Source organism: Lysinibacillus sp. FSL K6-0057, assembly GCF_038630885.1.
Classification (GTDB): Bacteria; Bacillota; Bacilli; order Bacillales_A; family Planococcaceae; genus Lysinibacillus; species Lysinibacillus fusiformis_F.
The window spans coordinates 1,730,143-1,787,813 of sequence record NZ_CP152047.1 but is presented as its reverse complement, the minus strand read 5'-3'; the positions used below and the strand labels follow the sequence as shown (position 1 = coordinate 1,787,813).

Below are 57,671 nucleotides of genomic sequence, written 5' to 3'. Positions count from 1 at the left end.
TGCTTGTTGTGCTGGCATTGCAGCAAATGTAGAAGGATTGTAGCCTTCCTTAAAGAACTCAGGATAACGATAATAAACACGTTGGAGAACATAATACAATAGCTCATCAAGCTCTTGTTTTGTTTCACTCTCTAACATGCTCGTATTCAGTACACTGAACTTCGATTGAATATGTTGTTCAAGTGTTGTTAATTCCTCTAGTCGCTCATCTTTACGTTTTAAGTTTTCCTCTGTTTGTGCGATTAAATCTGCCAAACGTTGCTCTGTTTTATCGACTTCTTCTGCAAGAGCTTGAACTGCTAATGCACTCAATTCATCATTTAAGAATGTATGGAAGTCATTTTCAAACGGTGGCATACCTGATGTTAAATCGGCACCTTCTACCTTTTCTTGCAACGCTAACAGACTGGATACCCCATATAGTCGTGGGAAACGGATGCCAAAGCGTTGTAACTCTGAGCGTACATACCCTTTTACATCTTCTTGTTCTTCATCCGTTGTTGCCAAATCAATCGCATTGACAATAAAGAACATTTTATCTAGCTCAAATGCATCCTTTACACGACCAAGCTGAATTAAAAACTCGCGGTCCGCTTTGGCAAAAGCATGGTTATAGTACGTAATAAATAGGATGGCATCTGCATTACGAATATATTCAAATGCTACACCTGTATGACGAGCATTAATCGAATCTGCTCCTGGTGTGTCAACAAGTGTCACGCCCATACGTGTTAATGGACTATCATAATAGAAGTCGATATTGTCAACAAAGCAAGATTTATTTTCTTGTGCTACAAATTTTTCAAATTCTTCACGGTCTACGCGAAGGATAGAACCAAACTCCGATTTAAAGGTTGGATAGCCTTCCTTATAGGCACGAATAAATGATTTATGAATATTTAATCGTTCGTCCGTTAACTGAACTGCTAGCCCTTCATCAGCACGATTATAGGCTTCCTCTAATGAAGACACTGACAAACCAATTGCCGCATAGGATCCTTGAATGTCCTCTAGCATTTGCTCGGCAGTTTTAAGCTGTACATCCGCTGTTTCATGAGGATGCTCAGGTGTAACGGGACGAATTTTATTGATGGCTGCAGTTGTTGGGTTTGGTGATACAGGTAATACCTTCGCTCCCATTAAAGCGTTCGAGAAGGATGATTTCCCCGCACTAAATGCGCCAAACAATGCAATCGTAAAATCCTTTTTCTGTAAACGTTCTACTTTATTTTCAAGGTATTGGGCAACTTCGGCAAAGCCTTGAACCTCTTTGACTGCATTGGCAGTATGCAGTGCACGGTTAATCACACCATCGATTGGTAGAGTCGTTGCGCTAATAGCTTGCTGAGCTTCTTCTTGTTCAATGACTTGCTCTTTTGGCTTCAGCATGGACTCATCAAACAAGCGAATTTCGGCTAAATCTTGCTTAAATAATTGTTCCCAATTTGTAAGCTGTTGATTGGCAATTTTACGGATTTCATTGCTCGCTTGATGCATAGTGCTTGCACTATATTGCTGATAGCCTTCAATTTCAAGTACCGCATTAATGGCATCTACCTTGTCCTGCATACCCGCCATTTTTAATTTTGACGGTGCGGCAGTTTCTGTTGCTACAGCTTCCAGTGTAGTTGCTTGCGCATTTTTCCAGCTATCTGTTTCCTGAATAAAGTAGCGCTTTGTTGCTTCTGCGACACGGTTAGCGAAGTTTAACACAGCATCACCTGTTAAAATAGCGCCTGTTTGAACTTGCTGCTCAATCAATGAAAAAGGTAAGTCAAATACATAGGCATCAATGGCTGTAGCACGTTCTTCATTTAATGCACCAACGTCCTTTAATGCCTTCTTCATGAGTCCTTTTAAATGCCCTGTGATTTGTGCATGGACCACATTTTGATAGGCACTATACGCATCCTCTTTACGTCGGTTACGCTCTTCCTCTGTTTTTTTCTTCGCAGTAAAGAGCCCCCCTACTTTAAAGCCTTCCTGCATGCTTTCTAAATAAAGGCGTAAGCGGTCGCGTAAATCAGCTGGCATAATAGCTGCATTAGCAAGTAATTCCTTACGCTGTTCTTCAAATGTTTCGTTCCATGCCTCTACGGAGAATAATTCAACCTGACGATTTAATTTATTGTATTGCTCTAAAATATCTTGATGGTGTGCCCAGTCATCCGCACTTAAAATTTCTTCATCAATCGCTAAACGATCCTGTCTTTCTTCCATTAAATAATTGTCATGCTCGCTTTGTAATAAAGACAATGTATTTGTAGCAGTTTGTACAAGCTGCTCCTGCCAATCATTCATACTGTCCATCACGATTTTCTTTACAGCCTCAAAATCATTATGAGGATGTTCAGGCTCTCTTAATGATGTGAAGAACACACCCTTTGGCACAACACCCCATGCTGCAAAGGATTGATGAACCGTTGCTTTAAATTCTTCGAAGCTCAATTCATTATCTTTATGCTTATCAATCATATTGACAATTAAATAAACATTTGGATTATATTTCATTAATTGCTTTGTGAATTGGAAATTTAATTCCGACTGCACATGGTTGTAGTCCATTGTATAAAATACGATATCGGCAATATGTAGTGCTGATTCCGTTGACATGCGGTGTGCATCATCTGTGGAGTCTACTCCTGGCGTATCCATCACAGTAACGCCTAGTGGGAGTGTAGAGGCGCTGTGTCCAATCTCAATTTGTGACACTAAATCCCCATTTTTACTTAGCTCTTTTACCGTTTTGAAATCATAGCCAGCCTCAAATTTTACAGGCTTTTCATTGTGCATATAAACAATCGCAAAGTCTTCCTCTGATTTATGCACCTTCACGATATTCGCACTTGTTGGAATTGGACTAGATGCCAGTAAATTTTCACCAGACAGCGCATTAATCATACTTGATTTCCCAGCTGAGAAATGGCCTGCGAAGCCAATCACATACTCTTTTTGCTGAATTTTTCGAGCAAAAAGTGATGTTTTATCCATGCGCTCTGTATCACCATTATGCTGATAAATTATGTATTGCAAAGAGGCTTGCTTTAATAGCCCCTCCAATTGTTGTTCAAAATCTTTCATGAAACCAGTAACCCCTTTTTCGTTAATTATTCATAATTAGTATTCTACCTTATTCAACTAGCAAAGTATAACACTAATTTAAAGCATATATGCCAACGTTTCCATCCTAATAGCTTTCACCATAAAACTTGTTTATACAAAAAATCTATGCCAAATGATAGATGGTCAACTAGTTCTTTTTATATTTTCTTCATATTTTATAGTAAGCATATTCGGGGCAAAGTTATTTTTTATGAAGGGAGTGTGATGACATATGATGAATCCTAGGTCTCGTCAAATCATCGAAAAATATTGTTCATGTAACTGTGAGGACCGATTTATCTGGCCCCGTATAAAAGCAACAAACGGAATACCTATTAATCCTCCTTCTGAAATAGTCCCAGAAGGAACGATTATACCAACGATCCAGCGATATTTTTATATCGTTACAGCCGATCTTGATCTATCTAATGGGGCAACGCTTCCAGCGGATCTCTTTTGGAATGATGATGCAAATACCATTACTGAGTTTACAGTTTTTTCACCCAATGGTTACGTTAACCTTTATATTAATGCAGTGATGCAGGAAGGCGGCATTTATACGGTAACCCCAGCCTCCCTGACAATCGTACCTTATAATGCCACATTGTATAGAGGAACACCCATCATTATTGAATCGCTAGGCTTTACAACAAAATGAAAGGAGGTGAATCGGGTGGCACTTTCCATTATTAATATTCACGTCAATGTAACTGGTACTTCTACGAGATTTTTTAACATCTTAGCTGCACCCCTTGCCATTGCGGATGGCACGACAGTCGCTGCAACAACATTTTTAAATGATAGTGGTACAGCAGCAACAGTATTTCCAGAAGTCGCAAATGGTTACTATAACTTATATATCAATGGTGTTCTTCAAGAGGGTGGTGCCTATACAGTTTCTGCAGACGATATAACGTTCAATACTGTCACAGGTACACTTTCTGCTGGTACGCCAATTGTGCTTGAAGCTGTCGAACTTGTGACGACAATCTAAACAAAATGGATGCCTTGTTTAGGGCATCCATTCTTATTATTGTAATTGCTTTCTGAGACCTGCAATTTTTTTCGCATAGTCTAGCGCATGTGGGCCATCTCCATGTATACATAAGGTTTGGACCGCAACTTTAATTTTTTTGGACTGGACGGACATCACTTCGTTAGCAGTCAAAATACTATTTACATGCACGAGCATTTCCTCTTCCGATTGTATTAAGGCATTTGGCTCCTGTCTGTTCACTAATGTGCCGTCATCGTTATAGCGTCGATCCGAAAAAACCTCCTCATATACTTGGAGCCCCTTGCCTCTAGCAATCTCCACAATGAGGCTGCCCGATAAGCCATATAAAATAAGCTGTGGATTAAGATCATACACTGCATTGACTACAGCTAACGCTTTTTCACGATCATTCGCGCATTGATTATAGAGTGCGCCATGTGGTTTAACATGATGAAGCGTACCATTTTCAAGCTGCACAAAGGCTTGTAAGGCACCAATCTGATAAACCATCATATCGTAAATTTCAGCTGGGCTACATTCCATATTACGGCGACCAAATCCCTCTCGATCAGGGTAGCCTGGATGTGCACCAATGTGAACATTTTTACGAATGGCACTGCGTACAATTTGATGCATGATCGAATGATGCCCTGCATGGTAGCCGCATGCAATATTGATGGATGTTACAAAGTCTAATAGTGCTTCATCTTTTCCCGTGATAAAAGCTTCATAGCTTTCACCTAGATCACAATTAATATCAATTGGCATCATGCTTCCTCCAGTACAAAGTGTATTGTGTTATACATACGCATTTGCGCTACTTTATGTAAATCCTCTTCATGTACTGTCGCGATAATAGGATAGCCTCCTACTGTTTGAGCATCAGCCATTAGGATAATAGGATCACCACTTTGAGGCACTTGAATCGTTCCGAACTGTGTAGCTTCTGACAGAATATCTTTCATTTCCTGAAGTTGTAAGGCAGGTCCTTTTATGTAGTAGCCCATACGATTGCCGCCGATAAATTGAAAAGGATTTTGTAAAAATTGTTGTTGACTCTTTTCTGTAAATAAATGAAAATGCGGTCCTTTAAACAATCGAACCGTAATGGAACTGTCAAACCTCGGACGATAGGGTGCATATAGCCCTCTATTATATTTTAAAGATGCTGATACCTGCCCATACAAAATACTTCCTTTTGTAATGCATGTTCCCAAATTCCCAAGCGGAAGGCAGGATTGGCTACCAAGCTCATCGTTTGTATGAAATCCTCCTAATGGTGTTAAGTAAACAATAGAGCCTTGATGGACACTCTTGATAGATAGTATATCACCTCTCGTTAAATGGAATGTTTTCCACATTTCGATTGGTACATGATTAACCAAGCATGTACTATATCCACCCGTTAATACATAGACACCATCAGCCAGTGCCTCAAATTCAAAACCACCAACAAACATTTCAAAAGACGTCTGTTCATGGTAATGATGCAAGATTCTTTGAGCTGCTTGAAACGATAGGTGATCCATTGGTCCAGATAACGGAATACCAAATGCCCGATAGCCGTACCTTCCTTTGTCTTGTAAGCTACCATAAACCCCTTGTTTTGTTACGAGCAGAAGTGGCTTCAATCGCTACACTCCTTTGCTATTCATTTCCCAAAATTGCTGTTTGGTTATTTCATAAAACTGAACTTCATCTCCAAGTGCAAATAAAAACGGCTCTTTGCCATGTACATCAAATAAATCCAAAGGTGTCTTTCCTATAATATTCCAGCCACCAGGTGAATCGACAGGATAGATTCCTGTTTGTCCACCCCCAACTCCAACGGAACTCGCTGATACAGATGCCCTTGGTTTCTGTAAGCGTGGCACAAACAACTTAGGATCAAGCTCACCTAAATAGGGGAAACCTGGTAAAAAGCCGATTAAATAAACATAATAGCTTTTGGACACATGCAAAGTTTTAATGTCCTCAAAAGATAGCCCTGTGAAATCCATTACGCGCTTGCTATCTAAGGCAAATTCCTCATCATAGCAGACGGGTATTTTTAAAAGACGATTCGTTCCTTTATCAATTGTTGTGGAGGCTTGCATCTCAAGCCACTGCATGCCTAAACGTTCAACATCTATTTTTTGTTTAATATAAGCTGTCACAGTATGGTAGCTTGCAACACTTTCGACTAGGTTATGCCGTAGCTGCTGTTTCAGAAACCGATTAAACGTTTGGACCGCGTGAAAATTTGAGTGGGAGATTTCCTCCTTGAATGCAAAACGAATAGTATGTTGACTAATCCACATCGAATGAGGAAAATCAATGATTGGTTGCACGTACCGTCTCCTCAATACAAAGCGTTACCGCAGCTATTAAATCTCCGATATTCCAGCCGGGAATTTTGCCATGTTGGATTGCTAGCTCAAATGATGCTGGAATATGAATAAAGCCAGCACGAACCCCTTCATGTAGCTGTGCATAAGCAAGCCCCTCATACATAATGTTATTACATAAGTATGTACCCGCTGTATTGGAGATTTCGGCTGGATATCCTTCTGCCTGCAAACGATTCACCATACTGCGAATCGGTAAGTTTGTTAGATAAGCATCTGCCCCCTCCTCATGGATACACTCATCAACTGGTGTGTAGCCATTATTATCAGGCTCTCCATCTTTCACATTAATGGCAATGCGCTCCGGTGTTACTTTAAAACGCCCCCCAGCTAATCCTAATGAGATAATGATTTGCGGTTTCACTTCTTCTATCTGTTGTTTTAATTGCTCCGCTGACTGCTGAAAATCTACAGATAGAATTCGTCCGACAATATCATAGCCATCTATCTTCTTTCCCTTTAATGCTTCCACAATTTGCATCGTTGGATTTATTTTATAATCAAGAAATGGTTCAAACCCTGTTAATAATATTTTTGTCATATTTGTCACCTGATTTCTATCGGACGTTTTTTAATATAGCGTCCAGATTGATTAATTTTATTTACTTTAGTAGAAATTGTAGCTTCAATAATAGCTTGATTAAATAATTTATGTGCTTCAATACAAGAAATTAATTCTTCATCATAAACAATTTCATCGGACACTTCAGAAATGATATCTAGAGCCACCCACTGCGGGTAGCGTAATATACTAACAGATGAGTAAGTTGGCGTAACTTCCATACTCCGATAAAAATTAATATTCCCCATTTCCTCAATTGGGTACTTTTGCGGATCCCATTTTGTGCCATATTTATAGTAGCGTTCACGCCAATAAGCATTTTCTTGGGCAAATGTTGAGCCCTCAAAAAACATATTCACTTTTTCAGCTACTAGTTCTAGATTTTTAGCCTGGACTTCCCTCGTATCATAATCCGCGTAACGACCAATTCCATAAATCTTGGCACTCGGAAGCGTGTAAGAAACAGGGAAAATAGGTGGACATGCATATCCTGCGAATGGTTGAACCCATTCACGAGCAGGGATTCCATGATCATCAATTACTATATCAGGTGCCCATTTTTTCAAGATGAGTGGTAAAACATTTGCCTCACCAAATACGCTTTCTTGAAATTTGACATGGGCAAACTCTAAACCTACTGCATTAAATCTTGCAGCATGATGTTTCCATTTTGGATGTTCTTTTGTCAAGCTCTCCATTATTTCATAACCATCTGGATTTGATAACGGAATAATGATTATATTAATCTTTTTCAAGATTTCAGGATGGTGACAAATAATATCTTCCATTAGCTCTAATATAGCAGGTGTACTAGATACTTCATTTGGATGATGGCCAGCTTCAAAGACAATCGTATGCTTTTCATCCGATTTTTTAAGTCCTGAATAAAAGTCACTAGTAATAGGCTCAGTCACTTCAAAAAATGGAATGACATTCCCTTTGTAAGATATATCTCCATAATTCAGTTTGACCTCAGAATAATTTTGATACCGGGTTGATAATTGATAAACATTTTTAATTTTGTATTTTAAATAATCATTCACTTTCATTACTTTGAGATAATTACCTAAATACATTTCTACCGTTTCAAATTGCCCTTTTGGATTAAATAAAATTCTTTTTGTAACTGGAACTAGATTGGGTTTTTCATGCCATTGGTATGCCCGTATTACACTTTTAATAGGCTTATAAATATTTTCCTCTATATGAATAGAGGGAATAATGCCACCAGGAGCTTTATAAGGTTGATTAACTAATCGGCGACCGAGCTCATTAAAATAATCTAGCGTGTTAAAATATAGATCTTCGTATAACGCTTCGAAGGATGAGTTTGCCTCTTGCTTAACATTTAATTCTTCTTCAATTCCAGATGAAGTAAAGTCAATTTCGATTCGATCAAATAAAGGAAACAATTGTCCTTGATCGCGATTCGTTACATCAATATTTAATTTTCCCACTATTTGAGGAAGAAACTCATTGATATACGTTTTATAGAAACGCTCACGATCTGACAATATTGCATTTTCTTGAACCAGTTTCCCACTTTCAAATAATCTATACCCAGCTGTAGTTGGATAGACTTTTTTCTGACCGTCAACATAATCCAATTCACTAATTAACGGATTTAGTTCAGCAATTAATACATCATCAACAAAGACACTATAAATGTGCTGCTGTGTGCTTGAAAGCTCAAATTGCACATGTTCTTTCGGTACACCATATTGCCTTTCAATCAATTCATCCACTGGATAAAGCTCCATAATCCAGCGATTATGTTGTTCTAAACCGTTTTCACTAATCCCATCTTTACATACTATTTTTACTTGTTCAAAATGCCCTGAAACAGATGGAAGTACTTCCTCTAATATCCAGTATAACCCTGTTTTAAATGCAGAGCGAACTGTAATTGTCTTTAAATTTGAAAATTTCTTATACAATTCTAAACAATATTCATCTCGATTTTTTTTAGAAGCTGTAAGATAGATTTCAGCATCAAGCATTTTATTTGGTTCATCTTGCAAAGCATTTATAATATATGACGCTTCCGATTCATCTTCCCATGTTGTTTCATACAATAAATCCTCTACATTCACTTGTTTTTCATTTAGCTCCCAAACACCAAATAAGCCACCTTCAGACACATGCTTTTCTTTTGCTATTGAATGTAGAACAGTCGGTAAGCTATCTTTTGTACCACAAATTTGAATAACGTTTCTAGAACTTAGCTCCATTAAACTTGCAGTTCCTTGCTTGATGTCAATTGAAAAATGTCGATGATCTTTTGTGATAACTGGTAAAGAAACAGAGGTAGCATACAATCCTAAACGTAATGCAAGATAGCAAACTTCTTTTATAATGGCATTGGACTTTATTTCTTGTTGTAAATTAATTTTCACACTTAAATGCTGTTGTGGATGTGCCTCGTCCTTCTCACCAGTTCCATAGGCTGACCAAAGGTGACTTAAACTTTCATAATAAGATGATGGAATGTCTGTATACGTTTCGGCCATTCCTTCACTTGCTATCGTACTTAACAACGTTGACAGCGAAGACTCAGTCTCATAATAGACTGTAAAGTTGGACCCATTCTGTGAAATAAATGTACTACTATGTTGTAAAAATTCCATTGAGTACTGCTGATTTGACGCTTGAAATAAATCAAAATCTATTTCATTTGACTCTAAGCCTAACCTCGCACAAAAATCAATTAATCCTATGGGAGCAAGATTTGTAGGTAAGTTTATAAATAAAGAGGGCTTTTTTATCGTTTCATTCTTATGAAATAAAATTGAAAATATTTTAGAGTTCACAGTATCACCTAAACTTTCATATTTGGATCTAAGCGATCTCGTAACCAATCTCCTAGTAAATTAAAGCCTAGTACAGTTAACATAATTGCAATACCTGGAAATACAGAAATCCACCAAGCTGACGTCATATAATTCCGACTATCTGCCAACATGCCGCCCCACGATGGTATTGTCGGTTCAACACCTAACCCTAAAAATGTTAGTGAAGCCTCTAATAAGATAAACTCTGCGATACACATTGTTGCTAACACTAAAATCGAAGAAGCAACATTTGGTAATATGTGCTTAAGGATAATTTTAAAATGTGTTCCTCCGATTGCCTTTGCAGCCTGGATATATTCTTGTTCCTTTAGAGCTAAAATCTCCCCTCGAATTAGTCTTGCAAAACTAACCCAATATGTAAGCCCAAGAATAATGATGATTTTTTCAATCCCTGTTCCAAATACACTCATAATGACAATTGCTAGTAAAATAAATGGCAGACCCAATTGAACTTCAGCTAACCTCATAATTAAATCGTCCATCCATTTTCCAAAATACCCTGACACAATGCCTAGAAACGTTCCAAGGACTAACGAAATGAGCACACCACAAATACCAACCAATAGTGAAATACGAGCACCGTATATAATCCTACTGAGCAAATCTCGTCCAACTTGGTCTCCCCCAAGTAAATATTGAGACTTACCAGTATCGTCTAACCATTTGGGCAAATCTAAACGATGTCCTAAGCTAGCTGCTCCTGGGTCATATGGCGCAATATATGGGGCAAATATCGCACAAAGAATAGTCGTGACAACTAATAATAGACCGATGATCCCAGTTGGATTATTTTTAATAAACTTTAAAACACTTATTATTCTGCTAACCTTTTTTATTTCGACTGTTTCTGCTTCCATTATCTGTGTCATTAATTGTCACCTCTTCCAGTGCGTATTTTTGGGTTAATTAATGAATAACATAAATCCACAATTAGATTTACGACAATCATGATAAGAGCTAAGAGAATTACTCCACCCTGTACAACCGGATAATCTCGTTGATTAATAGAATCAACAATTAATCTTCCGATTCCTGGCCAAGAAAATACTTGCTCTACAATAACAGCCCCTCCTAGGAGTCCACCAAACTGTAACCCAACAAACGTCACAGTTGGCAATAAGGCATTTCGAAAGGCGTGTCGAATAATGACAAGCCATTCTTGAATTCCTTTTGCTCGAGCAGTTGTCACATATTGCATCTTAAGTACCTCAAGCATAGAGGTACGAATTAATCGAACTAAAATACCAGATAAAATCAGACCCAATGCAATGGATGGTAGAATTAATGAGCTAAACCCCTCAAAGCCCGATACGGGTAACCATTTTAACTGAACAGCAAAGATCAAGATTAGCATAAACGCTAACCAAAAATTAGGAAAAGAGATACCTAATAAAGAAAAAATACGCCCAAAAATATCAATAGACTTGCCTTTATAAACTGCCGAAAGGATACCGATAGGAATAGCGATTAACAATGCTACAGTCATCCCCCCTAAAGCAAGTGCGAGTGTTGGCCATGCTCGTTCTAACAACATTTCCAAAACTGGACTATTCGAACGATACGATGTGCCAAAATCAAGCGTTACTAAATCTTTCATGAATATGATATATTGCTCCCAAACAGGTCTATCTAAACCTAACTTTGCTGTCAGTTCCTCTACCGCTTGTTGTGATGGTTCCCCTGCACCGAACATGATGCTTACAGGATCACCCGTTAAACGAATGGCGAAAAATATAATTAATGAGACAGCAATTATCACCAACACGGTATGCGATAATCGTCGTAGTATATAGGAAAGCATAATTCCATCCTCCTAATTTGAAATGAAAGAGATAGTATGACAAGCATACTATCTCATAATTTTTTACTTACTCGACAGTGACACCTTCAAATCTAAAGCGGCCATCATGAGGTGGTTGGAAATCTTTTATTCGTTTATTCACTGCGTATATTTCAACCTCAGAATATAAATTAACTTCTGCAGCATCTTCGTATAACACTTCTGTCAGCTCTTTAAAGATTTTTTGACGCTCCTCATTATTAATCGTTGCTCGCTCTGCCGCTAATAATTGTTCTACTTTTTCATTTTTATAGGATGGATTCCAGAATTCCCCTTCGTGATACATTAAATAAGCTGTATTATCAAAATCTAAAGTCCAACCACCCCAGCCATTTTTATACATTTGGCCAGCTTTTCCTTGTGGTATTAACTCTGATTGGAATGTAGTATTTTCCACACTATTAATTGAAACTTTTAATCCCGCTTCTTCTAAATAAAACGCTACTGCTTGGGCAATTTCTTTAAATGTCCCATCGGTACCTGGAATAAAGAATTCAAGTGTAGTACCTTCGGGAACCTTAGCTTCCGCAAGTAATTTTTTTGCTTTTTCTGGATCATATGGATATGGCTCTAAATCTTTGTTATAGCCAAAAGATAGATTACTTTGGAAAGAACTAATGAGGTTACCATAGCCACCTAAAATTTCCTTCACTATTGTTTCCTTATCAATGGCATAGTTAATAGCTTGACGAACACGTACATCATCAACTGGCTTTTGTGCTGTATCAAAGCGAATTGAATACGCTGTAGGAGTGGACACATCCTTTAATTCAATGAAATCAGTTCCTTCTGCTGTTGCTGCTTGCGAAACTTCTAAACGTGTCATAATATCAATATTTCCTGTTTGTAATTCTGCCAGTGCCGTCGCTGTTTCTGGAATCACTTTAAATGTTACTTTATCTAGTTTAATAGCGTCTTTATTCCAATAATCATCGTATCGCTCAATAACTACTTGTTTATCACGTTGATAATCAGTCATTTTAAATGGACCAGTACCAACAGGCTTCATGTCAAAATTCTCTGCACCCTGTTCTTGGATATATTTAGGTGGTACGATGACAGCACCATATCCTGAAAGCTTAGTCAGTAAAACTGGGTCAATGGCATTTAAGTGCATAGTAACTTCATAGTCACCTGTTACTTCAACATTATCAATTGACGTATAGTTTGAATATTGCGGACCTTTTTGACCTTCTTCTCCTAGTAAACGATCAAATGTAAATTTAACTGCTTCCGCATTAAACGGTTCGCCATTATGGAAGGTAACACCTTGTCGTAGTTTAAACACAATCGTTTTATCATCTATATATTCCCAAGATTCCGCTAACCCTGGTTGAATTTCTAAATCTAGAGAACGACTTACTAATCCTTCAAATACCGATGTTGCTACTGTACTCCAAGCAAGTAAAAACGTATCAATTGGGTCCCAGTTTTGTGGATCTCCAGCCACACGAATAACTAATTCATTTCCACGTGTTGCTGCTGGGTTTTCACCAGATGATTTGCTACCATTTTTACTTTCGTCTTTTGATGATGTGCCACCACTACATGCTGTTAAAACAATCATTATACAAACAAGTAATAGCGCAATCCATTTTTGTTTCTTCATACATTGTTCATCCCCTTTTGTATTTGTGCTATCTATACGCCATATGGATATGGCATCGAATAACCTAGTTCAGCAGATATTGAAGCTGCCGTTTCCCACAGACCTTCTAAAAATGCATTTATTTTTTCTTTTGGTATTAGCGTCTCTATGCCCGCTATACTAATCGAGTATTCTACTTTGCGTTCGCTATTGAAAATCGGTACTGCTATTGATACAGTGCCTTCTTCCAATTCTGATACGCTGTAGGCATAGCCATTTTTTTTCCCAAATTCAATGAGTTCAAATATCTCTTCATCAGTAACAGGTGTTCCACTAGCATATTTTTTACGAGGTTTTTGAAGTACCTCATTAATTTTCTCCTCTGATTGAAAGGATAAAAGTACCCTTGAACAAGCGCCTGCATAAAGTGGTGCTCTTCTTCCCACCCGTGTATAAAGTAAAACCGGTTTTAAACTTTCAATTTTTTCAATATAAAGACCATCTGTTTCATCCAGTACGCTTAGTTGAACAGCCAAGTCAAACTTCTGTTGCAACATCTTCATATACGGTATAGCCAAAGAGCGAATTTCAATTGAATTTGCTGCAATTGCACCTAATTCAATGAGTTTATTCCCAAGTAGATAATGATCACTCAATACTAACTGTCCACCACTTTGAATATAAGGACGTTTTAATACGCCTAAATCTGTAAATGTTTTTAAAAACCTATGTAAAGTCGGTTTAGGAATATCTGTTTCGATTGCTAGCTCGTCTAACCGCCAAGAAGGTTTCTCTTCAGTAAATAACGTTAAAATATTAATACCTTTTTCCAATGTTTTGCTCATGTTAATCGCTCCATTTGCTCTTCATAAAGTAAACAGGAAACTTCATGCTTATCGCCAATTTTTTTTAATTTTGGAGGTGTCACCTTACATATTTCCATGCAGTTTGGGCATCGTGTATGGAATGTGCAGCCCGATGGTGGATTAGCAGGATTGGGAACATCTCCACTTAGCACAATACGCTCCTTTACTTTTGAAGGATGAGATTTTGGTAATGCTGATAGTAAAGCTTTTGTATATGGATGTTTAGGATTATTAAATAATTCGTGTTTATCTGCCATTTCCACTAACTTACCTAAGTACATTACCCCTATGCGGTCACAAAAGTGATGCACTACACTTAAATCATGAGATATGAAAATGTAGGTCAGGTTCATTTCCTTTTTTAAATCTTTCATAATATTTAATACTTGAGATTGAATCGAAACATCAAGAGCAGATACTGGTTCATCTGCAACAATCAATTTTGGATTGGACACTAATGCTCTAGCAATTCCAATTCGTTGTCTTTGACCACCTGAAAATTCATGTGGAAAACGTTCTAACTGCTTTTGTGTAAGTCCAACCTGTTTGGCTACTTCATAAACACGTTGCTTTCTCTCTTCCCTTGTACCTATTCCAAAATTCACCAAAGGTTCTTCGATTATTTTAAACACCTTCATACGAGGATTAAGGGAAGAAAAAGGGTCTTGAAAGATGATTTGCATATCACGACGTTTTTGACGTACCTCTTTTGGGCTAAGAGTGGCAATATTTTCTCCATTCAGTAAAATTTCGCCTTCAGTAGGTGTAAGAAGTTGGATTAATGTTTTACCCATAGTCGACTTTCCGCACCCTGACTCTCCGACAATTCCTAAAACCTCACCCTCATTTACAAAAAATGAAACATCATCTACTGCTTTTAAATGCCCTGAACGTGATCCTTTAACTGAAAAATATTTCTTTAAGTGTTTAACTTCTAACAATGGACTGCCCATTGACAATTCCCCCTCCCACTTCGTTCTCTTCATACAGCCAACATCTTACCTTGGTACCATTAGACGTTGTAAATAGATCAGGCTTCTTTTTACATTGATCTGTTGCAAATTCGCATCGATCGAAAAATCTACATCCTGAAGGCATATCGGATGGTGATGGCACCACCCCTTCAATTGATGGAAGGTACTCTTGTTCTGATTCAATGTCAGGCAATGAATTTAATAACCCTTTGGTATATGGATGAAGCGGCTGATTAAACAAATCTAGCACTGTAGCCTCTTCAACAATTTCACCAGCATACATCACGATTACTCTCTCACATATTTCCGCTACTACACCAAGATCATGGGTAATTAAAATGATGGACATATCTAGTTTTTCTTGTATGTCTTTCATTAAATCTAAAATCTGAGCCTGAATTGTCACATCTAATGCTGTAGTAGGCTCGTCTGCAATTAATATTTCTGGTCCACAAGCCAATGCCATGGCAATCATAACCCTTTGTCGCATTCCTCCTGATAATTGATGAGGATATTCATTCACTACTTTATCGGGACGAGGAATACCTACGAGACGAAGCATGTCAACGGCACGTTCATGAGCTTCTTTCCTTGAAATTTTTTCATGACTATGAATCATTTCCATAATTTGCGAACCGACTTTATACACTGGATTGAGCGAACTCATTGGTTCCTGAAATATCATAGAAACTTTTTTCCCACGAATCTTTCGCCATTCCTTCTTCGACTTTTTATTAATTTGCTTTTGATCTATGTAAACTTCTCCACCTTGCCAGTTAACCCCAGCAGGTAACAATCCCATAAGTGAAAGTGATGTCATGCTTTTTCCACAACCTGATTCCCCTACAATCCCCAAAGTTTTGCCTTTTTCAAGTTGAAATGATACTCCATTCACAATAGCAATATCTTTTTTATTTTGTTGAATACCTATTTTCAAATCGCTTACTTCTAAAATATTCAAACTCATTTCCCCCTCCGTTCCAAAATATGAAACGCGATTCCATTTTTTAAAATCTTAACAGAAAAAACCGGTTATTTCAATAGTTTTCAGAAAAAAATAAAAATTCATTTTAATTAAATTATTCCAAAAAAACGTTTAATTCATTTATTCACGATCTTCATTCCTAGAAATACAAAAAAACATGGCCCGAATATTCGGACCATGCCTAAAAATGTTTATCAAGTTTTATCTCTTATTTCAAATGTGCAGTCGCCTGTTTCATGACGTATTTCCCAACTCCAATATAGATTACTACAGCTGCTCCAATCAATACGAATGTCATTGCTAACCGCTCCTTCTTAGTTATTTTTCGTTAAGTTTTTAGATGTTTGCATTGAATTTGAAAATCATTCTCATTAATATATTATAAATTTCACGTTAATTCGTCAAGACATACTTTCATCTTACCCTTTTTACATGGTAAGATGTAGAAAAGTCGGAAAAAGGATGCGGTAATGATGAGTAATTCGAAGTACTTTCAAACTATTTTAAACGGGACAATCCACGCTTTAAAAACCATTCTTCCTATGGATATAGAAGTAAAGTCGCCTAGTATTATTTCTGAACCCTTTCAACAGCAACAAATGGGCGTATTAATTGGCTTAATCGGAGATTTAAAGGGACGCGTCATCATTGATTCCTCTCCTGATGTGTTTAGTGGGATTGGCAGTACAATGTTCGGTATGCCGTTAGAGGGAGAAATGCTAGAATCCTTTACAGGAGAATTCGGTAATATGATTGCAGGAAATTTATGTACAGCTGTTGGGCAAGAAAGCTTAGAAATTGATATCACTCCGCCAACGGTGATGGTGGGCACTACAAAATTATACGGTTTTGAAAAAGCATTTGCTCTCCCAGTTTCGGTCCCAAGCATTGGTGCACTAACAGTTCTATTAACAATAGAGGAAGAAGAGTAGAAAGCAAGATTTGATAAAGGTCCCAAATAAGACATTGTATGCTCAAGCAGACAGCACACATGTAAAAAACTTGTCATTCGCATAAAAAGAATGACAAAAAAGGAATGCACTTTCCTACCAATCTTTTGTTTTTATTAAAATTAAGCAAAATATAGTACGTCAACAAGCTATCTCAATGACTTTTGAGATAGCTTGTTTTTTTCTCTTCACAATTTTTCACACTTTCTTCACACATTTCCCCTAGAAGTGTGATTTTTTTCACATCAAAATGTAGTGGATTTTTATATGATGACAATAAGAAACACAACAATAAAAAGCGTAGGAGGAGCAAAAATGGCAAACAAAAAGAAGTCAGATGAAAATTTAAAAGGTTCACTCTATGCAGTTTTTGGAGTAGGTATTATCATCATTTTACTTTGGGTGTACTGCTTCGATTTGTTCATTGGACGGTTTTAATCTACGAAGAAGGGACAGAAACATATGCACATACATAAGTATGAGAAATACTGGCTTGTGTTTGGAGTTGCCACTTTAGTTGCATTCCTGATCATTCTCGGTATCGGGGCATTTCATCAAGGCTCCCATCCAAACAATGGTAAAAAAACACTAGATTACGAGAAAGTGAAAGAGACAGCACCTTTTGATAATCCAGGTGTCCATAAGGTAGAAGGGAAGGATTGGGATTACGAAGTGGTGGTAGTTGCTTCTGCATTCAATTATAATCCTCCACAAATTGAGGTTCCACTTGGTGCAAAGGTGAAATTTATCGCGACAAGCGAAGATGTTATGCATGGTTTTGAGGTTGCAGGTACGAATATCAATATGATGCTTGAGCCTGGCTATATTTCGGAATATGTGACAGAAGTCAATAAGGTTGGCGAGTTTTTAATCGTATGTAATGAGTATTGTGGTACAGGACATACGATGATGCACTCTATGCTAAAGGTGGTGGATTCAAATGAGTCACACTAATTCAATGACAAAAGTGGATCGTCGAGATGCAAAGCTAGCAATGGCACATATTTACGTGGCATTTATCGCATTGCTATTAGGTGGTCTTGCAGGTTTATTACAAGTTTTTGTACGTTCTGGTCAATTTACATTACCAGCAGGCATTGGTTATTATCAAGTATTAACAGTTCATGGTGTCTTACTCGGTCTTATTTTAACTACATTCTTTATTTACGGCTTCCAAATTGCAAGTGTAAGTCGAACATCAGGTACATTCACTGATACTCAACGAAGACTTGGCTGGATTGGTTTCTGGTTAATGACTATCGGTACAGCTGCTGCCGCAACGATGGTTTTATTGAATAAAGCAACTGTTCTTTATACATTCTATGCACCATTAAAGGCACATTGGATTTTCTATTTAGGTCTTACATTAGTCGTAGTTGGTTCTTGGGTTGGTGGCGTAGGTCAAATTTTACGTTATGTCCAGTGGCGCAAAGAAAATAAAGCAAGTGGACAACGCAGCCCATTACTATCATTTATGGTAGTTGTTAATAATTTAATGTGGTTCGTGGCAACGCTTGGTGTTGCAGCTTCTGTTTTAATTCAATTGTTACCATGGTCATTAGGTTTAATTGAGCGTGTCGATGTGGCATTATCGCGTACCCTTTTCTGGTATTTTGGTCATGCACTCGTATACTTCTGGTTATTACCTGCCTATATGGTTTGGTATGTGATTATTCCAAAAGTAATTGGCGGGAAAATTTTCTCCGATTCTTTAGCAAGACTTTCGTTTATGCTTTTCTTACTCTTCTCTATTCCTGTTGGGATTCACCATCAGTTAACAGAGCCTGGTATTGATGGTACATGGAAGTTCATTCAAGTTGTATTAACATTCGCTGTAATCGTGCCATCTCTGATGACAGCCTTCTCGATGTTTGCGATGTTCGAGTTACGTGGTCGTGAATTAGGTGGTAAAGGGTTATTCGGTTGGTTTAAAAAATTGCCATGGAAGGATGCTCGTTTCTTCGTACCATTTATCGGTATGGTGTCATTTATTCCAGGTGGTGCAGGCGGTATTGTCAATGCCTCTTATCAAATGAACCAATTAATTCATAATACGATTTGGGTTACAGGACATTTCCATTTAACGATTGCAACAGCTGTTGTTTTAACTTACTTCGGTGCGGCATTCTGGTTAATTCCACATTTAACAGGTCGTACACTTTCGAAGTCTTTAAATAATCTTAGTAATTTCGCTGGTATCTTATGGGCTACTGGTATGACGATTATGTCTTCTGCGATGCATATTGCTGGTCTGTTCGGCGCTCCTCGTCGCTCAGATTACTCAGAATATGGTGGCGCTCAGCAGGCTTATGATTGGATTCCTTATCAAATCGCGCAAGCTGTGGGTGGAACAATTCTCTTTATCGCCATCCTAGTGATCATTTATATCGTGGTGAAATTAGCTTGGTTCGCACCTAAAGGTGAAGAAGAATTCCCTGTAGGTGATGTACATGAGCTTAGCGGTCCAACACCAGCTATTTTAGAAAACTTTAAAATCTGGCTTGTTATTTTAGTAGCCTTAATTTTATTCGCTTACACAGTACCAATTATCGATATTATTTCGAACTCACCAGCCGGCTCCAAAGGCTATCAATTGTGGTAAGCATTTAAAAAAAGAGATTTCTCATTTCTGAGAAATCTCTTTTTTCACATTATAATTGATACAGTTTCGTATATTTTTCTTGTAAATAGTCTGCAAGGTACTTGGCATTTAAGCCTTCCCCTGTCGCCACTTTTAACAATTCGAACGGTTTTTTCAATGCCCCATATTGATGGACCTTGTCAGTTAGCCACTCCCGAATTGCCAGTAACTCTCCCTTTTCTAGTAATTCATCAAAATGAGGGATGTCCTTGTCCATCGCATGCTTCCATTGTGCTGCATAAATCATTCCTAATGCATAGGATGGGAAATAACCGAACATGCCTCCTGACCAGTGCATGTCTTGTAATACTCCTTTTGCATCTGTCTCAGGACGAATACCTAAATATTCCTCATATTTATCATTCCATACTTGTGGCAGATCCTTCGCTTGTAAATCACCATTGAACAAATCACGTTCAATTTCATAGCGAATCATGATATGTAATGGATACGTTAATTCATCTGCTTCAATGCGAATGAAAGATGGTTCGACCATATTAATGGCACGTAAAAAATCGGCTAATGCAACATCACCAAATTGTGCTGGTGAGAAGTGTTGAAGGCGCTCATAGTTATGCTCCCAGAACTTTTCATTTCTACCGACAAAATTTTCATAAAATAATGATTGAGATTCATGGATCCCCATCGATGTACCCGTGGCTAATGGCAGACCTGCAAGCTTTTCATCAATGTTTTGCTCATACATCGCGTGACCGCACTCATGAATCGTGCCAAAAATAGCCGAACGGAAATCATTTTCATCATATTTTGTTGTAATACGAGCGTCACCATAGTTTAAGCCAATCATGAATGGGTGGACACTCTCATCCAAACGCCCAGCATCGAAGTCATAGCCAAGCTGAGCAAGCAATTCTAACGATAATTCACGCTGTGCCTCACGCGGGAAATGCTTAAATAGCATGCTAGTGTCTGGTTTATTCGATGAATGAGCAACTTTTTGAACAAGCGTCACAATGGATTCACGTAAATCACCAAATACTTGATCTAAGACATCTGTCGTCATATCTGGCTCATATAAATCTAGTAATGTATTGTATGGAGATCCATTTTTAATACCCCAATATTGAATGAATTTTTTCTGCCATTGAATGATTTCCTCTAAATAAGGTAGGAATAAGGCAAAATTATTGCTGGCCTTCGCTTCTTCCCAAGCCGTTTCCGCCTTTGATTGAAGAATAACGAATTGTTTGTATTCATTCGCAGGGATTTTTTTATTTTGATCGTAATTCTTTCTTACTTCTTCTACTAAACGCAGTGTTACATAGTCAAGATCAGCTTTTTGTGCCTCTAATGCTGCTAAAAGCTCTCCTAGTTCTTCACTCGTCTGCATATCAAATAAGGAGGCTGATAATGTACCAATTACCTCAGAACGTTGCGCTAACCCCTTTTTTGGTGCACCCGTCCGCATATCCCAATAAATCACATTGAGTGCTTCCTCATAATGCTGCATCTTCTTCACATAGTCTGTAAATTGTTGAACAGTCATGCATTCATCCTCCTTTTCACGTTATCAGTTTATCATATTTTCGAAAATTTTGTATATTGTGGACTTTCTAGGTAAATTATTCAGAATATTCCCTCTTTATTTCCTCTATTATTTTGATATATTGAATATCCCCTAATCCATAGTGTGGAAATAGAGAAAACAATTGCTTTAACAGGTCATTTTGAGATAGATTGAGGTGTTTTTTTATATATGTAGTGATCTCATTCTCTTCCTTTAAATAGTTGAAATATAATTGAATGCCCTGATACATGACAGGTATAAGCGTTGTCTTGGGCAGACGATGGTGCATCAACACCTCTTGATAGACCTCCCCATAAGGTCCAAGTTCTATCTCTGTTTCCTCCACATCATAGGTCATTTCCTTGACCATATAATAATAGACTTTGCCTTGATACCTTTGTTGCTCCAGGAAAGCCAGCACTGTCAGTAAGTTCATCTGACAAAACATATCATCACCAAACCATAAAACGATACATTGATAGTCATTTGTCAGTAATGGCTTCAACGGATTTAATGTCACTTGCTCATATTCTTGTAATGCCACCTGATGCCCTGTAGCACGAAGTTTATTAAATTCTTCACTGAAAATCGGACTAGTCGTTGGATTCGCACACATTGCTTCATTGAAAGGTACGTAATCACTATTGCCCATTAATTGCTGTTTGGCAAACTCCTCATACATCATTTGACCATTTAATACATTCAAGATCTCTTGATCGTATTGCGCATTGATCTTCTCTTGTAACGCTTCAATTTTTAATTTCTGAGAAATATCCATTGTAAACCATCCTCCATCATCTTGTAATTTCAACTTTACAAAGGTTTGTAAAGGTTGAGGAGACTTTCTGTAATCATTCGGACTTATACCGAAGTACCTTTTAAAGGCTCTAGAAAAGGATTCCTGTGATGAAAAGCCGTAGTGAAAGGCGATGTCAATTATTTTCTCTTGGGGGTCCTTTAATGCAATAGATGCAAGATATATTTTACGTAGTGATCTATATTTTTTAATTGTCATCCCGGTCGTCTGATGGAATTTAAAAGAACAATAATACGGAGAATAGCCCATATCGTTCCCTAAATGCTCTAATGAAAATCCTTCTAATAGGTGACTTTCAATCCAATCAATCATCTCCTGTACGATACTGTTCATCCACATCCCTCCTACTTTGATTATAGTAGAATCGGTAATTGTTTTTATGATATAAGTTGTGAAGGTGTAATAAAAAAACTGTAGCAAGCTTTTGCGCCTGCTACAGTTGAGAGCTTTCTCTAAAAATGGGGGATTTACGCTAGCTTTCAAGTCATGTTCGGTTTCCAATCAAACATTTTTTTGAGCTATCATGAAGTCTTATGGAAAGAAAGTTGGGGATCCTTTCGATCCATTGAAAAATAGAGTCTGTTTACCCTATTCAATGTTTTGGCAAATAGCAATTACCTGTTTCACAGCCTCTGCAGAATGCTGAAGGGCTGTTTGTTCTTCATTTGTTAGGTGCAATTCGATGACAGATTCGATGCCATTGCCACCTAAAATCGTTGGTACCCCTAAAAAGAGATCGTGGTACCCATATTCTCCTTCTAAAAGAGCAATAGAAGGGATAATTTTTCGTTGATCCTTGATAATGATTTCAACCATCTGGGCACACGCTGCGGCTGGTGCATAGTAGGCACTACCATTACCTAGTAAGCCAACAATTTCACCGCCGCCTTTACGCGTACGCTCCACGATTTGCTGTAGTCGTTCCTGAGGAATTAGTTTCTCTAATGGAATGCCGCCTGCATAGGAATAACGGATTAATGGTACCATTTCATCGCCATGTCCTCCTAGGACGAAGCCTGATACATCCTCTGGTGCTATGTGAAGCTCCTGCGCCACAAATGTGTTGAAGCGAGCTGTATCTAATACACCAGATTGACCAATGATACGATTTTTGGCAAAGCCTGTTTCCTTATGACACACATACGTCATGGCATCAACAGGATTACTCAACACAACAACAATACTATTTGGAGCATAGTGTTTAATTTGTCTTGAAACCTGTTGAATAATTTTAGCATTTGTTGTGACTAAGTCATCACGACTCATCCCTGGTTTACGTGGAATACCTGCTGTAATGACAACAATATCCGCACCAGCGATATCTTCATATTGACTCGTGCCTTTAATGGACACATTGAATTTTTCGATGGGGCCTGTTTGTAGCAAATCCAAAGCTTTCCCTTTTGTCTGGTTCTCGGCCTCTGGAATATCAACAAGCACTACATCGCCTAATTCTTTCTGTGCTAAAAATAAACTCAGTGTGGAACCGGTGTGGCCTGCTCCAATAACAGCGATTTTATTTTTACGAAATGCCATTATGCATCACCTCGATTATCTGTCGCTGATGTTGTTTCTGTTGTTTTTTTAGCACGCGTTGCTGCGGGTGCAGAGACAGCCTTTTTCTTTGGTGCCTCTGGTCCTTTAATCATTTTAAAGACATCTTCATCAGGTCTCGGAATGACGTGAGCGCCTAATAATTCACCAACACGCATAGCGGCTGCTTTTCCAGCCTCTACTGCGGCTTGTACAGAACCTACGTCACCCTTCACGACAATCGTCACGATGCCACCATCCACAAACTCTTGTTTGACGATTGTGACGTCTGACGCTTTAATCATCGCATCAGCAGCTTCATAAGAGCCTACTAATCCTTTTGTTTCGATCATTCCAATTGCGCTACTCATTGTCCTCACCTCTCATTACTTCCGTAGAATCAATAATACCAATGACAACTGCATCAATCGGTAACGGATTATCTTTCATGATATAGCGAGATGACCCACCACTTGTAATCAGGACATCATCACCAATACCCGCTCCTATACGATCAGCTGCAACCATTTCTGTGCGAATCGGCTGTTGATTGGAATCAATAGGTTGAATGATTAGTAGCTTTAAACCATTCAGTCCCTCTTCCTTGCGTGTTGCCCATACACTGCCTATCACTCTTCCCATTTGCATGAACTTCACCCTCTTTATGCGACACACATTGTCTAACTACTCTGAACGAATCGTTAATGTTTTATTTAACTCTCGCAGCTTATCATAAGCCAATGCTGTCACAATGGTTTTCTTTGGAACGACAATTTCTTGTGCATCGATATCGAGCACTTCTATTTGTGAAAGTAGCTTTTTGTCATAATGATAGACGGACGGTTGCTCTACTTTCTGTACGACTGGCGACTGCTCTTTCACAGTGATCATAGGTTCACTTACTTGATGATGCACGATTTCTGCAAGCGTTCCTTGTTGAATTAACCCTGCATTTGCTTCATCTGTATCAATATGCATTTCTAAGCGATAACGCTCTGAAACACGGATAACCACATTCGATAAAATAATTGGGCGAATACCTTCTACCTTAATTTGGACAGATTGCCCATCTACGACTTGGAATCTCGCACTATCCGCTGGGGACATATGAATATGTGCCTGTGCAATAATGAGGCCTTCCTTTAACACAACACTTCCCTTTGGACCAATTAATGTAACAGGACTGGAACCTTGAATATCACCAGAAATTCTTAATGGTGGCTTCAGACCTAATTTCATAGCATCTGTCCAGCTTACTTCCACTTGAGATAAGGAACGAGCGGGACCAAGAATACGCACGCGCTCAATTGACCCTTTTGGACCTGCAATTACTACAGTTTCCTCCGCAGCAAATTGCCCTGGCTGTGAAAGCTCGAATTTCGGTGTGAGCTGATAATTTTCACCAAAGAGCTGTTCCACTTCTGCTTGTGCAAGATGGACATGGCGGGCAGAAACACCAATCGGAATTTTACCGTCATGTGGAGGGGAAGATTGATTTTTTAAGACCTGTTGCAGAACTTCTTCCACAATTTTTTGCACTAAATTTTCTTGCATCTTGCCTCCTCCTTACGATGATACTTTTATTAATTTACCCTGTGCCTGCTGTTCGATAAAACCAGCATTTGCTTCATCTGTATCAATGTGCATTTCCAGACTAAAATCATTGGAAACACGTACAACGACACCTCGGAAAGTGACAGGTCGATCACTTACAACTTCCACTGAAACTATTTCATTATTGCGTACTTCCAATGCTTTGGCATCTTCCTCAGTCATATGAATATGCGCTTGCGCAATGATGACTCCCTGCTGGATTTCTATTTCTTTGTCTTGAGAAAGTATTTTAATGCCCGCAGAATTGTCTATATCACCTGATTGGCGTAAAGGTGGTGTCACTCCTAGCTTCATGGCATCAGTGCGGCTTACCTCTACTTGGGTTGCTGGTCTTACAGGTCCAAGGACACGGACATTATGAATAACGCCTTTAGGTCCCTCAATAGAGACGCGCTCTTTTGCAGCAAATTGCCCTGGCTGTGATAAGTCAAAATCTTTCGTTAGAGTCGCATTTGGGCCAAAAAGTGCTTGTAAATCCGCTTCACTTAGATGGATATGACGAGCCGAAATGGCCACTGGAAAAGTTTTTATTGCTGTTGTCATGTTAGCCACCTCTTTATTTTATGGATTGATATTATCAGAACAAGTTGAGAGCTGTTCTAAAGTTAGATCCAGCTCTCCTCTATAAATGGTAGTTATTTTTCCATCTATAGCGTTGGGAATTTTCTATCCAAAGAATATGAAATTATGCTTCTGCTTTTGGTAGAATCATTTCTAATTCGTGGTGTGGACGTGGAATTACATGGACAGATAATAGCTCTCCTACACGTTGTGCTGCTGCTGCCCCTGCATCTGTTGCTGCTTTTACTGCACCTACATCACCACGTACAAGAACTGTTACGATCCCGCCACCAACATGAACTTTTCCTACTAGATTAACGCTTGCTGCCTTTACCATTGCGTCTGCTGCTTCAATTGCTCCTACTAAACCTTTTGTTTCTACCATTCCTAATGCTGTACTCATTTGTCATTCCTCCAAATAATTTATTTGTTTTGTAATGTGATTTGTTTTAATACTTGATCGACAATTTGTTGAACCATTGTTGTATCTAGAGCAGGCTCTTGTGAAACTACCGACTCAACAACGGACTGTACTTCGAATTCTGGTTTTGGCACTTCGACATCTTTAATGCCATACGCCATACGTTTGATATTTAATAAATGTCTTGCTGTAATGTTGTCTGACGTAATATTGCCGCCAAATGTCCCACAGCCTAATGTAAAGGATGGCGCTAAGCCCGTTGTGCCACCTACTGCACCAATTGAGGATAATGTATTAACCACAATCCGTGATACTGGTAATTCAACAGAAAATTGCTCTGCTAATGCTGCATTTTCAGTGTGAATGGAGCATGTATGTCCGCGTCCTCCAATATTTAGTAGGTCAATCATCACCTGCTTGGCTTCTGTACTGTTTTCCACAATATAAAGCGCAAAGATTGGTGATAGTTTTTCAAGAGAAAATGGAATATTTTTACCAATCATTGTTTCTAAGCCCACAAGAACTTTTGTATCGTCTGGTACTGTAATACCAACAGAATCTGCTAGGCAAGTAGCTGATTTACCGACAATCTGGGGATTTACTTTCCCAGGAACTGGCGAGATCAATTTTTCCATTTTAGCTTTTTCTTCGGCATTTAATAGATAGGCACCATTTTTCTTTAATTCTGTTTGCACTTGCTCTGCAATCACCTTATCCACAATAATGGCTTGCTCTGTTGCACAGATTGTGCCATTATCGAATGATTTACTTTGCACTAATTGACGTACAGATTTTTGAATATTAGCCGATTTTTCAATGTAAGCTGGTACATTTCCTGGCCCAACCCCATAGGCAGGTTTGCCAGAGCTATAGGCCGCCTTTACCAATGCACCACCACCCGTAGCTAAAATTAAATGAATGTTTGGGTGCTTCATTAGCTGCTGTGTTGCCTCCATGGAGGACATTGTTAAACATTGTAGTAATCCTTCTGGCGCACCTGCTTTTTCAGCAGCTACTCGACAAATATCCAAAGCCTCTTTTGTACATTTCACTGCATATGGGTGTGGACTAAGCACTAACCCATTTCTCGTTTTTAAAGAAATGAGTGTCTTAAAGATCGCTGTAGAGGTTGGATTTGTTGTTGGTACGATACCAGCAATGACACCGAAAGGACTTGCAATTTCGGCTACTTTTTTCATCCGATCATAGCCCACAATACCAACTGTTTTTAGTTCTTTAATATCTTCATAGACATCACGTGAAGCTACTTCATTTTTCATCTTTTTATGGTTAGGAATACCCATTCCTGTTTCTTGCACAGCCATTTTTGCTAAACGATCTGCTTCCTTAAAGGCAGCATCCGCGACAGCCTTTACAATGTTGTCTACTTGTTGCTGAGAAAATTGCATATAGGCAGCCTGTGCTGTATTAGCATGTTTAACGGCATCTCTCATTTCCTGAATCGCTAATAAGTCTTTGTCTAATGTGGCCATAAAGCCGCCTCCCTTCTAGATCACTGGGTTTCTAGCTATATTTTCAATAGCTTCTCTGAATGCATGTGCCGCAGCCTCGCATGAAGATTGACTGCCAGTTAATAAGCCGCCCCCAAAATTGGTTTCAGATGGAGGACCAAAGAAAACCTTTAGCTCAACATCTGCAGCCTTTAATGCTGCATCTAATCCAACAACTGCCTCAAGCGGCGGTGCGATTAAATAAGCAAGTGGGGTGCCAACCTTTACATCTGCAAGCTCAGCAAGATACGTCCCACAGCTTGCCACGGTATGGGCAAACAAGGCATGATTGTCATTATTATTAATGGCTTCAAAATACGTATCAAATTCAATTTTTTGTTGAATGGCATCAAGACCACTACGAATTTCATCAGGTGAGCTTCCAGCAATAATGCCAATCACTTCGCCTGACAATGGACCAGATGCATGTGCCGCTCCCGCATAAAAGCTTTTTGCATAGACAACATCGACATCTGCCTTTTTCGTCGCCTCGTCTAAGGCTACGTAGCCAACATCGTCGATTGTCAGTGTGACAAGCCCAATGCTATGATGATGTGGCTTTAAATCTAACTGCTCTGCTAGTTCACTGTTGACTCTTGGAATGGTTTGCATCGCCAAGATTTGCGCCATAATTTTTTGAGGATACATATTTCAGCCTCCTAACCTTCTTTTGCGACAAGATCTACGCCACTTGCCTGATAATGCAGGATTTTTTCTACGACTGTGCCAAGATAAGCGCCCGCTTCTAATGGTGGGATACCACCCTTATGGATATTTGAAATTACCATGCGTTCCGCTTCCACTGTCCCAATTCTTGGCTTGTAGCATAAATATGCACTCATTGATTCTGCCGATACGAGCCCTGGACGCTCACCAATTAGGTAAACAATAACCTCTGCCTGTAGCAGCTCACCAATCTCATCCATTAAAGCAACACGCCCTTTATCGATATAGAACGTAGTACCGATGTCAATATTTAAATTGCTAAGGCTTTGCTGAAGGGCTAAGTAAACATCTTGAACATTCTCTTCAATCGCACTTGCACTCAAGCCATTCGAGATAATAATCTGTACCTTTGGCTGTGGTTTACATTTTTGCTGAATCAATGCCTTTGATTCTTCTGATAAACGACGCCCTAAGTCAGGTCTTGTAATGTATTCCTCTTTATCTGTGACTTTCGTAGTGACCTGAAAGACATCAAGCTTTTGTAAAAGATCTTCTGACACTTCGCCATACACAGCATCTACCGCAGCAGCATGATCGAGTCGGAATTTTAACCAGGTTTTCGTTTTCGGTCTTGTCCCTGCTCTCCCTACACCAATACGAGCAGGTGTATGTTTCTTAGCAGCCTGTACACTTTCAGTTAACGATTCTTCCTCAAACTGAAAGGGCTTGATTGGCACAGCGTCATTTACTGGTTGGTTGAAAGTAGTAGAAGCAAACGTTGTTACTTCCTGGGGAGCTCCATGCTGATACAGCTGAATTAATGGCTCCTGTGATGTTGCTGTAGCTTCTGTTGTTCCTGAAGAACGATTTTCCACTGTATCATAAAATTTAATAAGTGGTTGTTCTGTTGAAGTAGCAGCTATTTCAGGTGCTTGACTACCAGTACTTTTCTCCATCTTCCCCATGACAAGCTGTGTAATCATTGAAACTAATTGATCATTCACTTGACTCACCTACCTTTCAAAAATGGATAAATCGCCAGCTCTTGCTGACAGTCGACCATTTTCATAAATGCCCATTTTCTCTAACCATGCTAAATACTCTGGTGCTGGTTTTTTACCAAATGTTTGGAGTAATGTAGCCACATCATGGAAGCTCATCGATTGATAGTTGAGCATCACATCATCGCCCATTGGCGCAGCAATAATAAAGTTAACGCCAGCAGCTGTCAGCAATACACTTAAATCTTCCACATCATTTTGGTCTGCCTTAATATGGTTGGTATAGCAAATATCGACCCCCATAGGAATACCATGCATTTTGCCCATGAAATGATCTTCAAGACCTGCTCGAATTACTTGTTTATTGTTGTATAAATACTCTGGGCCAATAAAACCAACTACTGTGTTCACAATATAAGGATTAAAATGTCTTGCAAATCCATAATTGCGCGATTCCAGTGTTACTTGGTCAATGCCCATATGTGCCTCTGCCGATAGTTCTGAGCCTTGACCTGTTTCAAAGTAGAATAAATTTGGGCCAGTACCTGTTCCTTGTTTTTTAATGAGCTCCTCTGCTTCTCTTATTAAATCAGCAGAAATACCGAACGAACGGTTAGCAATTTCTGTCCCTGCGATACTTTGGAAAATCATATCTGCTGGGGCGCCTTGTTTAATTGCCTTCATCTGTGTTGTAATATGAGCCAATACACAGTTTTGTGTAGGAATAGACCAATCATTGATGAATTCCTTTGTAGCCGTAAGTACTTTTTTGACACTTTCAACTGAATCATCTACAGGATTAATGCCGATAACAGCATCCCCAATACCATAGGACAGTCCTTCTTTTAGAGAGGCGATGATGCCATCAATATTATCTGTCGGATGATTTGGCTGTAGACGAGATGACAGCGTCCCTTTTTGACCAATCGTAATATTACACGTTGAAAGTATTTCAACTTTATTGGCTGCGTGAACAAGATCTAAATTGGACATTAGTTTTGTAACAGCAGCAATAATCTCGGAATTCATCCCTTTACTTAAACGCTTTAATTCACGATCACCCGTGTCATTTGATAAAATGTATTCACGTAGCTGCTCGATGCTCCAGTTTTTGATTTCTCCATATATTTGCTCATTAATATCGCCCTCAATAATGCGTGAAACCTCATCATTTTCCTGCGGCACTAATGGATTTTCTCGGATATCTTTTACTAAAAGCTCACTTAATACAGCCTTCGCTGCGATTCGTTGTTGAACCGTCTCAGCGGCAATACCCGCTAGCTGATCGCCTGATTTTTCTTCATTGGCCTTGGCCATAACATCTTTTAATGATTTAAAATTATATTTTTCTCCACCAAATATCACCGATAAGTTCACATTCATCCTCCTTACTTTGAATGGAAGGCAAGGGTCTTCACCACAACAGGAACAACGCCAGATGGCAGAACCTCTCCAATGTCGATGTAATCACCTGTTTCCACTTTAATTTGATCGATGCAAATAATTGGCACTGTCGCATTAATGGCTTGTATGGTTTGTCCAATAATTTTTGCGTAATCTGATTGAATGACTATGATAATTGGTATGTCCTTAGAGCATCTTGTCGCCAAATGTTGCAGAATGGCCTGACACAATGCATGTACATCCTGAAAGCTTAAATACGGCAATTCACTAAAATAGAGTGCAAATGGTGAACGATTGTCCTGTATAGAAAATAAATCATCTGCTCTCTCTACGGCTGTCTTCACTGTCGTGTTAAAGTCTGTTGACGTATCTATATGGCAATTAAAGACTGGTACATTTTTTAGTGGTAACACGTGAGCATCCACCTGAATGGTTGCCCCACTAATTTCAGTGGTTTGTGTACCAGCACCAGTCACTGTTGCCCGTGCTGTTTCCTCAGGTCGTAACCATAAAAATGATTGTAGCTGTTCTTGCTGTAATAGCATCTTCGCTAATCTTTCACCAATATCATCATATTGGCGCTGTGTACATTCATTTTCATAAATACAAGAGGCCACACCACCCGTAAAAACGATGGCATCCACAGGTTTATGCCAGTTTGGTAAATGCCCAAGTAATAATGGATGCTTTTCATCTGTGCATTGTCCATGAAGAATCATCGCAAGTATTTGCACCATTTCTTCAATACAATGTGTTACTCGATTATCTTCGGCCGCATCACCGACCGCTAACGGATTAGCCCATCGTTCCATCAATCGCATGAGTGGCGGAGAAATTGATTGAATCTTGCCATCCTTAAATTCAATCAATCTACCACCAACATGTAAGGTACATGTACCAATGACCTCTCCAAATTGCATAACAGCAATATTCGCTGTCCCTCCACCAATATCGATATTGGCGATGACTTTGGATGAATTCTTTGATTGCTGTAAAGTACCTGCTCCTTTGGCAGCAATGATGCCCTCTAAATCAGGACCTGCGGTAGCAACTAAAAAATGACCTGCGCCATCTGCAATGGTATGGACAACTTCACTTGCATTTTCCTTCGTGGCTGATTCACCTGTAATGATAATGGCCCCTGTTGCAATATCAGATGGAGCAATTTGTGCCAATTGATACTGTTGGGAAATAAATTCCTCAATCTTTTTCATATCGATGATGTCTTTATTAATAAAAGGTGTTTTGATAATTGGACTTTGATGCAACACCGTTTTCTCAATAATTTCAATCCTTGGCACATGGGTTATGCCAGCCACATTCTTTAACAGAAAACTACTGACGACCATTTTTGTGGTACTTGTCCCAATATCAATGCCTGCACTAAATATTTTTTCAGTTTTCACCCTACACCTCCCTCTCGCTACTGTGAGCAATACATGAGATACGGACTATCGTGATCCTTGACAAATTGACGAATTTCTTCATGTGTCTTGAGTTGAATCAATGGTTCAATCAATTCAATGCCAAGCTTCTGCCATGAAGAGGTTTTCACGATAGGGCCCTGCGTCATAACATTTTTTAATAAGGCGATAGCCCTTTCAACATCGGCATCAGGGGCATCAATCTTGGTAATCACACCTATTTGTATTTTGGGAATCCCTAAGCTGAATTGCGGAGGGAATACACTCCTTGCTGATGTGGCATCCTGCAAGTAAATCACATGGGTTACTTCCAGCGATGTTGCCATAATATTTCTGTAATACATTGGATTTTCAACATATTCACCTGGTGTATCAACAATCCAGTCATCATAAACGAGTGCTTGTGTTTTGTTGGCACTGCTTTCTTTACCCAACAATGTATTCATCAATGTTGACTTTCCTGCTTGCACACCGCCTATTATCATTACTCGATTTTTCATATGACACATCCTATGATTTCGTTATTTTTGAAGGTGTATAGCCTAATACCTCGGATAAAAAACGATTGATTTCTAACATCGCCATTTCTACCTCTGACACACTGCCTACAATAACGAGACTACCTGTAAAGCGATCTAAAAATCCTAGTTTGACATTGGCTGCCTTTGTCGCTAAATCTCCTGCGATAATTACCGTTTCACTTGGCGTACAAGTCATAATGCCAAGGGCACCCGCATCTTGGATACCCAGCTTTTGAAACATTTCTGGATCAGGATTGGCAATAAGGTGACTCAATGTTAGCTGTTTACCCGGCACAAACTCCTGAATAAATCGTTTTTTCTCTTCACTCACACGTCATCACCTCACTTTTTCTTCGTTATGATTTTTGATCTGTTAAATATTCGCCTTCTTTAATAATGCCTGCCTTGCGATCCTCAATTTCTAGCCTTAATGCAGTTGGTACTGAAAGCTTATAGGCTAAAATAATCGCAATCACACCCGCTAAAAACTTCCCTGCGATAACAGGTAAAATAATGGTTGGCTGGAAGTTAGCCGTGAATGATAAGTGATCACCTAATAAGAAGGCAGAACATACACCAAATGCAATGTTAATCACTTTATCTTTTGGTGGCATATGGCGAATCAGTGTAAACATCGCTAAAATATTCGCAATCGTTGCTAGAATCCCCGCACTTCCTACAGAGGATAAGCCTAATTTTTTCCCAGCCGCTTCAAGTGGCTTGGAAGCATACTTTCGAATTAAATACACCATTGGGAAGGCACCCGCTAGCATAATCCCGATATAACCGGCTGTTTCTAATGCTCGGAACTGGTCGATTTCATCAGCCATGATTGGATCGAAGCCCCACGCGCCAAAAATCTTTGTAAAAATACCTGTAAAAATCTCCACAATAGAGAACACTAACACCAATTTAATTCCCGCATCCATGACACGACCGAATACCATGAAGCCAGTAATCATGCCGTTTGGAATAAGCTTTAAGCCTAGTGCGATTAAGATAACGAAAATGAATAACGGTAGTAAGTTAATTAATATTTGTAAAACAGAAATGGCAAATACATATGTAGGAGCCTCTGTTGTACTAATGACTTCACGTACTTCTGTGTTGAATAGCACAATCATGATTGAAGAAATAAATGCACCAATCGGAATTGTTAATACGCCAGCCATAATACCTAGCGCCATATATTTATGATCACGCTTATCCAACATCGCAAGGCCCATTGGAATCGAGAATACAATGGTAGCACCTGACATAAAACCAACAACAAGAGCCATTACCCATCCCTCATAAGACTCCTTTAACGCATTGGCTAATTGGTAACCACCCATGTCCGAAGCTAAAATTGTTGTCGCTGCAATCGCAGGATCTGCACCAATTAACTCAAAAATCGGACTAATAAAATGACTAATAAACCATGTTAAGTAAGGTATAGCTGCCATGATCCCTGCTGCTGGGACAAAAATATGACCAACCGTATGGATCCCATTCATAAATTCTTTCCCAATTCCATACTCAGCATCTCGGATAGCTCCGATTGCCCCTAAAATAGCACAAATCATAATAATATAAACGATAACCGTTCCTATCATTGCCATCTTACTCATCACCCCTTTTTTATTTATAAATTTATATAAAAAAAGGCACTTTAAAGAAGAAATCTCTTTAAAGCGCCTTTGCTTCAACTATTGACTTGTAAGTTGTTAATAATTTGCTGTGCAATGTGCACCATTTCCTGTTGTGTTTGCATACTTTCATTGCGGATCTTACGGTAAGCCTCGTCCTCGCTTATATTTTCAGCCTGCATAAGCAAGCCCTTTGCTCGTTCAATGACTTTCCGCTTATCTAATTGTGTTTGCTTATGTAAGATCTCTCCATTGAGACGGTTGAATTTATCAATTTGATGAAAAGCAACCTCTAGCACAGGCAACACATTTTTTTCAGAAAACGGTTTCATTACATATCCTAATATATTATCCTGCTTCATGTATAGCAACAATTCTTTTTCACTATAGGCCGAGATGAAAAGAACGGGTATACCAAGCTGTTGTTCAATAATTTTACTTGCCTTTAAACCGTCAAGTTTAGGCATTTTAATGTCCATTAAGATTAACTGCGGTTTATGTAAAAAGGCTAATTCAATGGCAGTTTCACCATTGTTCGCTTGAGCTACAACTTCGTAGCCGTTATCTTCTAACATAAACTTCAAATCAATCGCAATCAGTGATTCATCTTCGACAATCATAACTTTCCTAGTCATTTACGATAAATACCTCCTCACTTACAGGGAACTGAATTTGAGTATGTGTACCTTCATTACTAGGGATAATGGAAAATGAGCCAGCTAAATCATATTCTACAAGCCTTGTGATAATCTCCATACCAAAAGATGCCTTCACCTCTTGCATTCCAACGCCGTTGTCAGAAATATGAAGCGAAATTGTAGAATCTTCCTGAATGAATTGAATATCGATGATTCCTTCATCACGTCCGATAAACGCATACTTTAATGCATTTTGCAGTAGCTCACAAATAATGAGTGCTAAAGAGACTGCCTTTTTCGAATGGCAGAATAGTTGCAAATTTTCATGATGAAAGGCTAGTTGAATAGTTGCTGTATTAGACGTACCAATCATTTTATGACCAATTTTTTTAGCTAATGCGATAACATCTACTCTTTCTTCAGCGTTATCTTCATTTTCTAAAATCAGCTCATAAACCGATGAAATACTATAGATTCGATTTAATGCCTCTTGAAAAGCACTTGCATTCGATGCAGACAGATCATTTCGCATTTGCAAACGTAATAGGCTTGTCACTGTCTGAAGATTATTTTTCACGCGGTGGTGAATTTCTCGTATCGCAAATGTTTTCATCATTAGCTCATTTTCTTTCAGCTTAAGCTCTGTTAGATCATGAATAATGAGTAGTGTGACCTTCTCGTTATAACTGCGAATTGGAATTTTCTTTACAATAAAGGATTTACGATCAATCGTAATTTCTAGGAAAAAGACATCGTCGCCTTTATCATAGACTTCCTGTAAAAAAGGTAAGATTTTATCCAATGCTACATTGTCAAAGTTTTCTAATCCAGATAGCTCCGAAATAAAATGATAGCCAGCAGGATTACTGTAAATTACTTTATTTTCGTGATTTGTGAGAATAATCGACTCTACGAGTAAATCTGAAACAACTGGAATCGGTTGAGAATTAGGTTCAACAATATGTTCAATTAAAGCAAAAGGCATATTTTGAAAATCATCTTTCGGTGTCGTTTGCATCTTCACCATTTTTTCCTGAATTAACACGGCAATTACTTGCTGTTGCTCATTAAAAATCGGAAGCACATTTTGCTCTACCGTAATGCCTTCCTGCGTAATCGCTCTGGTAATGGATGATTTTTCTTTATGTTTAAACGCAGCAAATACAGCTGGTTCAAAACTTTCAAATACGAATTTTCCGATAACTGATTTTTCGTATAAACCAATCTCTTTCTTCGGGAATGCCTCTGCCACAACAATCGCATGCGGTAAATTCTCCAACAGGCAATCTATGAACATATAACAATCAGTCAACTCAGCATAATACGTTAGCGTAGCCTCTATTTCTATTAACTTGTCAATATCCGTTGCCGATAGATTTGTATATTTTCTACACAATGATTGAATGTTCGACAGGTTTAAGCCCCCTATCATGGAATAGTCAGCAAGCAATTTGACTATTCTTAAAAATTCTTGTCATTATTATAAACCTTTTGTGAAATTATTTTCAATACAAAAAATATATTCTTCCACAAGATTTCGTTGCATTACAAAGAACTATATAGCTTAAAAGAGAAATATTCAACAGTTTTTTAAAAACCAATAATTTAACTACGCCCATAATGTTATTTCAAAATAATAAAAAGCGAGCTTGCATTTTGAGCAAACTCGCTTTTTTCTACTTTATTTCTGGTACAACCGCTAATATATTTTCAAAGGCTGCACGCTGTTTTTGCTCGTCTTCATTTAACAAAATATGAATATCACCATGGTCATTTGATGTACGAATTAAGCGTCCCATCCCTTGCTGCAAGCGCAATTGCATGAAAGGTAATTCCACTTCCTCAAATGGGTTTTCGGCAAATGTACGTTTTGCATCAAATAATGGGTCCTGTGGAGGAAACGGTAAATCATAAATAATCACACGTGTTAATGCTTCCTCAGGTAAATCTAGCCCTTCCCATAAATGATATGAGCATAATGTTTTAACTGTTCCTTGCTGGAAATCTCGAACAATGGCTGATAGCTCTCGATCTCCTTCGAATGCTACATACATACGTTCCATTAGCGGTAATTCTGCCTTGAAGTTTAGCATGGCTTGCTTCGACTTAAATAAAATCAATGTTTGTTCGCCATCACGTAGCAATTGCTGAACACGCGCTGTTTTGTCACGTTGCGTAAGCTCATGTAAATAGATTTTCATAACCTCTTCATAATCGAATGGGGATGGCACAGAAAATGATTGGTAATCTCGAATTCCTAAACTATAGGCAATATAAGAAAAGTCTTTATTGACCGATAGCGTGGCTGAAGAAAAGACGATTGGAAGCTTTTTAGAGAATAACTTTTCTGCTAAAACTTCTGTGATTAAACGAGGCATAATGACGAGTGTTTCTTCACCATCTGTCTCCTCTAACCAATCCACTGCATCTCCCTGTGCGATAAAAATACGTAAAGAAGCCTCATATTGTTCTAAATATTCTTCTGCCATATTTAACTCATATTCAGGGATCATGTACATTTCTGATTCAAAGACGAATTCTTCCATCAATGTTTCTACATCATTTATTAACTGCTTTCCATAAGCCAGCAGTGTTTTTGATTTGTTTATACGTTTACGATCTTCATTGGAAGCAACGATATCATCACGAAGTTGATCAAAAAATAGCTCATGATCATCCTGTAATTTCTCCATCGCATACAGTGTACGTTCACGTACGCCATCTACCATCAAGCGCTCCAATAATTGCACAATGGTCGTCGCCTGCACTTTATACGTCATCGCTTTTTGTGCAGCATACTCCAGTAAATGTCCTTCATCCAACACCATCATTGATACTTCTGGCAGTAAAGCAAGCTGACCTTCACGCTCACGAGATTCCTTTGTAGCCAAATGCTCCATTAAAAAATCTTGCGAACAAATAACAAGATCCGTTGATTTTCTGTAATGAGAACGGTGCAATGTTTGCCCACAGCGATTACGCAGATCACAAACCGAGCATTGCATAATCGAATTGTAATTAACCTTTTGCCAATCCTCATCACTGACAGTCGGATAATCACTGCGTTCCCCATATGGATGAACAGCAATCATCGAACCTTGAGCATAAACACCATCAGGGATAGAAAAGGCAATATCGTCAATCCATTCATCCGACTCCACTTTCTCCGCTTCCTCAAAGCGTTTTAAGCACAAATATTGATCTCTCGATTTTGCTAGACGAACATCAATATCAAGTCCTAATGTTTTTTGAAGTTTATAAATATCGCCCCCCTCTTTTACAAGTTGGTCGATTAATGTTTCATCTGCACAAGCAATCAAAGCTGGTTTCCCTGTGTAGCGCGCATAAGAGATAGCTGGAAGCAAATAAGCGATCGTTTTGCCAGTTCCTACTCCTGCCTCTGCGAAGAGAACATTTTTTTCTTTTAGTGCTTGTTCTATTTGATACGCCATAAATATTTGCTCATCACGGCATTCAAAGCCCTTTTCAGGTAATTCATCATAAAGGACATCGCCCATCCAGTCACCTAATGATTCAAAAAATGAACGGTCCTTTGATAATGCAAATGGTAAAGATTTACGCAATTGATGTTCCCCCTCTAACGATCTGGTGCTATTATACGCGACGAAACGGAAGATAAGAAAAAATCTTATCTTCCGTTACTATTCGTTAATCTCTTTTAGACTTTTGACCCCAGAACTGATAATAATTTGTTTCAATAAAACCATTAAATAATTTACGTTTTTTCGTCGCTTGGCGTCCATATAATTCTTCAAAATTTTTCATGGAGGATAGCATATATACAGACCAAGTTGGATAGTTTTTCATAACCTTTCCGACGTCGCGGATCACCTGTTCCACGACTTCAACATCACCAATACGTTCTCCGTACGGTGGATTCCCAATCATGACACCATCCATTAACTGTGTTGTAAAATCACGTGCTTGCATTTGCTTAAACGTAATTAACTCTCCAAAGCCTGCTTCCACTGCGTTTTCTTGCGCAATGCTGATCATGCGGTGATCGATATCGGAACCGATAATTTCTAACGGCTGATCATAGTTCGCTAAACTTTCCGCCTCATCACGAACCGTATCCCAGATTGCAGCTTTCATCCATGGCCATTCCTCAGAAATGAATTCACGGTTATAGCCTGGTGCTATGTTTTGTCCAAACATCGCCGCTTCCAATGCAATGGTACCAGAGCCACAGAATGGGTCAACAAATGGACGATTTGGATTCCATTTTGAAATTTGTACAAGTGCAGCTGCTAATGTTTCTTTTAAGGGTGCCTCACCTTGTACCTGACGATAGCCACGTTTATGTAAGCCAGCACCAGATGTATCAATCGTTAGTGTCGCCACATCTTTTAAAATTGAAACCTCTATTTTGTAAGTTGCTCCAGATTCATCTAAAAAGCCAAGTCGCTTGTAATGCTGTTTCATTCGCTCAACGATTGCTTTTTTAGTAATAGCTTGGCAATCTGGTACACTAAATAATTTCGATTTTACGGACTTTCCTGAAACAGGAAAAGCAGCATCCACTGGTAGGTATTTTTCCCAAGGGAGTGCCTTAACACTTTCAAATAATTGTTCAAATGATTTTGCAGGGAATTGTCCAACGACAATCTTTACACGATCCGCTACACGTAGCCATAAATTGGTACGTGCAATAGCCGTTTCATCGCCTTCAAAATATACTTTGCCATTGTCAACGGTTGTTTCATAGCCAAGTGCTTTTACTTCTTGTGCCACAATAGCTTCTAAGCCCATTGCTGACGTAGCTACTAATTGATAGTTTGCCATAGATTATTTCCTTCCTTGATGCTCAATTTCCCAATACTCCATAAACTCCATCAGTTCGTTTAACGGGAGTGGTTTGCTGTAATAATAGCCTTGGATAATATCACAGTTCATTTTACGTAGTATATCCACTTGTTGTGCTTGTTCTACACCTTCAGCAACAACTTTCATTTTTAGGCGATGGGACATTTGAATAATCGCATCTACAACTGCCTGTTTTTCATCGAGTGATCCAATATGCTGAATAAAGCTTCGATCAATTTTTAAACAATCTAATGGGAAGCGAACTAAATAACTTAAGGACGAATAGCCTGTCCCAAAATCATCGATTGAGATTTTAAAGCCTAATTGTTTCAAACGAACCAATTTACTGACAGTTTCGTTGGCACTGTTCATCACCGTTCGCTCCGTCACTTCTATTTCAAAATTGTTGGCTGGCATATTATAGCGCTCTAATATGGTTTGGATTGACTCCAAAAAATTCTGCTGTTTAAAGTGAATGCTCGAAATATTAATGGCGACAGGTGTTTTCCAACCATGTTGTTGCATTTGGATCACTGCCTCACATGCTTTTTCGATAATGAGCTCACTTAATGGAATGATTAGACCTGTATCCTCCGCATAAGTGATAAACTCCGCAGGCGACACAAAGCCTAGCCTCTCGCTATTCCAGCGGACTAGAGCTTCTAAACCTTGAATTTGCTCATTTTCCATAGAAACCTTTGGCTGAAAATACAGCTCAAATTCACGGTTTTCTATTGCTCTTCTTAACTCAGAATCTAGCAATAGTACTCGTTGTGCGTCTGTTTGCAGTTCATCAAAATAAAAGGAATAGCCGTTCAATTCATTCTTTTTTGAATAAGTCATTGCTCTATCTGCACAATTGATTAGTTCTTCTGTGTTTTTACTATCAACTGGAAAAACGCTAATACCAATACTTGTAGAAATAAAAACTTCCTGATCATTAATCATCATCGGTTGTTCGATACTACTAATAATTTGTTCAGCGAATTTTGCAGCTTCTTTGACATTTTTCACATTGGTTAATGTAATGACGAATTCATCTCCGCCATATCTTGCAATAATGTCTTTATTTTTCAGTAATTTTTTTAGACGATTTGCTACTTCTATTAAAATTGAATCTCCAACAGCATGGCCTAATGTATCATTAATTTGCTTAAATCGATCCAAATCTAAGAAATAGATCGCATGCTGCACTGAATGAGAAATAGCAGAAGTCGATTCTAAGAGATTATCCATTCTTTCAATATAGGCAAAACGATTGGATACATCTGTTAATGAATCCGTGAGCAAACGCTTTTCTAATTCATTTTCTACTATTTTTCTTTCAGACAAATCTGTGAAAATACCACAGTAATTTGTAACCTCACCCTCATCGTTGGTTACACAAACAATTGTTAACCATTCAGGATATACGTCTCCAGTTTTACGACGATTCCATATCTCACCTTGCCAAATGCCTTCTTGTCGTATCTGCTCCCACATCTCTAAATAGAACGGCAATTCATGTACACCAGATTGTAAAACGGCTGGCGTTTTGCCAACCACATCATCACATGTATAGCCTGTCACAAATTCAAAGGCAGGATTAACCATTACTATTTTTTTGTATTCATCAGTAATCATGATACCTTCAGATACATTTTCGAAGATTTTAAGTATTAAGGTAGTCGGATATTTAGCTATTAATTTCAGTTTATCCGTACTTTCCCAATTGTTTACTCCGTTCATGTTTCCGCTCCATCCTATCTCTCTATACTCCCCCTCAGAAGGGCATTTACGTCAGGCCAATCGTTATGTAATCTATTACGCTCGGCGTAATTGTCGCTGACGCTTCGCTTTCGCGCAGATAAACAATGCGTCCAGATTTTTTGAACTTGCTCAAAAAGCGTCTCACGTAAATCTGTGACAATCGCCAGAGGCATTCTCTTGATGAACAGGGTACAATCATCTCTCCAGTTCTAATGATGGTCGCCTTTTGTACCAGGCATTTTGCTTACAGTACAAAACAATCAAGATCAATACATCACATTAATGCGATAACCGTTTTCAGATGTTGTGACTTAGAAGCGGTAGCGATACTTCTCAAACGTATAGCGCATACCAAGACTTGATTAACAAGGTTACTTTTTCCTCATGAACTCAAAATAAAAGCTCTCCACCGAATTGGAGAGCGCTTGTTATTTCGTAGATAAGCATCAAAAAATTCCATAAGCCATGTTTTGTTCCTGAGTACTCAAACAGCTTGCGCCTCGTACGATCAGGTGGTAATCATCTATCTACAGAGCAAACTCTGTCCCTCTATCCGTTTAATTCCTTCTAGAGAGTGCCCCTACCATAATTTGGGTTTCTCACTCGTGGGGTTTACCTCGTTCCACCTTGCAAGTTTCCAAGCAAGCTTCGTCACTGTGGCACTTTCAGGAAGTGTCAACCATATCCAAAGGACTTAGGTTTTCCTTCCGCCGTCAGCCTTATCAGCTGCCTTACCTTATTTTTTCAGTAAGCACGAACACTACGACCATCTCAGAACCGTGTGAGCATGGACTTTCCTCTACGACGTCTAGCGCCGCAGCGATTACCAGAATTTCATGATGATACGAAAGATTATACTAGAGTTTTATGTTAAATACAATATAATTGACTAAAATTATTCGTATAACTTGCTACCAAATACATGTTTCTCTAAATTAGAAAGACGTTTTAAAATATCAAAATTCGTTGTACCAGCTGCTGCTGAAGCAACCGGCTGTCTCTTAGGTGTACTTTCAATTTCTTCTTTTAATTGTCTATTTTCTTCACGTAGTTGGGCCACCATTTTTTCAAACGTTTCATAGTCTTGAATAATTTCATCAAGAAAAGAATCTACTTCTTCTACATTGTAGCCTTTAAAGTTCTTTTTAAATTCCTTTTCAAGGATCATTTTTGACGTTAATTTAATGTCCATTCACATCGCCCTTCCTCACACTACATACACGAATACATTATAGCATACTTCATCACATTATATCGTCTGTAAACACTAATTGTAAGGCTAAACTTGTCGTTTCACGCGCTTTCCCAGGAAATTATTTCTTATTTCCTAGTCTGTGCAATCTCTTTTCCCAAGAAATTTCCCATTTTTGTTTTTGTTCTACTCTCCATTGCTCATGATTTTGAATGAGACGTATGCCTTCTTGCGTATAATAAAGGGCCTGCTCATAATCTTTCATTTGGTGCTCATAAAGTATGGCTAGCTGCTCAAGGGCATGTAACTTTGTTCTTGCTTCAACAAAATGGAGAGACGCCACAAATGAGTCAATGGCCTCACTATAACGTTTACTCTTTTTGTGCTGTAGTGCTAAATAGTATTGAGCATGGCCCGCTTCTAGTGCATCAAATTTCGCTGTCACCTTTTCTAAAACTCTCACGCTTTGAGTGCTTTGTTTTAAATCACCATACCATTTCCCAATATTCGTAAAAGTTTTTGCTGATTCTTCCTGGTCCTGTTCAAACAATAAATGCGTAGAATGACTATAAAGTGTGATGAGTGACAGTAAATCCCACTCATTATGATGCAAAACCTTCATAAGAGCATCTGGTATGCCACTTTTCACGGCATCTAAATAAATAATAGGCGCGAGATGACCTGGAATATCCCCTATACGAGAAAAACCAAGCTTTTCTTCCTCGACAGATTTTAATTTTAAGCGCTCCATATCATTTTTCCATAAACGCTTGGAACTATGCAACAAATCGATCTGTCGCTGAGATCGTAATTTAGGTAACGTTTTTTGATGTAGGGTCCATCGTGTTTCAAGCTGTGGCCAATCAAAGCTTTTCCCATTATAGGTAATTACAGTAGCTGACTTTTGCCAAAGTTTTGATTCAAACAAGAAAGCTGCCTCATGTGCAGGATCAGCCATAATATATTGTGTTAGGATGAAGGATTCCTCAGCTACCTCTAAAAATCCAAGCAAAAAAATATGGGTCCCGACACCCTTTAAGCCTGTCGTTTCCGTGTCAAAAAATAATACAGACTCTTCCATATCGAGTGCATAAGGGTGGTCAAACTCAGCGCCTTGCCATTTTTTCAGGGCTTCAAAGAATGATTGCAGTTGATAATGTCCATGCTGATAACTAAACGGATAGCTTACTTGACGCTTAAATACGATGCCAAAATCATTTTCAACAACCGTTAGTCCCGCCTGTTTCCATTGCTCTGTATAGCTAGGACAAGTAGGTTTTTGGAATGCTGGTGCTTCAACCTTTTGTTTAGCAGTCATTGTTTTTTTTCCAAGCATTTTTTTCATTTGTAATATTTTATTTTCGTAAGACATGAATTTCACTCATTTTCTGCTTATAGTATAAGACCTCTCTCTTGCAAGAGTAACATGATTGTTAACCCCATTCAAAGTCATTACGTCTAGTTTTTTCACGCCAAGGAGCAGAAGCTAACCATGCTATCCGCAAAATCGAGATAAAAAACTCAATGGGAAAAATCCCACTGAGTTTCTACCTGTATCACTTTCAATTAAATACATATTCTTCAATTTGCTGTAACCAATCTGACGCGCTTTCCTGCTGGTTATCTTCTGTATAGCATTCTACATTATTGAGGATAATAATGGTAAAATCAGTCTCTACATATCGGCATAACATCGTAGAGTAACCTGGCCAACCACCACTATGAAATACTTTTTTTCCTGTTCTTGGTGATTGATCAATGAACCAACCAAAGCCACATGGTGTTTTTTGGCCATCCTTTGTTACAGTTGCAGACATAGCCAATTCTAGTGATGAAGCACTAAGCAAATGACCATTTTTAAGCGCTCTATCAAACGAAAGTAAGTCCATTATCGTTGAATGAATCATTCCATCCCCTTGGATTCCGTCTAAATAGTTCACAAATTCATAACCTGGAAGTTCGTCAGGCATGGAAAACAACGCACGTTTCACATCACGGATATAGCCAAAAGCAAAATCCTCAACATATTCAGGCTGATATCTGCGATTCATGACCCTTGTTCGTTGCATGGCTGACGGTTTAAATATATGGTGTAACATGAACGTGGCATAGGACATACCTGATACTTCTTCAATGACCATCGCTAGGCAAACATAGCCTGTATTACTATATTGATATTTTTCACCAGGGTCAAAATTGAGCTGTGGTCTATGTTCGGTGAGTAACCGAAGTACATCTGTATTTGTTGCAATACAACGATGATCCCAGTGACTTTCGAATAACTCCATATAATCTGGCAATCCCGATGTATGTGTTAGTGCATGTCGTAAAGTAATGGTTGCATAGGGAAATGAGGGAATCCATTTCTGGATAGTGTCATCATAATTAAGTTTCCCTTGCTCCTCAAGAATCATAATGCCAATGGCTGTCATTGGTTTCGTAACGGAAGCTAATTCAAATAAGGAATCTTCGGAAAGCTTCTTGCCATTATGGTAGTTTGCTAAACCAAATGTACCTATATAAAGAGGTATACCTTCCTTTGCTACTAAAATATTGCCTGAGAAAAGCCCTTGTTCAAATTTTTGCATAAATAATTGATCAAGTTTCTCTGATAATTTCACACAATCGCTCCTTATCACCTTTACGTATTTTAGTTACTTAATGCCTGCATGGTTGCTTCTAAAATACGGACTCGCCCATTTAATGTCCCTCCACCCATTACCAATGGATCTACGGCATTAATAAAAACTTGATTGCTTTTGACTGCCTTTAATCCTTTCCAAACTTGGTTTTGTTGAAGCTCCTCGAGTATACTTTCATCCATATCATTTTCATATAGGTCATACTGAATGAAAATATAATCTGGATTGGCTTGATATAGTCCCTCCAAAGAAATAACCGTTTGCTGATCCACCTTGTTAATAGTTTCTGGCACAGGGAGATTCAATTCACCGTATAGTACATCATTGAGAAATACGTCTTTAGGGTAAATCATCATTTCGCCACCTCGAATACGTATTGCTACTACATCCTTGTCTTGAAATGAGTGGAGATATTGGATAGCGTTTTGCTTATCCTGATGGTATTTATCAATAAGTGTTTTTGCTTTTTCAGCCTTTCCAGTGACCTCAGCAAGCATTTCAAGATTCGCCTGCCAATCTGGGCCATAATGAGAAGTTGGAATCACTGGTGCGATTTTCTCTAACTGTTCTAAAACTTTTGGATCTTCCATATCTGTACTGATAATTAAATCTGGTGCAAGTTGCAAAACGTACTCCAAACTGTCTCCGCTAGTTGTTAGTAAAGGAATTGTATTCGCTGTAACGTCACCAAAAAAACTTGGGAATGGCTCCTCATCACTACCAATTGCACTTGCTGCATAGGGTTCTATGCCCAAAATCACAGCATCCTCAATGGACTCAAAGGCATTTAAAAAGAGAATTTTCTCTGGTTTCACTGGAATCTTGTAGTGATTATTTAAATAAGTAATTGTTGTTTGTTCTTCACTATCCTTATTTTGTGTACCAGCTGATGTTGGTTCTTCCCTATCTTTCGTACATGCAGATAAAATGAAAATAAATAATATAATGCTTAAAATGACTATAGTTCTTTTCATCAAGAACGCCTCCTTTTACGCTTATCTCAAATGAGAATGAAAACTATTATCAATAATAAACAGGCGTTCTTTTGGCGTCCATGTAGAAAAGGCGGATTTTATAATGAACTATCTGCGGTTAACAATTGCATAACTTCTTTTACGATGAGTAAATGTGGCAACGGAGCATAATCACGCCACGGAAAATGAGTAAGTGTATAAACAGTATCATTTCGCACGGATTTCAATTCAAGCCACAGCTCATCTGATTGAAGCTCGTTCCATTTCATCATTGATTCCTCGTCTTCATAAACAAGTACCATGATGAAATCGGGGTTCATTTCAGCTAATTCCCGAACCGTGATAGGATCTTGCGTGTTAGCAATCATCACATTTAGTCCTAGATCCTCCAGCAAAACTTCTTGAATACTTCTATCCTGATACAGATAGCATTCATTCCCCCTCACTAACAAAAATAACATACTGCGCTCATGGGAAATGTACGCTAAGCTAGCAACGGCATCTTGTACTGTTTGTTCGTATTCTATCAACCATTTCCTTGCTTCCATTTCTGCATCTAGGATTTTTGCAATCTCGAGCAACTGTTCACGCCATGAGAGACTACTCCACGCAAGTCGATAAACATGGCCCCCCTTTTGTAATACTGTCAACTGCTCATCCGTCACATTATCTAAGCAAAATATATAATCATATTGCGGATTTTCTTGCAGAAGTACCGCAATATTTTCATTTAAAACGGCTGGTGTTCTGCCAACAGCTAGCTGAACAGGTACATGATTTCCAAAAGTCTTATAGTAATAATATCGCCATGTTGGATGGAGCGGTGCTGCAATCGGGATATAATGGAGTGGTGCAAGCAAGCCAAAAAAGGAGCTATCTAAAACAGCGATGTTTTTTCTACGACTTTTCATAAATAAAGATGGAGACATACCCATTTGTTGTTTGAATCGGCGACTGAAGTAAAACTCGTCTTTATACCCTACCTCACTCGCAATTTCTCGAAGGGTTTTACCTCCTTTTATTAAAAGCCATTTAGACGCTTCTATTCTTACATTCATTAGATACTGGATGGCACTAATACCAAACTGTTTACGAAATAGCTCCATATAATACTTTGCACTTATATTCATCATTTGGGCTAAATCTTTCACTTGAATAGCTTCTCGAAAATGATACTCCATATGTTGCTTTGTTTTTTCTAACATATGTTGCAAATCTCTATTAGGGGTCTTGCGATGCTGAATGATGGTATGTAACAGCAGGTAAAAATGGGCTTGACTTAATAAAATATCCTCTTCGATGGGACTCTCTGCCAACGAGAGGAGACTGTTACAAAGACGGATGATTTCGTCTGTTTGTTCAAGATTTATCGCTTCTCCTCTATCATTCTTCGTCTCCCATCGCTTTGCACTTTGAGAGAGGGCATTAAAGGTAACAAGGTAAACTGTAGTTAGCTTCTCTAAATCCACCTTTAAGAGGCGAGCACTTTCAGCAGAGCAGAGGTAGACACCATTTTTGGGCAGTCTGTATTGGTGATCTCCAAGCGTTAAATGAGCAGTCCCCTTTGTGGTAAACAGTAAGCAATGGCTCTCAAGGCTTTGTTGATAATGCCGTTTTGCCTTGCTTGATAAAACTTTAATATCAAGAAAATGAAAAAGAAACTGCGTCATATGATCGAATAGCAAATCGACCTCCTCCTTCCCACAAACCTAGTAGATAACCCTCGTTTCAGTAACTAATAATACTATTTATAAAACATAAAAGGGCTTGAGGAACGAACTTGCTTATTCCCTAAGCCCTCTTTATCTAATTTAACATCCGAAGAAGATCTACCACTCTTTTCTTCCCTTGCTCTAAACTATCTTGCGCCCCAATACAAGACGGACAACCTGACTCACAAGGGCAGCTCGATACATGTTGTAGCGTTTTGGTTAACAGTTCCTCCCATAGTGCAAATACTCTCTCACTTAAACCAATCCCACCTGGATACTTATCATAAACAAAGAACGTTGGTAACTCATTGTGTGATGCCTTTACTTGCGGCACAACTGCTACATCACTACTATCACACTGGATAAAAATCGGGATAAAAGCGTTCATCGCATAAGCAGCTCCTACCATAGCATCCGTTAATTCCGCCTCTGACCATTGAGACACTCTATTGAAGGATAGCCACGAAGCACTTGTATGCATTTCATCTGGTGGTAAATGGATAGGTCCTGAGCCAATATTGTCATGAGTGCCGAAGCGGATTTTAATAAATGTGTAATTAAACATAAGTTGATATATACAAGTCTCCAATATTAAAAACATTTCATATTATTACTAAATATACAGAAAAGCTATGGGTCACGTTTAAGTACAACCCTAGCTTTTTTGTATACCTCGTTATTTTGCAGTATGTGCATTATAGCTAATGATTAAAGAAAAAGCATATCATTTCACAAATTTATCTCATTTTTTATTATATACAAAGCATACAAAATTCCCTAAAATGGTAATAATTGAAGGGAGATGATTATTTTGGTTAATCTATTTACTATTCTTGCACTAATTTGTTTAGGCGGTTTTGTTCTATGGGGCATCAAGTTTTTATTAGCAATTGCAAAAAAACAAGACGATAAAATGTATTTAAAAAAGACACTCTACTCTTTGACTGTAGCTATTATTGCAATTGCAGGTGTTGGCATCACAGCACCCGATAGTGTTAATGAAAGTAAAAAAAATAAAAATACTACATTACCAGTGGCTAGTGTAAATGAATCAGAAAAGGAATACTACTTAACTCAAACAAAACCATATATTGATGGTTTATTAAAAAAGTTTGATGGTACTTGGTCCGAATTTTGGAAAAGTACAGCGAACAAATATTCCAATTCACAAATAGCAACAAAGCAAGCTATTGACCAATACACGTTATTAAAAGCAGCTTATCAATCTGTGCGAGAAAAAGACATGTCTCCCCCTGTTGATGGACTTTCTAAAGAACATCAACAAAACATAGTTGATTTTATAGCTAATGTAGAAAAGGCTATTTTAAAACGTGAGAAAGCTACGGATCATGCTATTTCTGCTTTGCAAAAGGGCAATATAAGTAATATGGATAAAGCCTTAGAATTAATAAAAGAAAGCGATACATATATCTATGAAGCTTCTATCGCATTAGTTACTCTTGAAAATGTGTTAGATATAGATTCTAAAGAAAATTCAAATTAAGCCACTAATCTGTACTACATTCCAATTGTAAGATTTTTTGAGGTGCAGTTCAAAGGAGTGGTCTTTTTACTAATTATTAGGCTCTCGTTTGCCATCCCTATAACGCAAAATCAATACTTCATCTTATAAAATGTAATATTTTAATATTTTATATTTAAGGATATTATAAAAGCTAACAAATGGTTTAAAAAGAAATACAATTATATTTTTAGGTAATATATTTTCAATTAAATATACCTAAATTAAAAAGACTTAACCATATATTTATTATGAGTTATTAATAATTCCGCATATTTACATGAATATATTTACATTAAAGGTAAATATATTAATATTTAAATAAAGGAGGAATTTTATGAAAAAATTTATAACATCAATTGCAGCTTCAACTCTTTTATTCACTTCTGTTTTACCTACAGCATTCGCTGCTGAAGAATCTAATGACACATTGGTTTCATTAGAATTTCAATCTGATTATTATTATTCATTCCAAGGCATTAACTTTACTGGGAATGTCGAATTGGACGAAGCTCAACTTCAAGATTTATATTCAAGTGTTCAAGAAAACTCTAATACTGATTTGATTAAACCTTTTGCTCATGATATTGGTTCAAACTCAACAACAGTTGTAGCGCCAGTATATAAAACATTTTCTAATAAAATAGAAAAATATCTTATAGATAGTTTTGTAGCATATATAGTTACTAAAATCCCTACAAAATATGCTAGTAACTTTATGTTTAACTTCTATTTCAATAAAATTACAGGTTGGGCTAGCGGAAAAGTTGTACCTACATATGTTGGATCATGGGTTACAAGAAGTTGGAGCGAGTATGACCAAACTTACATTTATTATCTTACAGCGGTACATTATACAGATAGTACATTTAAAACTGTAAAGGATGTTGGATATTTAGAGGTATTAAGAGATCCTGACCCAAATAGAGCTACTTGGTAGTTAAATTTATAAAACATACTAACATTAGTAGTACAAACCAAGGCCATGGTTTGTGCTACTATTTTTTATTGTAGAAGTGAAGAAAAGTCGACCAGCCTCTGGGACCATTTGTGAGTCCGTATATAAAACCGGCTAACTTCATACCCTTAGAGGAATCAGTTTAGTATGTTGGGTCCTAAGAGATCGTGTATAAGAAAGTGGAATCGATAAGGTACTGTGAAGGCTTCTATGATTGGTCAAAAGGAGAAGAATGAGATGAAACATGTCATTGCGTTAGATGTCAGTAAAGGAAAAAGTACTGTTGCGATTTATGATGGTCACCGCCAATGTGAATTCGAAGGTGTGCTACTTCATACACGCGGTGATTTTGAGCGATTACACGAACGAATAGTAGAGATGTCAAAACAAGATGGACAAGCACCAGCTATCGTATTTGAAGCAACAGGTACCTATTCAAAACCTATCGAAGCATTTTTCAAAGATTACGGCTACGCATACTGCCGCATGAATCCACTTGAAGCGAATTTACAGATGGCAACGATGCGTCGTCATAAAACCGATATTAGTGATGCCCATGAACTTGCGAAGACTCATTTTAAAATGGAACGCGAAATAACGTACATACAAGACGATTATTATGAACAGATGCGTGCACTGACTCGTTACTACGATGAAATTGATGAAGAAATCATTTTACTCAAAAGTAGAATGCATGCCATTTTACAGCTGAGTTTTCCAGAATTAGAAAAGCTGATTACACCGAGTTCAGCACTATTTTTAAATATTGTACAACTCTATCCACACCCCGCACTTTTACAAGCCCATTCAAAAACGATGATTAAAAATCGTTTAAAGGCCAATACGCGAAAAAACCTCTCGCTAATGCGTGCGGAGGCTAAAGCTATTACATTATTAGAAGCAGCTGAAAATAGTTACCCCGCGATTAAACCAACAGATATTCGTTGTGATCAAGCACGAGATTACGCAGCTCGCATTGCGGATTTACAAGAGAAGAAAGATACGCTTGTGAAACAGATGGTGGAATTGTCGGAAGGACGAAAAGAATATCTAGTATTTCGATCGATTCCTGGAATTGGCGATTCAACGGCGTGCCGATTAATTGGAGAGATTGGTGACATCCACCGCTTTCAAAATGCGAAACAACTGAACGCTTACGCAGGCATTGATATTATGCGGTACCAGTCTGGGAATATGCAATATCGAGACAGAATTAATAAACGAGGAAACAAACATTTACGAAAGATTTTATATTTTATGGTGTGCGCCATGCTTATGGCTAAAGGAAAACCGAATCATTTTGTGGACTATTACTACAAATTAAAAAAGCAACCTCAGAGGAAGCCTCATAAGGTTGCGATCATCGCCTGCATCAATAAGTTTCTGAAAGTGACATTTCAGTTACTGACGCGTGGCATTCTTTACGATTATGAGTCCGCACTACCAGCTCAGAAATCGTAATCACCTACATAGAACTATATCATAATGACCTTTCGAAAAAAATAAAAATCGTCAGGTCTTTTTGGCGTATCTAAAAATGAGTGTGAAGTGGTGAGGGATATCCCTCACCACTTCACACTCATAAAAATATAAATTATTCATTAAATAAAGTTGACTAATCGTAAGAAGAGGCTGGGACAAAAAGAAAAAATGTTAGACCAAGATATAATTGGTCTAACATTTTTTTGATTTAGGAAGGCATATTTAACTTCTTAAAGTGAAAAAGCTAATATCCATTTTTATTGTTTTTCAATATAATCGAGTTCTGTCCCAGCCTCTTTTAAAATATTCTAGTTATTTGTTTCTAGCTATCTTTCAAAGTTTTTTTATTTCTTCTAAAAAGTTCAAGTAATGCAAACGCAAAGATAATCCACGTCCAAGGGCTTGTTATAGATATCCCCACTTGAGAGACTCCTCCTAAAAGTGTTAGGACTAAAAAAATCAATAGTATATATAATATAGAAACTACTCCAACAAAAAAATTAGTTTTATTATTCTTGTTTTTCCTACCAAAAAATACACCCAGTAAAAAAATAATTAGAATTAAAATTACAAGGATACCCTTAGGAATATTAATATAGTTAATTGAATTAGGGAAAAAATCATAAATCAGTAACATTGTTAATATTAAATGAATAAAAATTGTAAACACATAATCCGTTTTAGTCATTTCCATCCTCCTTTTCTCTTATTTACCATATATCATTATTATACAATAAATTCTTTACTTAATAAAATTTTAAATTATTTACCTCTTCTTTGTTGGATTGTAATTTACAACCCTATTAAACGGTCATTTGACATTGTTCAAATTGTAGATACTTTAAGTTAGAATTAGAAATTATAGTCTTTTTAATATCCATTGTAATTAGACCTTCACTTATTTACTTCGCTGTGCAATGATAATCTTCAATCCTTCAAAATCCCCGCCAGTTAATGTACCAGTATCAAATTTATCTAGGTGCAACTTATCAATAAGCTTTTTATCTACTGCTTGTTTTAAGTAGTCACGTACTGCCTTTTTCGTTGTTGGATTTGTAAATTTCATCTTACCATCATCCTCCTTAACCATATGTTGTGGTTTGTCCAAGCCATTCAGAATATCCAACTTGAATTGTTCCTCTGTAGTCCCCATGCTTGCTAAATAACCATAAGGATCTCTATGTGTTGTTCCTTTAAGATTGTCTGTAATCCATCGATGTGACTTGATACCATTACCACTGCCATCAAGTACAACAGGTATTCCAGCTTCTTTTGCAAGCTCTCTTAATAGCCAAATATAAGCAGCATAGTCCTTTTTAAATTGTTCTTTATCTGCTGTCCTCGCTAATTCAACTTGTGCATAGCTAAGTGGATTACCTTTTGGACCACAACCATACTGCAATCTGCCAACTGGCGCAATTTGCACGATACGTCCTCCTCCACCTACCCAGTGAGACGTAAAAGCATTAGCTTTATTTCGGTTCATGTATGCAATTTCATTTTCTAAAGCATTTGGACCTGTGTTATTACCATTACCTGATTCATGAGCAATGACATATTTTACTGCCGTTAAAGCCTTATTAGGTAGTCCTGACATTAAACGTTTTTCAATTGTGTATGTCATTTCGCACCATCCTTACTTGAATATTGTTTATATAATTGATTGGCAAAAACAGCAGCTCCACTCACAAGAATACCTTGTACGATTGCTTGTATCGTAATTCCCATAATTCCAATTGTAAAAGCAACTCCAAATATCAATAATATATACGGAATAAACCAATCTTGCATTTTTGGTGTGTTTTTTAGAACTTGTCCAATAACTAATAAAACAGGCACTACAATTAGAGCCTGTTCGATAATATAATCATATAAAAATTCCATTTAAAATTCCTCCTAGTTAATTTTGATGACTAGCGCTAATAACGCCAAAATAACAGTTCCGATAATAGTTGTAGAAGCCCACCAAACAATTTTATCAACTTTATCTAAACGATGGTGAGCGCTTTTTGTACTGGCTAGAGCTTCATCCGCTTTGTCCTCAGCACGATTAGCTGTATCACGAATATGATTAATACCGTCTAATTTTTCACCAATTGCCCCTAAACGTTCATATACATCTCTTACTAAATCATCACTCATAAAGCACCTACTTTCCATAAAATGAAGCCCTCCACAATTATCTATGGAAGGCTTGGATTTCTACTCTGCTAGCCACGATTTTTTGCGTCTTTTCCACATTATCCACTTCTTTTTAAATAATAAAAATTCTATTAAATAAATCCTTAATTAGTCGGATTAAGACGAAACCATCGCCCTCTAATCTTTAAATAAAATTCACAGGGTAAGCCTGAAACAGGAGGTTGAATAGCCTGTTCAAAGATTAACCAGGGTCTACCATTCTCCATTTTCCAAATTTCATCAAAGTCCCATCCTACAAAAGTAGATTGTTCTGCTAGTGCAGTAGTGGTTTTTGGTGTACCCCTATCTACATCACTCATCCCAGATTTCTCTAAATCATAATAAGAGGACAAAACTGTTGTTTCACTGACACTGCCTAATAATCCTCCTATATAGTTTTTTTCAATAGAATCACTTCTAATTTTTCCCTGTAAGAAAGAATTAGTAATCTGTATATTATGAGTTTTCCCTATTAATCCTCCTACCTTTCCAGACTCTGTTTCAGTCCCTGTTACATCAACTACTGCATAAGAATCAGAGATAAGTACGGGATCTACAATTACTGAGCCTGTGCCTATTAGCCCGCCAACACAGTCCTTTCCTTTAACTGTCCCCCTAGAGCTACATTGAGTAACGCTTCTTTGACAAAAACCAATTAATCCACCTACATTGTTAATTCCGTTTACTTCTCCAATTGCTGTACATCTTTCTACAAGTCCTTGCTGATGCCCCACAAGCCCTCCTACAAAATCTGTACCTGTTGCAGTTATATTAATAACATTAGTATTTTTTAAAATAGAAGTGTTTATTATAAATCCAAAGAGTCCACCAGGATGACCTTCTTTCGCAATTGAAATTACGTTAGAAATTTCGTATCCAGCTCCATCATAAACGCCACCGAATGGACCATTAGCATAATCGCCAATAGGATGCCAGTCCCCTTCGTAATTGAACTCAATGTCATTACATTGTTGGAAGTAAACATCTTCTTTTACTAAGTGATTCTTTATAGCCTCAAAATCAGCAAAATCTTCTACAAGGAAAGGATTAGATTTTGATCCATCTCCGCCACCAAATAATCCACCTGCCATCAGACATCAACCTCCGTATACTTAATCCACAAATCCCCATCCTTACCATCTAAATCACTAGGCGAATTTGTAGAGATGTGTAAATTTGATTTTTCTTGATTCCCTTGATTAATTAAGGGTACAAATTTTCTCTGCGCTTCATCCCACGCTTGCGGAATTGGACTGCCCAGTGCATCACGAATCATTTTGACTTTTGTAAAATCCACTATTTTTCCCTCCTCTATTTAATAAAAACACCCTATTCCTCAAATAAACTTGAGAAATAGGGCTATTTATTGTACCTTTTATTAACTTTTTTCTTAACTATGTTCAAGATCTTATTTCCTCCTAAAGTTGAATAAAGGCATACGTTTACAAAGTATGATTGCACGCTTTGTTAAAGATTCAAACTTTGGATAATTACCTGGATCGATCACCCAAACGTCTTCAAAATCGAAATTTGTAAATGTAGATTTATTTTTCATTTGAGCTGTTTTCTTGAGCATTGTAGGATCTTCACTTTGTATTAAATTATTTATGTCTGCATCAATAAATATGTCTATCATTGCTGGAGAAATACTCATGCTATTATTTCCCCAAAACACACCAATACCTCGCTCTGTATTTGCTGTTAATTCTGTAGCTGTTGCTATATATCCTTTACTGAATGTGATTTCTGTCGCATTCCCTTGTCCCCAAGTACCTGCGATACCTCCGAAGCCACTATTAACTGTTACATTTTCTATAATTGTATCTGCATACCAATTTTCCAAATGTGCCACTTCTTGATAATCGATTTGTCCAAACAGTCCACCAAAACCGAAATTGATTGGCGCTACATTTTTCAATTTTGTGTTTGCTCCGACTTTTTGTAGATTCGCATTACGGAAATTAGCTTGACCAAAAAGCCCTCCAATTAAAACGCCATCAGTATTGTTAAAATCAAATACTGTATATACTTCCACATCTGCTGCAATATCTAACAATTTATCATCTTCAATTCGAATTAATCCCGCTACACCACCAAATGTAGCACCGCCATTCAAATCAAATTCAACATTACGAGATTTTAGTGATTTAATCATAGTGTAATCTGACAGTTCTAAAGCTCCAAAGGCATCCGTTTGTGTTGATACCGTCCCTAAAAATGTTCCTAAATTATTGTACATAGGATTGGCAAATTTTAATGTACAATCCTTAACAATACAATTATGCAAACTCATTAATCTATTTTTTTCAGGTTGATATTCATCTATAATTCTTTGTTCCATTTTACCAACTATGAAACCAGAAGGATAATACAATTGTCCTTCTTCGTCTGTTATTGTGCTATTTTCTATCACAATATTTTCAATAGTGGCGTTTACTGTATTACCTAAAAGACCATATCCTTCGCCTCCATTTTCTACTGTTTTCTTAATGACGAGATTTTTCAATCTCTTGTTATTACCATTAAAATCACCCAAAAAAGGGACATCAAAAGGAATTTTATATTCAAAACCTTTAAAATCAATATCATTCATTACAATATAGTTTCCGAATTCATCTTTCATTTCTAAAAAATCTTGTGGGGTATACAAATAATACGTCCGTTGGTTTACAAAATCGTATGGTTGTGCAGAAATGACAATTTGGGTATCACTATTAACTGTTATGGTTCTATTAATCTTTTCAAAACCTAATTTCCCACTTATTTTTGTGTTTATTTCACAAGACGTTTCACACGGCAAGTAAATGATCGTTTTACCAAGAGAAGTCACTTCTTGATTATCGCAACTATATAAATATATATCATTTGCAATAACATCATGTTCCCAAAACCATCTATCCACAATACCTCCAATTGAGTTACGATAAATTAATTCTATATTCAATATTCGCGAAAATCGAGGATAGTCCAATCCTTCTTTAATCGACCAAAACCTCACATATTCATTGTCAAACATCCAATTGGTAAAGGTTGCTCGGTTTCTCATTTCTGTTAGTGATTTTGGTGTACCATATCCATTACTTTCAATAGAGTTATCATAATAGCAATCTACAACTGATAAATTACTCACTTCTACATCACTAGCTTTATTACCAATAATCCTGCCACTAACTACATAGCTCTTTTCTATTGTTTTTAAATTATTGGCTTCTAAATAGCCCACTAAATTAAAACTGTTACCAGTAGAGATACTGTAACAGTTCTTTATATTTGTTTTCCCTCGGATTCTTCCTACAATTCCACCGATTGAATCATTTGATACACTTCCAAGTAATTGACCTTCAAATGAACACTTTTCTACATTTATCGTATCTAATATGGCTGCGATGCCACCTAATGAATTTTTCCTATTAACTTTAAT

The 57,671-nt window shown here is 37.8% G+C and carries 54 protein-coding genes, 1 other RNA gene and 1 pseudogene (2 of these 56 only partly in view); 9 read left to right on the top strand and 47 right to left on the bottom strand.

Annotated elements, in window-relative coordinates:
* Nucleotides 1–3,081 carry the 5' portion of a dynamin family protein gene (locus MHB40_RS08440; protein ID WP_342443133.1) on the bottom strand. 531 nt of this gene lie to the left of the window's left edge, so the window shows 3,081 of its 3,612 coding nt (coding positions 1–3,081); it begins with the start codon at nucleotides 3,079–3,081; its stop codon lies beyond the left edge, outside the window.
* Nucleotides 3,082–3,334: 253 nt separating this feature from the next.
* Here MHB40_RS08440 and MHB40_RS08435 point away from each other — a divergent pair, with 253 nt between their 5' ends.
* Together MHB40_RS08435 and MHB40_RS08430 are read left to right on the top strand one after the other, a co-directional pair.
* Nucleotides 3,335–3,760 carry a DUF4183 domain-containing protein gene (locus tag MHB40_RS08435; protein WP_342534300.1) on the top strand — a complete coding sequence of 142 codons (426 nt, stop codon included), beginning with the start codon at nucleotides 3,335–3,337 and terminating at the stop codon, nucleotides 3,758–3,760.
* A 15-nt stretch (nucleotides 3,761–3,775) separates the two neighbouring features.
* Nucleotides 3,776–4,096 (top strand): DUF4183 domain-containing protein, encoded by a 321-nt coding sequence (locus MHB40_RS08430; RefSeq protein WP_342534299.1) that lies wholly within the window; start codon nucleotides 3,776–3,778, stop codon nucleotides 4,094–4,096.
* 36 nt (nucleotides 4,097–4,132) lie between these two features.
* On the opposite strand, the gene MHB40_RS08425 is transcribed toward MHB40_RS08430, so the two are convergent.
* The 11 genes from MHB40_RS08425 to MHB40_RS08375 all read right to left on the bottom strand — a co-directional run bounded on the left by MHB40_RS08425 (nucleotide 4,133) and on the right by MHB40_RS08375 (nucleotide 16,135).
* Nucleotides 4,133–4,867: a 5-oxoprolinase subunit PxpA gene (locus tag MHB40_RS08425; RefSeq protein ID WP_342534756.1), complete on the bottom strand. Its 735-nt coding sequence runs from the start codon at nucleotides 4,865–4,867 to the stop codon at nucleotides 4,133–4,135.
* Entirely contained in the window at nucleotides 4,867–5,730 is an 864-nt protein-coding gene (locus MHB40_RS08420) for a biotin-dependent carboxyltransferase family protein (RefSeq protein ID WP_342534298.1), read from the bottom strand. The genes MHB40_RS08425 and MHB40_RS08420 overlap by 1 nt, the downstream gene beginning before the upstream one ends.
* A 3-nt stretch (nucleotides 5,731–5,733) precedes the next feature.
* Nucleotides 5,734–6,429 carry a 5-oxoprolinase subunit PxpB gene (gene pxpB, locus MHB40_RS08415; RefSeq protein ID WP_342534297.1) on the bottom strand — a complete coding sequence of 232 codons (696 nt, stop codon included), beginning with the start codon at nucleotides 6,427–6,429 and terminating at the stop codon, nucleotides 5,734–5,736.
* Nucleotides 6,413–7,027: a pyroglutamyl-peptidase I gene (locus MHB40_RS08410; RefSeq protein ID WP_342534296.1), complete on the bottom strand. Its 615-nt coding sequence runs from the start codon at nucleotides 7,025–7,027 to the stop codon at nucleotides 6,413–6,415. Before MHB40_RS08410 ends, pxpB begins: the two co-directional genes overlap by 17 nt.
* A gap of 5 nt (nucleotides 7,028–7,032) precedes the next feature.
* Nucleotides 7,033–9,675, bottom strand: a complete 2,643-nt coding sequence (locus MHB40_RS08405) for a M14 family metallopeptidase (RefSeq protein ID WP_342534295.1) — start codon at nucleotides 9,673–9,675, stop codon at nucleotides 7,033–7,035.
* A 191-nt stretch (nucleotides 9,676–9,866) separates the two neighbouring features.
* Entirely contained in the window at nucleotides 9,867–10,769 is a 903-nt protein-coding gene (locus MHB40_RS08400; RefSeq protein WP_205442536.1) for an ABC transporter permease, read from the bottom strand.
* Entirely contained in the window at nucleotides 10,769–11,701 is a 933-nt protein-coding gene (gene nikB / locus MHB40_RS08395) for a nickel ABC transporter permease (protein ID WP_342534294.1), read from the bottom strand. The genes MHB40_RS08400 and nikB overlap by 1 nt, the downstream gene beginning before the upstream one ends.
* A gap of 67 nt (nucleotides 11,702–11,768) precedes the next feature.
* The gene (locus tag MHB40_RS08390) at nucleotides 11,769–13,349 is read right to left on the bottom strand and encodes an ABC transporter substrate-binding protein (RefSeq protein ID WP_342534293.1); all 1,581 of its coding nucleotides are present in this window, start codon (nucleotides 13,347–13,349) and stop codon (nucleotides 11,769–11,771) included.
* A 32-nt stretch (nucleotides 13,350–13,381) separates the two neighbouring features.
* Nucleotides 13,382–14,173: an IclR family transcriptional regulator gene (locus MHB40_RS08385; RefSeq protein ID WP_205442534.1), complete on the bottom strand. Its 792-nt coding sequence runs from the start codon at nucleotides 14,171–14,173 to the stop codon at nucleotides 13,382–13,384.
* On the bottom strand, nucleotides 14,170–15,147 hold the full coding sequence (locus MHB40_RS08380) for a dipeptide ABC transporter ATP-binding protein (RefSeq protein WP_342534292.1): 978 nt from the start codon (nucleotides 15,145–15,147) through the stop codon (nucleotides 14,170–14,172). The genes MHB40_RS08385 and MHB40_RS08380 overlap by 4 nt, the downstream gene beginning before the upstream one ends.
* Entirely contained in the window at nucleotides 15,122–16,135 is a 1,014-nt protein-coding gene (locus tag MHB40_RS08375; RefSeq protein WP_342534291.1) for an ABC transporter ATP-binding protein, read from the bottom strand. The genes MHB40_RS08380 and MHB40_RS08375 overlap by 26 nt, the downstream gene beginning before the upstream one ends.
* A 491-nt stretch (nucleotides 16,136–16,626) precedes the next feature.
* Here MHB40_RS08375 and MHB40_RS08370 point away from each other — a divergent pair, with 491 nt between their 5' ends.
* From MHB40_RS08370 to MHB40_RS08355, 4 genes are all read left to right on the top strand, one after another.
* Entirely contained in the window at nucleotides 16,627–17,085 is a 459-nt protein-coding gene (locus tag MHB40_RS08370; RefSeq protein WP_205442530.1) for a chemotaxis protein CheX, read from the top strand.
* Between the two features lie 333 nt (nucleotides 17,086–17,418).
* Nucleotides 17,419–17,541 carry a hypothetical protein gene (locus MHB40_RS08365; RefSeq protein WP_009370491.1) on the top strand — a complete coding sequence of 41 codons (123 nt, stop codon included), beginning with the start codon at nucleotides 17,419–17,421 and terminating at the stop codon, nucleotides 17,539–17,541.
* Between the two features lie 24 nt (nucleotides 17,542–17,565).
* Nucleotides 17,566–18,057 (top strand): cytochrome b5, encoded by a 492-nt coding sequence (locus MHB40_RS08360; RefSeq protein WP_036118325.1) that lies wholly within the window; start codon nucleotides 17,566–17,568, stop codon nucleotides 18,055–18,057.
* Nucleotides 18,044–19,705 carry a b(o/a)3-type cytochrome-c oxidase subunit 1 gene (locus MHB40_RS08355; RefSeq protein WP_342443124.1) on the top strand — a complete coding sequence of 554 codons (1,662 nt, stop codon included), beginning with the start codon at nucleotides 18,044–18,046 and terminating at the stop codon, nucleotides 19,703–19,705. Before MHB40_RS08360 ends, MHB40_RS08355 begins: the two co-directional genes overlap by 14 nt.
* A gap of 49 nt (nucleotides 19,706–19,754) precedes the next feature.
* Here MHB40_RS08355 and MHB40_RS08350 read toward each other — a convergent pair whose 3' ends face one another.
* The 28 genes and pseudogenes from MHB40_RS08350 to MHB40_RS08215 all read right to left on the bottom strand — a co-directional run.
* Nucleotides 19,755–21,251, bottom strand: coding sequence for a carboxypeptidase M32 (locus MHB40_RS08350; RefSeq protein WP_342534290.1), 1,497 nt, complete (start codon nucleotides 21,249–21,251; stop codon nucleotides 19,755–19,757).
* 76 nt (nucleotides 21,252–21,327) lie between these two features.
* Nucleotides 21,328–22,422 carry an AraC family transcriptional regulator gene (locus tag MHB40_RS08345; RefSeq protein ID WP_342534289.1) on the bottom strand — a complete coding sequence of 365 codons (1,095 nt, stop codon included), beginning with the start codon at nucleotides 22,420–22,422 and terminating at the stop codon, nucleotides 21,328–21,330.
* 255 nt (nucleotides 22,423–22,677) lie between these two features.
* Nucleotides 22,678–23,625, bottom strand: coding sequence for a malate dehydrogenase (gene mdh / locus MHB40_RS08340; protein WP_342534288.1), 948 nt, complete (start codon nucleotides 23,623–23,625; stop codon nucleotides 22,678–22,680).
* Nucleotides 23,625–23,993, bottom strand: coding sequence for a BMC domain-containing protein (locus MHB40_RS08335; RefSeq protein WP_342534287.1), 369 nt, complete (start codon nucleotides 23,991–23,993; stop codon nucleotides 23,625–23,627). Before MHB40_RS08335 ends, mdh begins: the two co-directional genes overlap by 1 nt.
* Nucleotides 23,986–24,270, bottom strand: coding sequence for a EutN/CcmL family microcompartment protein (locus MHB40_RS08330; protein ID WP_004269324.1), 285 nt, complete (start codon nucleotides 24,268–24,270; stop codon nucleotides 23,986–23,988). Before MHB40_RS08330 ends, MHB40_RS08335 begins: the two co-directional genes overlap by 8 nt.
* A 36-nt stretch (nucleotides 24,271–24,306) precedes the next feature.
* Nucleotides 24,307–25,176 (bottom strand): phosphate propanoyltransferase, encoded by an 870-nt coding sequence (locus MHB40_RS08325; protein WP_258860627.1) that lies wholly within the window; start codon nucleotides 25,174–25,176, stop codon nucleotides 24,307–24,309.
* Between the two features lie 12 nt (nucleotides 25,177–25,188).
* A complete protein-coding gene (locus MHB40_RS08320) occupies nucleotides 25,189–25,779 on the bottom strand; it encodes a phosphate propanoyltransferase (protein ID WP_016991932.1) in 591 nt (196 codons plus the stop codon).
* Nucleotides 25,780–25,921: 142 nt separating this feature from the next.
* A complete protein-coding gene (locus MHB40_RS08315; protein ID WP_004269321.1) occupies nucleotides 25,922–26,200 on the bottom strand; it encodes a BMC domain-containing protein in 279 nt (92 codons plus the stop codon).
* Between the two features lie 20 nt (nucleotides 26,201–26,220).
* Complete coding sequence (locus tag MHB40_RS08310) at nucleotides 26,221–27,711, bottom strand: aldehyde dehydrogenase family protein (protein WP_052125369.1); 1,491 nt, start codon at nucleotides 27,709–27,711, stop codon at nucleotides 26,221–26,223.
* A gap of 15 nt (nucleotides 27,712–27,726) precedes the next feature.
* Nucleotides 27,727–28,377, bottom strand: a complete 651-nt coding sequence (gene eutL / locus MHB40_RS08305; protein WP_036077522.1) for an ethanolamine utilization microcompartment protein EutL — start codon at nucleotides 28,375–28,377, stop codon at nucleotides 27,727–27,729.
* 11 nt (nucleotides 28,378–28,388) lie between these two features.
* Nucleotides 28,389–29,399 (bottom strand): ethanolamine ammonia-lyase subunit EutC, encoded by a 1,011-nt coding sequence (eutC, locus tag MHB40_RS08300; RefSeq protein ID WP_342534286.1) that lies wholly within the window; start codon nucleotides 29,397–29,399, stop codon nucleotides 28,389–28,391.
* A 9-nt stretch (nucleotides 29,400–29,408) separates the two neighbouring features.
* Nucleotides 29,409–30,779, bottom strand: a complete 1,371-nt coding sequence (locus MHB40_RS08295; RefSeq protein ID WP_008176446.1) for an ethanolamine ammonia-lyase subunit EutB — start codon at nucleotides 30,777–30,779, stop codon at nucleotides 29,409–29,411.
* Nucleotides 30,780–30,784: 5 nt separating this feature from the next.
* Nucleotides 30,785–32,206, bottom strand: a complete 1,422-nt coding sequence (locus MHB40_RS08290) for an ethanolamine ammonia-lyase reactivating factor EutA (RefSeq protein ID WP_205442517.1) — start codon at nucleotides 32,204–32,206, stop codon at nucleotides 30,785–30,787.
* Between the two features lie 17 nt (nucleotides 32,207–32,223).
* A complete protein-coding gene (locus MHB40_RS08285) occupies nucleotides 32,224–32,724 on the bottom strand; it encodes a EutP/PduV family microcompartment system protein (RefSeq protein ID WP_342534285.1) in 501 nt (166 codons plus the stop codon).
* Nucleotides 32,725–32,734: 10 nt separating this feature from the next.
* Entirely contained in the window at nucleotides 32,735–33,076 is a 342-nt protein-coding gene (locus MHB40_RS08280) for a BMC domain-containing protein (RefSeq protein WP_155592892.1), read from the bottom strand.
* A 25-nt stretch (nucleotides 33,077–33,101) separates the two neighbouring features.
* Nucleotides 33,102–34,346: an ethanolamine utilization protein EutH gene (gene eutH, locus MHB40_RS08275; RefSeq protein ID WP_205442508.1), complete on the bottom strand. Its 1,245-nt coding sequence runs from the start codon at nucleotides 34,344–34,346 to the stop codon at nucleotides 33,102–33,104.
* 83 nt (nucleotides 34,347–34,429) lie between these two features.
* Nucleotides 34,430–35,008, bottom strand: coding sequence for a response regulator (locus MHB40_RS08270; protein ID WP_004269312.1), 579 nt, complete (start codon nucleotides 35,006–35,008; stop codon nucleotides 34,430–34,432).
* Nucleotides 35,001–36,443 carry a histidine kinase N-terminal domain-containing protein gene (locus MHB40_RS08265; RefSeq protein WP_205447374.1) on the bottom strand — a complete coding sequence of 481 codons (1,443 nt, stop codon included), beginning with the start codon at nucleotides 36,441–36,443 and terminating at the stop codon, nucleotides 35,001–35,003. Before MHB40_RS08265 ends, MHB40_RS08270 begins: the two co-directional genes overlap by 8 nt.
* A gap of 244 nt (nucleotides 36,444–36,687) precedes the next feature.
* On the bottom strand, nucleotides 36,688–38,595 hold the full coding sequence (locus MHB40_RS08260) for an ATP-dependent DNA helicase (RefSeq protein WP_205442506.1): 1,908 nt from the start codon (nucleotides 38,593–38,595) through the stop codon (nucleotides 36,688–36,690).
* An 85-nt stretch (nucleotides 38,596–38,680) separates the two neighbouring features.
* A complete protein-coding gene (locus tag MHB40_RS08255; RefSeq protein ID WP_342443113.1) occupies nucleotides 38,681–39,817 on the bottom strand; it encodes a class I SAM-dependent RNA methyltransferase in 1,137 nt (378 codons plus the stop codon).
* A 3-nt stretch (nucleotides 39,818–39,820) separates the two neighbouring features.
* Nucleotides 39,821–41,566: a GGDEF domain-containing phosphodiesterase gene (locus MHB40_RS08250; protein ID WP_205442504.1), complete on the bottom strand. Its 1,746-nt coding sequence runs from the start codon at nucleotides 41,564–41,566 to the stop codon at nucleotides 39,821–39,823.
* A 475-nt stretch (nucleotides 41,567–42,041) separates the two neighbouring features.
* Nucleotides 42,042–42,422: RNase P RNA component class B (gene rnpB, locus MHB40_RS08245), an RNA gene on the bottom strand.
* 60 nt (nucleotides 42,423–42,482) lie between these two features.
* A complete protein-coding gene (gene gpsB, locus MHB40_RS08240) occupies nucleotides 42,483–42,779 on the bottom strand; it encodes a cell division regulator GpsB (protein ID WP_205442503.1) in 297 nt (98 codons plus the stop codon).
* Nucleotides 42,780–42,900: 121 nt separating this feature from the next.
* Nucleotides 42,901–44,151, bottom strand: a complete 1,251-nt coding sequence (locus MHB40_RS08235; RefSeq protein ID WP_342534284.1) for a ribonuclease H-like domain-containing protein — start codon at nucleotides 44,149–44,151, stop codon at nucleotides 42,901–42,903.
* A gap of 190 nt (nucleotides 44,152–44,341) precedes the next feature.
* The gene (locus MHB40_RS08230) at nucleotides 44,342–45,400 is read right to left on the bottom strand and encodes a serine hydrolase domain-containing protein (RefSeq protein ID WP_342534283.1); all 1,059 of its coding nucleotides are present in this window, start codon (nucleotides 45,398–45,400) and stop codon (nucleotides 44,342–44,344) included.
* Nucleotides 45,401–45,429: 29 nt separating this feature from the next.
* Complete coding sequence (locus MHB40_RS08225; protein ID WP_342534282.1) at nucleotides 45,430–46,395, bottom strand: ABC transporter substrate-binding protein; 966 nt, start codon at nucleotides 46,393–46,395, stop codon at nucleotides 45,430–45,432.
* A 98-nt stretch (nucleotides 46,396–46,493) separates the two neighbouring features.
* Nucleotides 46,494–48,080 carry a helix-turn-helix domain-containing protein gene (locus MHB40_RS08220; protein ID WP_342534281.1) on the bottom strand — a complete coding sequence of 529 codons (1,587 nt, stop codon included), beginning with the start codon at nucleotides 48,078–48,080 and terminating at the stop codon, nucleotides 46,494–46,496.
* A 121-nt stretch (nucleotides 48,081–48,201) separates the two neighbouring features.
* Nucleotides 48,202–48,657, bottom strand: a pseudogene (locus tag MHB40_RS08215) (DUF1998 domain-containing protein); the annotation flags it as partial.
* A 261-nt stretch (nucleotides 48,658–48,918) separates the two neighbouring features.
* Between MHB40_RS08215 and MHB40_RS08210 the strand changes: the two are divergent.
* The 3 genes from MHB40_RS08210 (at nucleotide 48,919) to MHB40_RS08200 (ending at nucleotide 52,048) form a co-directional block, all read left to right on the top strand.
* A complete protein-coding gene (locus MHB40_RS08210; RefSeq protein ID WP_342443108.1) occupies nucleotides 48,919–49,611 on the top strand; it encodes a hypothetical protein in 693 nt (230 codons plus the stop codon).
* Nucleotides 49,612–49,966: 355 nt separating this feature from the next.
* Nucleotides 49,967–50,569, top strand: coding sequence for a hypothetical protein (locus tag MHB40_RS08205; RefSeq protein WP_342443107.1), 603 nt, complete (start codon nucleotides 49,967–49,969; stop codon nucleotides 50,567–50,569).
* A 255-nt stretch (nucleotides 50,570–50,824) separates the two neighbouring features.
* Nucleotides 50,825–52,048, top strand: coding sequence for an IS110 family transposase (locus MHB40_RS08200; protein WP_342440652.1), 1,224 nt, complete (start codon nucleotides 50,825–50,827; stop codon nucleotides 52,046–52,048).
* A gap of 343 nt (nucleotides 52,049–52,391) precedes the next feature.
* Here the strand turns inward: MHB40_RS08200 and MHB40_RS08195 are convergent, their stop codons facing one another.
* The 7 genes from MHB40_RS08195 to MHB40_RS08165 all read right to left on the bottom strand — a co-directional run.
* A complete protein-coding gene (locus tag MHB40_RS08195; RefSeq protein ID WP_342443106.1) occupies nucleotides 52,392–52,757 on the bottom strand; it encodes a hypothetical protein in 366 nt (121 codons plus the stop codon).
* 210 nt (nucleotides 52,758–52,967) lie between these two features.
* Nucleotides 52,968–53,693, bottom strand: a complete 726-nt coding sequence (locus MHB40_RS08190; RefSeq protein ID WP_342443105.1) for an N-acetylmuramoyl-L-alanine amidase — start codon at nucleotides 53,691–53,693, stop codon at nucleotides 52,968–52,970.
* The gene (locus MHB40_RS08185) at nucleotides 53,690–53,953 is read right to left on the bottom strand and encodes a phage holin family protein (RefSeq protein ID WP_342443104.1); all 264 of its coding nucleotides are present in this window, start codon (nucleotides 53,951–53,953) and stop codon (nucleotides 53,690–53,692) included. Before MHB40_RS08185 ends, MHB40_RS08190 begins: the two co-directional genes overlap by 4 nt.
* Nucleotides 53,954–53,965: 12 nt before the next feature.
* On the bottom strand, nucleotides 53,966–54,211 hold the full coding sequence (locus tag MHB40_RS08180; protein WP_342443103.1) for a hemolysin XhlA family protein: 246 nt from the start codon (nucleotides 54,209–54,211) through the stop codon (nucleotides 53,966–53,968).
* Nucleotides 54,212–54,354: 143 nt separating this feature from the next.
* Complete coding sequence (locus tag MHB40_RS08175; RefSeq protein WP_342443102.1) at nucleotides 54,355–55,341, bottom strand: hypothetical protein; 987 nt, start codon at nucleotides 55,339–55,341, stop codon at nucleotides 54,355–54,357.
* Complete coding sequence (locus MHB40_RS08170) at nucleotides 55,341–55,547, bottom strand: hypothetical protein (protein WP_342443101.1); 207 nt, start codon at nucleotides 55,545–55,547, stop codon at nucleotides 55,341–55,343. Before MHB40_RS08170 ends, MHB40_RS08175 begins: the two co-directional genes overlap by 1 nt.
* A gap of 111 nt (nucleotides 55,548–55,658) precedes the next feature.
* A protein-coding gene (locus MHB40_RS08165; protein WP_342443100.1) for a hypothetical protein crosses the window boundary here: on the bottom strand, nucleotides 55,659–57,671 show its 3' portion. It continues 429 nt past the right edge of the window; the window shows 2,013 of its 2,442 coding nt (coding positions 430–2,442); its start codon lies off the right edge, out of view; its stop codon occupies nucleotides 55,659–55,661.

What these genes read in the sequence shown, in the direction of transcription:
- MHB40_RS08435 (WP_342534300.1), top strand. Translation starts at nt 3,335, where the DNA reads ATGATGAATCCTAGGTCTCGTCAAATCATCGAAAAATATTGTTCATGT.
- MHB40_RS08425 (WP_342534756.1), bottom strand. Translation starts at nt 4,867, where the DNA reads ATGCCAATTGATATTAATTGTGATCTAGGTGAAAGCTATGAAGCTTTT.
- MHB40_RS08410 (WP_342534296.1), bottom strand. Translation starts at nt 7,027, where the DNA reads ATGACAAAAATATTATTAACAGGGTTTGAACCATTTCTTGATTATAAA.
- MHB40_RS08405 (WP_342534295.1), bottom strand. Translation starts at nt 9,675, where the DNA reads ATGGAATTTTTACAACATAGTAGTACATTTATTTCACAGAATGGGTCC.
- MHB40_RS08400 (WP_205442536.1), bottom strand. Translation starts at nt 10,769, where the DNA reads ATGACACAGATAATGGAAGCAGAAACAGTCGAAATAAAAAAGGTTAGC.
- nikB (WP_342534294.1), bottom strand. Translation starts at nt 11,701, where the DNA reads ATGCTTTCCTATATACTACGACGATTATCGCATACCGTGTTGGTGATA.
- MHB40_RS08390 (WP_342534293.1), bottom strand. Translation starts at nt 13,349, where the DNA reads ATGAAGAAACAAAAATGGATTGCGCTATTACTTGTTTGTATAATGATT.
- MHB40_RS08385 (WP_205442534.1), bottom strand. Translation starts at nt 14,173, where the DNA reads ATGAGCAAAACATTGGAAAAAGGTATTAATATTTTAACGTTATTTACT.
- MHB40_RS08380 (WP_342534292.1), bottom strand. Translation starts at nt 15,147, where the DNA reads ATGGGCAGTCCATTGTTAGAAGTTAAACACTTAAAGAAATATTTTTCA.
- MHB40_RS08375 (WP_342534291.1), bottom strand. Translation starts at nt 16,135, where the DNA reads ATGAGTTTGAATATTTTAGAAGTAAGCGATTTGAAAATAGGTATTCAA.
- MHB40_RS08370 (WP_205442530.1), top strand. Translation starts at nt 16,627, where the DNA reads ATGAGTAATTCGAAGTACTTTCAAACTATTTTAAACGGGACAATCCAC.
- MHB40_RS08365 (WP_009370491.1), top strand. Translation starts at nt 17,419, where the DNA reads ATGGCAAACAAAAAGAAGTCAGATGAAAATTTAAAAGGTTCACTCTAT.
- MHB40_RS08360 (WP_036118325.1), top strand. Translation starts at nt 17,566, where the DNA reads ATGCACATACATAAGTATGAGAAATACTGGCTTGTGTTTGGAGTTGCC.
- MHB40_RS08355 (WP_342443124.1), top strand. Translation starts at nt 18,044, where the DNA reads ATGAGTCACACTAATTCAATGACAAAAGTGGATCGTCGAGATGCAAAG.
- MHB40_RS08350 (WP_342534290.1), bottom strand. Translation starts at nt 21,251, where the DNA reads ATGACTGTTCAACAATTTACAGACTATGTGAAGAAGATGCAGCATTAT.
- MHB40_RS08345 (WP_342534289.1), bottom strand. Translation starts at nt 22,422, where the DNA reads ATGAACAGTATCGTACAGGAGATGATTGATTGGATTGAAAGTCACCTA.
- mdh (WP_342534288.1), bottom strand. Translation starts at nt 23,625, where the DNA reads ATGGCATTTCGTAAAAATAAAATCGCTGTTATTGGAGCAGGCCACACC.
- MHB40_RS08335 (WP_342534287.1), bottom strand. Translation starts at nt 23,993, where the DNA reads ATGAGTAGCGCAATTGGAATGATCGAAACAAAAGGATTAGTAGGCTCT.
- MHB40_RS08330 (WP_004269324.1), bottom strand. Translation starts at nt 24,270, where the DNA reads ATGCAAATGGGAAGAGTGATAGGCAGTGTATGGGCAACACGCAAGGAA.
- MHB40_RS08325 (WP_258860627.1), bottom strand. Translation starts at nt 25,176, where the DNA reads ATGCAAGAAAATTTAGTGCAAAAAATTGTGGAAGAAGTTCTGCAACAG.
- MHB40_RS08320 (WP_016991932.1), bottom strand. Translation starts at nt 25,779, where the DNA reads ATGACAACAGCAATAAAAACTTTTCCAGTGGCCATTTCGGCTCGTCAT.
- MHB40_RS08315 (WP_004269321.1), bottom strand. Translation starts at nt 26,200, where the DNA reads ATGAGTACAGCATTAGGAATGGTAGAAACAAAAGGTTTAGTAGGAGCA.
- MHB40_RS08310 (WP_052125369.1), bottom strand. Translation starts at nt 27,711, where the DNA reads ATGGCCACATTAGACAAAGACTTATTAGCGATTCAGGAAATGAGAGAT.
- eutL (WP_036077522.1), bottom strand. Translation starts at nt 28,377, where the DNA reads ATGTATCCTCAAAAAATTATGGCGCAAATCTTGGCGATGCAAACCATT.
- MHB40_RS08295 (WP_008176446.1), bottom strand. Translation starts at nt 30,779, where the DNA reads ATGAATGTGAACTTATCGGTGATATTTGGTGGAGAAAAATATAATTTT.
- MHB40_RS08285 (WP_342534285.1), bottom strand. Translation starts at nt 32,724, where the DNA reads ATGAAAAATCGAGTAATGATAATAGGCGGTGTGCAAGCAGGAAAGTCA.
- eutH (WP_205442508.1), bottom strand. Translation starts at nt 34,346, where the DNA reads ATGGCAATGATAGGAACGGTTATCGTTTATATTATTATGATTTGTGCT.
- MHB40_RS08270 (WP_004269312.1), bottom strand. Translation starts at nt 35,008, where the DNA reads ATGACTAGGAAAGTTATGATTGTCGAAGATGAATCACTGATTGCGATT.
- MHB40_RS08265 (WP_205447374.1), bottom strand. Translation starts at nt 36,443, where the DNA reads ATGATAGGGGGCTTAAACCTGTCGAACATTCAATCATTGTGTAGAAAA.
- MHB40_RS08255 (WP_342443113.1), bottom strand. Translation starts at nt 39,817, where the DNA reads ATGGCAAACTATCAATTAGTAGCTACGTCAGCAATGGGCTTAGAAGCT.
- MHB40_RS08250 (WP_205442504.1), bottom strand. Translation starts at nt 41,566, where the DNA reads ATGAACGGAGTAAACAATTGGGAAAGTACGGATAAACTGAAATTAATA.
- gpsB (WP_205442503.1), bottom strand. Translation starts at nt 42,779, where the DNA reads ATGGACATTAAATTAACGTCAAAAATGATCCTTGAAAAGGAATTTAAA.
- MHB40_RS08235 (WP_342534284.1), bottom strand. Translation starts at nt 44,151, where the DNA reads ATGTCTTACGAAAATAAAATATTACAAATGAAAAAAATGCTTGGAAAA.
- MHB40_RS08225 (WP_342534282.1), bottom strand. Translation starts at nt 46,395, where the DNA reads ATGAAAAGAACTATAGTCATTTTAAGCATTATATTATTTATTTTCATT.
- MHB40_RS08205 (WP_342443107.1), top strand. Translation starts at nt 49,967, where the DNA reads ATGAAAAAATTTATAACATCAATTGCAGCTTCAACTCTTTTATTCACT.
- MHB40_RS08200 (WP_342440652.1), top strand. Translation starts at nt 50,825, where the DNA reads ATGAAACATGTCATTGCGTTAGATGTCAGTAAAGGAAAAAGTACTGTT.
- MHB40_RS08195 (WP_342443106.1), bottom strand. Translation starts at nt 52,757, where the DNA reads ATGACTAAAACGGATTATGTGTTTACAATTTTTATTCATTTAATATTA.
- MHB40_RS08190 (WP_342443105.1), bottom strand. Translation starts at nt 53,693, where the DNA reads ATGACATACACAATTGAAAAACGTTTAATGTCAGGACTACCTAATAAG.
- MHB40_RS08185 (WP_342443104.1), bottom strand. Translation starts at nt 53,953, where the DNA reads ATGGAATTTTTATATGATTATATTATCGAACAGGCTCTAATTGTAGTG.
- MHB40_RS08180 (WP_342443103.1), bottom strand. Translation starts at nt 54,211, where the DNA reads ATGAGTGATGATTTAGTAAGAGATGTATATGAACGTTTAGGGGCAATT.
- MHB40_RS08175 (WP_342443102.1), bottom strand. Translation starts at nt 55,341, where the DNA reads ATGGCAGGTGGATTATTTGGTGGCGGAGATGGATCAAAATCTAATCCT.